Annotated in this window: 43 protein-coding genes (1 of these 43 cut by a window edge); 27 read left to right on the top strand and 16 right to left on the bottom strand. The window is 38.4% G+C overall.

All coding sequences use genetic code 11. From position 1 onward, the window contains the following. Nucleotides 1-267, bottom strand: the 5' portion of a protein-coding gene (locus tag M2419_RS23845; RefSeq protein WP_153845020.1) for a DUF4286 family protein. It extends 24 nt beyond the left edge of the window; only the first 267 of its 291 coding nucleotides appear in the window; its start codon is at nt 265-267; the stop codon falls past the left edge of the window. 177 nt (nt 268-444) lie between these two features. On the opposite strand from M2419_RS23845, the gene M2419_RS23850 reads away from it, so the two are divergent. The 9 genes from M2419_RS23850 to M2419_RS23890 all read left to right on the top strand — a co-directional run bounded on the left by M2419_RS23850 (nt 445) and on the right by M2419_RS23890 (nt 9,380). Beyond that, nucleotides 445-2,325 (top strand): S9 family peptidase, encoded by a 1,881-nt coding sequence (locus M2419_RS23850; RefSeq protein WP_153845019.1) that lies wholly within the window; start codon nt 445-447, stop codon nt 2,323-2,325. Nucleotides 2,326-2,337: 12 nt separating this feature from the next. Next, nucleotides 2,338-3,996: a sensor histidine kinase KdpD gene (locus M2419_RS23855; RefSeq protein ID WP_153845018.1), complete on the top strand. Its 1,659-nt coding sequence runs from the start codon at nt 2,338-2,340 to the stop codon at nt 3,994-3,996. Between the two features lie 15 nt (nt 3,997-4,011). Further along, nucleotides 4,012-4,710, top strand: a complete 699-nt coding sequence (locus tag M2419_RS23860) for a response regulator transcription factor (RefSeq protein ID WP_046674214.1) — start codon at nt 4,012-4,014, stop codon at nt 4,708-4,710. A gap of 143 nt (nt 4,711-4,853) precedes the next feature. Then, complete coding sequence (gene greA / locus M2419_RS23865; RefSeq protein WP_046674213.1) at nt 4,854-5,327, top strand: transcription elongation factor GreA; 474 nt, start codon at nt 4,854-4,856, stop codon at nt 5,325-5,327. 238 nt (nt 5,328-5,565) lie between these two features. Next, nucleotides 5,566-5,982, top strand: coding sequence for an HIT family protein (locus M2419_RS23870; RefSeq protein WP_153845017.1), 417 nt, complete (start codon nt 5,566-5,568; stop codon nt 5,980-5,982). Between the two features lie 143 nt (nt 5,983-6,125). Continuing rightward, nucleotides 6,126-6,776 carry a DedA family protein gene (locus tag M2419_RS23875; protein ID WP_046674211.1) on the top strand — a complete coding sequence of 217 codons (651 nt, stop codon included), beginning with the start codon at nt 6,126-6,128 and terminating at the stop codon, nt 6,774-6,776. Between the two features lie 8 nt (nt 6,777-6,784). Continuing rightward, complete coding sequence (locus tag M2419_RS23880; RefSeq protein ID WP_115047605.1) at nt 6,785-7,327, top strand: inorganic diphosphatase; 543 nt, start codon at nt 6,785-6,787, stop codon at nt 7,325-7,327. Between the two features lie 8 nt (nt 7,328-7,335). Further along, complete coding sequence (locus M2419_RS23885; protein WP_153845016.1) at nt 7,336-8,649, top strand: hemolysin family protein; 1,314 nt, start codon at nt 7,336-7,338, stop codon at nt 8,647-8,649. Between the two features lie 17 nt (nt 8,650-8,666). Then, nucleotides 8,667-9,380, top strand: a complete 714-nt coding sequence (locus tag M2419_RS23890) for a 16S rRNA (uracil(1498)-N(3))-methyltransferase (RefSeq protein WP_153845015.1) — start codon at nt 8,667-8,669, stop codon at nt 9,378-9,380. A 96-nt stretch (nt 9,381-9,476) separates the two neighbouring features. Here M2419_RS23890 and M2419_RS23895 read toward each other — a convergent pair whose 3' ends face one another. The 3 genes from M2419_RS23895 to M2419_RS23905 form a co-directional block, all read right to left on the bottom strand. After that, a complete protein-coding gene (locus tag M2419_RS23895) occupies nt 9,477-9,953 on the bottom strand; it encodes a hypothetical protein (RefSeq protein WP_159729181.1) in 477 nt (158 codons plus the stop codon). Nucleotides 9,954-10,071: 118 nt separating this feature from the next. Further along, nucleotides 10,072-11,466: an FtsX-like permease family protein gene (locus tag M2419_RS23900; RefSeq protein WP_259255758.1), complete on the bottom strand. Its 1,395-nt coding sequence runs from the start codon at nt 11,464-11,466 to the stop codon at nt 10,072-10,074. A gap of 47 nt (nt 11,467-11,513) precedes the next feature. Next, nucleotides 11,514-12,155 carry an ABC transporter ATP-binding protein gene (locus tag M2419_RS23905; protein ID WP_153845012.1) on the bottom strand — a complete coding sequence of 214 codons (642 nt, stop codon included), beginning with the start codon at nt 12,153-12,155 and terminating at the stop codon, nt 11,514-11,516. Nucleotides 12,156-12,602: 447 nt separating this feature from the next. Here M2419_RS23905 and M2419_RS23910 point away from each other — a divergent pair, with 447 nt between their 5' ends. The 4 genes from M2419_RS23910 to M2419_RS23925 all read left to right on the top strand — a co-directional run bounded on the left by M2419_RS23910 (nt 12,603) and on the right by M2419_RS23925 (nt 18,461). Beyond that, nucleotides 12,603-15,395: a TonB-dependent receptor gene (locus tag M2419_RS23910; protein WP_153845011.1), complete on the top strand. Its 2,793-nt coding sequence runs from the start codon at nt 12,603-12,605 to the stop codon at nt 15,393-15,395. Nucleotides 15,396-15,480: 85 nt separating this feature from the next. Beyond that, nucleotides 15,481-16,869 carry a T9SS C-terminal target domain-containing protein gene (locus M2419_RS23915; protein ID WP_153845010.1) on the top strand — a complete coding sequence of 463 codons (1,389 nt, stop codon included), beginning with the start codon at nt 15,481-15,483 and terminating at the stop codon, nt 16,867-16,869. Between the two features lie 480 nt (nt 16,870-17,349). Then, the gene (locus M2419_RS23920) at nt 17,350-17,640 is read left to right on the top strand and encodes a hypothetical protein (protein WP_153845009.1); all 291 of its coding nucleotides are present in this window, start codon (nt 17,350-17,352) and stop codon (nt 17,638-17,640) included. Next, nucleotides 17,640-18,461, top strand: coding sequence for a hypothetical protein (locus M2419_RS23925; protein ID WP_153845008.1), 822 nt, complete (start codon nt 17,640-17,642; stop codon nt 18,459-18,461). The genes M2419_RS23920 and M2419_RS23925 overlap by 1 nt, the downstream gene beginning before the upstream one ends. A 159-nt stretch (nt 18,462-18,620) precedes the next feature. Here M2419_RS23925 and M2419_RS23930 read toward each other — a convergent pair whose 3' ends face one another. Then, nucleotides 18,621-19,820 (bottom strand): hypothetical protein, encoded by a 1,200-nt coding sequence (locus tag M2419_RS23930; protein WP_227550107.1) that lies wholly within the window; start codon nt 19,818-19,820, stop codon nt 18,621-18,623. A gap of 151 nt (nt 19,821-19,971) precedes the next feature. Between M2419_RS23930 and M2419_RS23935 the strand changes: the two genes are divergently transcribed. After that, complete coding sequence (locus M2419_RS23935; protein WP_153845007.1) at nt 19,972-21,816, top strand: DNA polymerase III subunit gamma/tau; 1,845 nt, start codon at nt 19,972-19,974, stop codon at nt 21,814-21,816. 77 nt (nt 21,817-21,893) lie between these two features. Continuing rightward, the gene (gene rlmB, locus M2419_RS23940; protein ID WP_046672182.1) at nt 21,894-22,682 is read left to right on the top strand and encodes a 23S rRNA (guanosine(2251)-2'-O)-methyltransferase RlmB; all 789 of its coding nucleotides are present in this window, start codon (nt 21,894-21,896) and stop codon (nt 22,680-22,682) included. Between the two features lie 61 nt (nt 22,683-22,743). Here the strand turns inward: rlmB and M2419_RS23945 are convergent, their stop codons facing one another. Both M2419_RS23945 and M2419_RS23950 read right to left on the bottom strand, forming a co-directional pair. After that, nucleotides 22,744-24,525, bottom strand: coding sequence for a long-chain fatty acid--CoA ligase (locus M2419_RS23945; protein ID WP_259255759.1), 1,782 nt, complete (start codon nt 24,523-24,525; stop codon nt 22,744-22,746). Between the two features lie 158 nt (nt 24,526-24,683). Next, the gene (locus M2419_RS23950; RefSeq protein WP_153845005.1) at nt 24,684-26,561 is read right to left on the bottom strand and encodes a DEAD/DEAH box helicase; all 1,878 of its coding nucleotides are present in this window, start codon (nt 26,559-26,561) and stop codon (nt 24,684-24,686) included. Between the two features lie 263 nt (nt 26,562-26,824). Between M2419_RS23950 and M2419_RS23955 the strand changes: the two genes are divergently transcribed. The 6 genes from M2419_RS23955 (at nt 26,825) to M2419_RS23980 (ending at nt 35,028) form a co-directional block, all read left to right on the top strand. After that, on the top strand, nt 26,825-27,439 hold the full coding sequence (locus M2419_RS23955; protein WP_153845004.1) for an RNA polymerase sigma factor: 615 nt from the start codon (nt 26,825-26,827) through the stop codon (nt 27,437-27,439). Nucleotides 27,440-27,570: 131 nt separating this feature from the next. Continuing rightward, a complete protein-coding gene (locus tag M2419_RS23960; protein ID WP_153845003.1) occupies nt 27,571-28,533 on the top strand; it encodes a FecR family protein in 963 nt (320 codons plus the stop codon). A gap of 163 nt (nt 28,534-28,696) precedes the next feature. After that, entirely contained in the window at nt 28,697-32,050 is a 3,354-nt protein-coding gene (locus M2419_RS23965; protein ID WP_228280327.1) for a TonB-dependent receptor, read from the top strand. Nucleotides 32,051-32,419: 369 nt separating this feature from the next. Continuing rightward, entirely contained in the window at nt 32,420-33,775 is a 1,356-nt protein-coding gene (locus M2419_RS23970) for a hypothetical protein (RefSeq protein WP_075991678.1), read from the top strand. 56 nt (nt 33,776-33,831) lie between these two features. Continuing rightward, a complete protein-coding gene (locus M2419_RS23975; protein ID WP_153845001.1) occupies nt 33,832-34,635 on the top strand; it encodes a hypothetical protein in 804 nt (267 codons plus the stop codon). Between the two features lie 78 nt (nt 34,636-34,713). Further along, complete coding sequence (locus M2419_RS23980) at nt 34,714-35,028, top strand: hypothetical protein (protein ID WP_153845000.1); 315 nt, start codon at nt 34,714-34,716, stop codon at nt 35,026-35,028. A gap of 5 nt (nt 35,029-35,033) precedes the next feature. Here M2419_RS23980 and M2419_RS23985 read toward each other — a convergent pair whose 3' ends face one another. From M2419_RS23985 to M2419_RS24005, 5 genes are all read right to left on the bottom strand, one after another. Continuing rightward, nucleotides 35,034-36,392 (bottom strand): S41 family peptidase, encoded by a 1,359-nt coding sequence (locus M2419_RS23985; RefSeq protein ID WP_159729171.1) that lies wholly within the window; start codon nt 36,390-36,392, stop codon nt 35,034-35,036. Between the two features lie 207 nt (nt 36,393-36,599). Then, nucleotides 36,600-37,925 carry an OmpA family protein gene (locus M2419_RS23990; RefSeq protein ID WP_159729169.1) on the bottom strand — a complete coding sequence of 442 codons (1,326 nt, stop codon included), beginning with the start codon at nt 37,923-37,925 and terminating at the stop codon, nt 36,600-36,602. 144 nt (nt 37,926-38,069) lie between these two features. Next, nucleotides 38,070-39,413 carry an OmpA family protein gene (locus M2419_RS23995; protein ID WP_120336541.1) on the bottom strand — a complete coding sequence of 448 codons (1,344 nt, stop codon included), beginning with the start codon at nt 39,411-39,413 and terminating at the stop codon, nt 38,070-38,072. 90 nt (nt 39,414-39,503) lie between these two features. Further along, the gene (locus tag M2419_RS24000; RefSeq protein ID WP_153844997.1) at nt 39,504-40,346 is read right to left on the bottom strand and encodes a universal stress protein; all 843 of its coding nucleotides are present in this window, start codon (nt 40,344-40,346) and stop codon (nt 39,504-39,506) included. A gap of 10 nt (nt 40,347-40,356) precedes the next feature. Continuing rightward, nucleotides 40,357-41,205 (bottom strand): universal stress protein, encoded by an 849-nt coding sequence (locus M2419_RS24005; RefSeq protein ID WP_153844996.1) that lies wholly within the window; start codon nt 41,203-41,205, stop codon nt 40,357-40,359. A gap of 422 nt (nt 41,206-41,627) precedes the next feature. Between M2419_RS24005 and alaS the strand changes: the two genes are divergently transcribed. The 6 genes from alaS (at nt 41,628) to M2419_RS24035 (ending at nt 50,416) form a co-directional block, all read left to right on the top strand. Then, complete coding sequence (alaS, locus tag M2419_RS24010; protein WP_159729167.1) at nt 41,628-44,243, top strand: alanine--tRNA ligase; 2,616 nt, start codon at nt 41,628-41,630, stop codon at nt 44,241-44,243. Between the two features lie 231 nt (nt 44,244-44,474). Continuing rightward, nucleotides 44,475-45,572, top strand: coding sequence for a TlpA disulfide reductase family protein (locus tag M2419_RS24015; RefSeq protein ID WP_153844994.1), 1,098 nt, complete (start codon nt 44,475-44,477; stop codon nt 45,570-45,572). 103 nt (nt 45,573-45,675) lie between these two features. Next, nucleotides 45,676-46,371 (top strand): response regulator transcription factor, encoded by a 696-nt coding sequence (locus M2419_RS24020; protein WP_075991688.1) that lies wholly within the window; start codon nt 45,676-45,678, stop codon nt 46,369-46,371. Between the two features lie 237 nt (nt 46,372-46,608). Beyond that, a complete protein-coding gene (locus M2419_RS24025; RefSeq protein ID WP_153844993.1) occupies nt 46,609-47,946 on the top strand; it encodes a dihydroorotase in 1,338 nt (445 codons plus the stop codon). Nucleotides 47,947-47,955: 9 nt separating this feature from the next. Then, complete coding sequence (locus M2419_RS24030; protein WP_153844992.1) at nt 47,956-49,011, top strand: LD-carboxypeptidase; 1,056 nt, start codon at nt 47,956-47,958, stop codon at nt 49,009-49,011. A gap of 1 nt (nt 49,012) precedes the next feature. Next, complete coding sequence (locus M2419_RS24035) at nt 49,013-50,416, top strand: M14 family zinc carboxypeptidase (protein ID WP_153844991.1); 1,404 nt, start codon at nt 49,013-49,015, stop codon at nt 50,414-50,416. A 73-nt stretch (nt 50,417-50,489) separates the two neighbouring features. Here the strand turns inward: M2419_RS24035 and M2419_RS24040 are convergent, their stop codons facing one another. The 4 genes from M2419_RS24040 to M2419_RS24055 form a co-directional block, all read right to left on the bottom strand. After that, nucleotides 50,490-51,959 (bottom strand): RagB/SusD family nutrient uptake outer membrane protein, encoded by a 1,470-nt coding sequence (locus tag M2419_RS24040; RefSeq protein WP_153844990.1) that lies wholly within the window; start codon nt 51,957-51,959, stop codon nt 50,490-50,492. A gap of 17 nt (nt 51,960-51,976) precedes the next feature. Beyond that, nucleotides 51,977-55,183, bottom strand: coding sequence for a TonB-dependent receptor (locus M2419_RS24045; RefSeq protein WP_259255760.1), 3,207 nt, complete (start codon nt 55,181-55,183; stop codon nt 51,977-51,979). A 121-nt stretch (nt 55,184-55,304) separates the two neighbouring features. Next, the gene (locus tag M2419_RS24050) at nt 55,305-56,360 is read right to left on the bottom strand and encodes a dipeptide epimerase (RefSeq protein WP_259255761.1); all 1,056 of its coding nucleotides are present in this window, start codon (nt 56,358-56,360) and stop codon (nt 55,305-55,307) included. Nucleotides 56,361-56,368: 8 nt separating this feature from the next. Next, complete coding sequence (locus M2419_RS24055; protein ID WP_259255762.1) at nt 56,369-57,595, bottom strand: NlpC/P60 family protein; 1,227 nt, start codon at nt 57,593-57,595, stop codon at nt 56,369-56,371. Nucleotides 57,596-57,671: the final 76 nt, after the last annotated feature.

The following is a 57,671-nucleotide window of genomic DNA, read 5'->3' on the forward strand; positions in this document are numbered from 1 at the left end:
ACTGTCGAAAAGGAACACCTTGTCTTTATATACTTCCGAAATGAGTTGTTGTAATGGGATTAGATGTACTTGCTGAAAATCTGCTATATGGTCTTCTGAAGGGAGTACAACCTGAATGCAGTAGGTCATACCTTCATGTGGAGACTGGAGCATTTCCAGAAAATGCACTTGAAATTTTTGGGATTGCACGATATGATCCTGAATCCATGAAACGACCTCTTGATGGATTGTTTCTTCTGCTATAACGGAGACATTGTATAAAAACATATGCAAAAATACGCTATTTTTTTGCTATAAAAAAGATTCTAAAGGACAGAACCGAGATAAGTTTGAATATTACATTTAATTACTATATCTTGTAAAAATAAGGTTGCATTTCATGCAATTCCGTATTTAATTGCAATATTTGGAATAAATGATAAGGATGTATTTGGGATTATGAGGATGAAATTTTGGATAGGTTTGTTTTTTTCTGCCATGATCATGTTGGGGTGTCGACGACATAGTGTTGATCTTATTCCAATAAATCAATTTTTTTCTACACCTGAAAAATCAAATTTTAAGATTTCTCCAAATGGTCGATTTATAGCTTACATTGGCTTGGATAATCATTGTAAAAATATCTATTTAATAGATTTGATCAATAAGGATAGTTCCAAACAGCTTACTTATCAAAATGATATTAATGTAAAATCCTTCGCTTGGAACAATGATTCAAAAATTTCCTTTTTGACGGAACAATCTTCGCAGGATAGTTTACGTTTATATGCTGTGGACATCAACACAGAAAAGATTTGGCCATTGATTAAACCGGTACGAGGTCGGTTTCGATGGATTCATGCTATGGCGACCGGAGGGGATAGTTTTATAGCGGGAATCAATGACCGAGATTCCTCATTTTTTGACCTTTATCGTATCTATTTAGACGGGAGGCCACGGGAATTGGTTTTACAGAATCCCGGAAATATGAGTTCCTGGGTTGTATCCAATGATGGGCAGGTACGATTGGCTGTGGCCAACGATTCTGTACAGCAATCTGTGCTCTATAGAAGCTCAGAAAAAGAACCATTTAAAGAGATTATACGATGTGATGTTGAAAGTAGTTTTACTCCACTGGGTTATAAGGATAGTTCAAATGCCATTATTTATGCTTTATCTAATATAGACCGGGATAAACTAGCCTTGGTAAGTTATGATTTAGTAAATCAAAAAGAGCTGGGCGAGCTATATAGTCATAAAGATGTTGACGTGAGCCCTGGGGGGTATTTCACTGAACAGAATAAGCTGTTATTTGTCAATTATAGCACATCAAGACAGAACAGACATTTTTTTGATGAGGCTACCAAAGAGAAATATGATCAATTGTCGAAGCAGATTGATGGCTTTGAGTTTCAGGTATTGAACACTGATATTTCGGGGAATAAGGTCATTGTTAAAACCTATACGGACGTAAATCCGGGCGGGATTTATTTTTATGATTTTTCGACACAAAAATTAACGAAGCTAACAGATAATAATTCCGATCTAAAGGACAAAGAACTTTCGCCAAATGAGTATATCACTTATACCGCGAGAGATGGTATTCAGATTTCGGGTTATTTAACTTATCCCATTCATTCCAATCGCAAAAATCTGCCTATGGTTGTATTGCCCCACGATGGACCTAACGGACGGGAGGTTTGGGGATTTGATAATGAAGCGCAGTTTTTGGCAAACAGGGGCTATTTGGTTTTTCAGATGAACTATAGGGGATCGACTGGTTTTGGTAAGAAGTTTTGGACTGCTGGATTTAAAGAGTGGGGAGGGAAGATTCAGGATGATATTACCGATGGAGTGAAATGGTTGATTAAAGAAGGAATTGCTGATCGGGAACGTGTCGCTATTGTAGGGAAAGGTTTTGGGGGCTATTCGGCGCTACACGCTGCTTGTTTTAATTCTGATCTTTATAAATGTGCCGTGTCTTATTCCGGTTATACCAATCTGTTCACTTACTTTAGAGATATACCACCATATTTTAAATCGTATGTACAGAAAATGTATCAAGTAGTTGGGAATCCGATTCGGGAGGCTGAGCTATTTAAAAATATTTCACCTGTATTTCATTCGGATAAAGTAAAGATACCGGTGTTATTGGTACAGGGAGGAAAGGATAGGTTTAGTTCGGTAACAGATGCAAATCAATTTGTACAGAAATTAAAGAATAATAATATTCCCGTACAATACATCCTAAAAGAGGACGAGGATAGAACTTTTAAACGGGACGAGAATGTCTTTGGTTACTATAATGAGTTGGAGCGGTTTTTGGCGAAATATCTTGTAGACTAAGGGCGGGAGATTATGAAAGCAGAGAAATATAGCTATCGAAAAAACTACGGATTATTGTTGATGTTTTTCATCGTGATTAGTGGTCTGTATATATTTGCCCTTTTTCTTTCGCGTAATTATACAGAATCGCATATTAAGAACGAATTTACCAATCGAAAATCGGAGATATTTGATCAAACCTTAGTCCCTTTCAATGATTTTTTTCAGAATAGAATTCCTGAAGTATCTTTTTATCAAGGTTTTTTGGATTCAGTCCAGGCGGGAAAATATGCATATAGTATATTAAGTTCCTACCCATTCGTTAGAGAAATTGGTTTTTTTGATTTACAATTTAATAATGATCATAACTTGAACTATGGTTTTATTGTTAATAACCTTAGAATTCAACCGAAAACCATTACTTTTTTTACCGTTTCCAGGTCTGGCCTGAACAAAAATACGATTCGGGATCGTGGGCAGATGGGCTTGCATTCCGAAGAGATTAATAATATTGGTGTGAAGCTGGCAACTTATATCGATAAATTGCAACCGAATGCCAAGCTTTCTGATAAGGATATACTGAAGGTTTTTTATACCATAAGACCTGGACAGATTACCTATCTGAATATTCCAAGGGTCAACGACTTAATAGTCTATAAGTCCATTATGGAAGGTAATTTGGATCATACTGTCGGATATGAACAGGATATGTTCAATTTTCAGATTGATCCAATGTATCTGGAAGTAAAAAATAGTTATTCAAATCTTTATGAGAAAGTAGAAATAGTCCCACTGGTTGGTGCTCCGATCACGCCGGAAAATGACGAGATTTCAACGGAGATGCCGTTACCTGGAGCCTTAGCTGACTACAAACTTCTTTTTAGGTCGAGTAAAAGTTTTCTGTCAAAAGAGATAAATCGCAGTTTTTGGCCGGTATTGGGAGGGGTATCCCTGATTTATATTATTTTGATTGCAATATTATATTTAATTTATAGAAATTTAGAAATTAACGGAAGACTTTTTAAATTGCAGTACGATTTCATCAATAATCTTACCCACGAGTTTAAGACGCCTGTGAGTGTTATTAAAATTGCTGGAAATAATATTAAGAGTGCGCAGGTACTCTCTGATGAAGAACGGAAAATGTATGGAAATATATTAGATCAGGAGGCAGACCGATTAAATAACTTGATGAATAAGCTGTTGTCTTTTAGTCAGATCGAAAATAAAACCATAAAATTAAATAAAGAAGAAGTTGATTTGGAGGAATTTACCGAAAATCTAGTAGCTTCGTCAAGAATAAAATATGCGGATTTCAAGATTAGCACAAAAATTGATGTAAGGACATCAATGCTTGCAGATCCGGTACTGTTAAGTAGTGTGTTTCAAAATATGATCGATAATGCCTATAAATATTCGAAAGCGGGGCATAAAATCTTAGATATTGCGATACAACAAAACAAGAAGAATTTTGTTATCACTTTTAAGGATGAAGGAATAGGTATTGAGAAGGCAGAGTTTAACAACATCTTCAAAAAGTTTTATAGAATAAAAAGTCAATATAATCAGCAAGGAAGTATCGGTTTGGGCTTGGCTTTCTGTAAAGAGATTACTGAATTTATAGGCGGTGATATTACAGTAAAAAGTCAATTGGGACATGGGACCACCTTTACCTTGGTATTTCCGGTTTAAAAAATAAATTTAAATATGAATAAAGACATCACTGTTGCTGTTATTGAAGATGATGAGAACTTACGGTTCTTGGTAAAACATCGATTGGAATCCGAAGGCTATCAGGTCATTCAAAGTGGAAATGGGAATGAAGCGGAAAGTTTGATCTTGGAAAAGAGACCCGATGTGGTTTTGTTGGATTGGATGCTTCCAGGAAAAGAAGGCAACGAAATCTGTGAAGATGTCCGTAAAGCCGGGTTTGAGAATATCATTATCATGATGACAGCGAAGTCTCAAGATGTGGACAAAATTGAAGCCTATAGCTTTGGTGTGACTGATTACATTAGCAAGCCATTCAATATGGATGTGCTTATTGCTATGATCGATAATAAGGTGAAATTTTTCTTACCTAAGAACAGTCCCGAGGTGTATAAATTTGGTCAGACGGAACATCATCCAAATATTCATTCCCTAATACGTGATGGAAGGAAAGTTGAGTTGACTATTTTGGAAAACCGAATTTTGCTTCATTTTTTACAGAACTTAGGCCGGGAGATTACACGCGAGGAGTTAATGGAGGTTGTCTGGGGTTATAGCTCAAATGTCAACACACGTACTTTGGATATGCATGTGGTTCGTTTGAGGAAAAAGATCGAAACAAATCCAGATAAGCCACATTATCTACAAACAGTTCGGGGGCTGGGGTATAAATTTGTTGATGAGGAAGAGATTTAATTATATTTAACGGGTAAGAATTTGTTTTGTTGAAAACAATTATTATCTTCGTATAGATTCAAAGCAAGACCATGTTTCCTGACGAGGGAAATATGGTCTTGTTTCTTTTTTAAAAAGTAGAAAATAAGAAAAAAGATAAAATTATGGCAGAAGTAACTTATTTTACGGAAGAAGGATTGCGTAAGCTTAAAGAAGAATTGGCTTATCTGAAGACGGAAGGAAGGTCTAAAATTGCCAATGCTATTGCAGAGGCTAGAGACAAAGGAGATTTGTCAGAAAATGCAGAGTATGATGCTGCTAAAGAAGCTCAGGGTCTTCATGAGGCTAAAATTGCCAATTTGGAGAATACATTGGCGACAGCACGTTTAATTGATGAGTCCAAATTAGATACATCTAAAGTTTTGGCCTTATCGATTGTTAAGATCAAGAACAAAAAGAATGGTGCTGAAATGACTTATCAATTGGTGGCGGAGTCAGAAGCAGATTTAAAGTCGGGCAAGATTTCAGTTAAGTCTCCTATTGCCCAGGGTTTGTTGGGGAAATCGAAAGGTGATACAGCTGTTATTGAAGTTCCTGCTGGTAAAATTGAATTCGAGATTGTGGAGATTTCAAGATAATATATGTCGGTTATGTGCGGTACGCCATAACCGCACATCCACAAATTAACTTTATATTAAGAAGGTCGTGATATAGTAATCGCGACCTTTTTTGTTTATATTTGTTGGCAGTAGAAAAACAGGGTATGATAAAATTTGCAGTTAAATTTTTAATTGCTAACATACCGAAGGCTTTGCATTTTAAAGTCTGTTGTTTGCTGATTATTGTTTAAAAGATTTATTCCAAGATTAGAATAATATGTCGACAATTTTTTCAAAAATCGTTGCTGGGGAGATCCCAGCTTACAAAGTTGCAGAAAGTAATGATTTTCTAGCTTTTTTGGATATCAGTCCATTGGCTAAGGGGCACGTTCTGGTGATCCCTAAGAAAGAAACAGATTACATTTTTGATATAGAGGATGATGAATATATGGCACTTTGGGTCTTTGCTAAGATTGTTGCTCAAGGTATTAAAAAGGTGATTCCTTGTGTAAAAGTCGGTGTAGCAGTAGTTGGCTTGGAGGTGGCTCATGCACATATACATCTGGTACCTATTAATAAAATTAGTGATTTAAATTTTGCTGGACCTAAATTGAGCTTGGCAGAGGACGAACTTCATGAAATTGCGACTACTATTCGCGAGTCTATCGTCGGCATAACTGCTCAAAATCAATAATTAGAAAAGATTATATTACACTTGATTTACGTTCGATTTTTAGAAGAATGCTATATTTGTACTTTGTTGTTTCAAATTTGTACAAGAATAAGCGTAGGATTTGTTCTAAAAAAGGAACGCAACATTGATTTTTACTAAAGGTTATGCATGAACTTTTGTTGTCATTTCAACAATTATTAAACCCGGAGGAGCTATTGAGCTCAGGAGGGTTTTATCTGGTTATCTTAATTGTATTTGCTGAGACGGGTCTATTTTTTGGATTTTTTCTACCTGGTGATTATTTATTATTTCTTGCAGGATTATTTTGTGCGCTAAATAAAATTGACGTTAATATTTACACGCTTTGTTTGGGGTTGTTTGTTGCGGGAGTATTAGGGAATTTTACAGGCTATTGGTTTGGTTATCGAGCGGGGCCGATGCTGTTTAAGCGAAAAGATAGTTTCATCTTTAAGCGAAAATATGTGGTCATGGCCGAAGAATTTTACCATAAATATGGAGGAACAGCTTTAATTATAGGAAGATTTGTTCCAATAGTTCGTACTTTTGCACCTATCTTCGCAGGTGTTGTAAAATTAGATTTTAAGAAGTTCGTTCTGTATAATGTCGCTGGGGCTGCCATTTGGGTACTTGTGTTGACCCTGTCTGGATATTTCCTTGGTATTGAGTTCCCTTGGATTATACATTATGTAGAATATGTTGTCGTTGGTATGATTGTTATTGCATTTTTACCAATTGCAATAACGTTGTTAAAAAAGCGTATAAAAGATAAAAGAAACAAACAAAATATACAGTAAATTAAAAAATGAGTAAACAAAACCCTTGGCACATGGTTTCTCCAGGTGAGAATGTTCCAAATGCCGTAAATGCTATCATTGAGATTACAAACGGATCCAAAGGAAAGTATGAATTAGACAAAGAAACTGGTTTGTTGCTTTTGGACAGAGTAATGAGTTCATCTGTCGTTTATCCTGCCAATTATGGTTTTATCCCACAGACTTATTGCGATGACAAAGATCCTTTGGATATTTTGGTCATTTGTTCAGTGGATATTTTACCATTAACATTGGTTGAAGCACAGGTTATTGGTGTAATGAATATGGTTGATGGTGGAGAACAAGATGATAAAATTATTGCGGTAGCTAAAAACGATCCGGTTTTTAATTACATTAAAGATATTGATCAGTTACCTCCGCATACAATGAAAGAGATTGTACAATTCTTTGAGAGTTACAAAGCACTTGAAAAGAAGCATGTCATTGTTGAAGGTGTAAAGGGACGTGAAGAAGCACAAAGAATCTTGATCGAGGCTATCGAGTTGTACAAAAAAGAATTTGTTAACAAATAACCCCAAGCATGGCGCTCGATATATTTTGGACATTGTTTTTAGTATTGGCCAACGGCTTTTTTGTCGCGGCAGAATTTGCTATTGTAAAGGTCCGAGTCTCCCAAATTGAAGTTCAGGCAAAAACAGGTAGCAAAGTTGCTACAATAGCCAAAAGTATAACGGAGCATTTGGATGGTTATTTGGCCGCTACACAATTGGGTATTACACTTTCTTCACTTGCCTTAGGTTGGGTAGGAGAGGCTGTGATGACCCAAATTGTGCAGGGGGTACTAGGTTTTTTCGGTGTTGAATTGACAGGTACTATCGCGACCAATGCAGGACATGTATTGGCTTTTACGATTATTACTGTGTTACACATTGTGTTCGGAGAGCTCGCTCCTAAATCAATTGCGATTCAAAAACCTGTTGCAACAACAATGAAAATTGCGGTTCCACTGCAATTTTTCTACTTTATCTTTAGACCATTTATTTGGATTCTAAATGGTTTCGCTAATTTTCTGTTGAAGATTTTGGGATTTGAAGTTACCAAAGGGGAATCTGCTCACTCTTCTGAGGAGTTGCAATATCTTTTGGATAAAGGTAAAGAGTCTGGTGCTCTGGATATTTCTGAGCACGAGTTAATCAAAAATGTATTTGATTTTAACGAACGTATCGTTAAGAATATTATGGTACCTCGTACCAAAATTGTGGCTGTTGAGGTCACGGCTGATGCCTCTGAGCTGATAGAAACCATGACGGAAGAGGGGTACTCTCGTCTGCCGATTTATGAGGATAATATCGATCAAATCGTTGGTGTTGTCCATACGAAAGATATTTTACCCCTATTAGCAAAAGGAAAAGAGGTTGTCATGAGAAATATCATGCGCAAGCCTTATTTCATTCCTGAAACGAAGAAGATCAATGATCTAATGGCTGAGTTCCAGCAAAAACGTCTACAGTTAGCGATTGTATTGGATGAATTTGGTGGGACTGCGGGTATGGTTACTCTTGAAGATATTGTTGAGGAACTTGTTGGTGAGATTCAAGATGAATACGATGAGGAAACTCCAGTTGTCGAACGTATCTCTGAAACGGAATATATGGTCGATGCAGGAGCTAGTATTCATGATGTGAATGAATTTCTCCCGATAGAATTACCAGAGAGTCAGGATTACGATACGATGTCGGGTCTGGTGAGCGAAATCTTTGATAAGATTCCTGAAGTCGGTGAGCGTAAAGAAGAATATGGCTACGTATTCACTATTATCCGGAAGGCTCAGCAGAACATAGAGTTTGTCAAATTGGAATTGGTCGAATCGGCCGATGATGATACAGAAGAATAAAACAATAACGAAAGCACATGCAGTTATTTTTTACGCCGGATTTAAATCCTTCATTAGAAAATTTTATCCTTAGTGAGGAAGAAAGTAAACATGCTATTCGTGTGCTTCGTATGGATACTGGCGATCGTTTACATCTCATAGACGGTCGCGGTGGTTTGTACGAAGCTCAAATTATTGATCCGCACCCCAAACGTACTGTTCTCACTATTTTAAATGTTGCGGAAGACTTTCAGCGGCCAAAATATCATTTGCATATTGCTGTTGGTCCAACGAAGAATATTGATCGCATCGAATGGTTTTTGGAAAAGGCGACTGAGGTTGGAATTCAAGAAATAACTCCAGTTATCTGTGAGCATTCTGAGCGAAAAGAGGTGAAATTAGATCGTCTAAATAAGGTGGTTGTTGCAGCGATGAAACAATCGTTGAAAGCCTATCTCCCCAAGCTAAATCCAGCAGTATCGTTTAAACAGTTTTTGAGAGAAATCCCAAAAGAAGGTGTTCAAAAGGCAATTGCACACTGTGTTGACGCTGAAAAGAAGTATTTAAACCAGGTTTTGGAGCCTGACCAGCATTATATTATCCTAATTGGTCCGGAAGGAGATTTCTCTGAAGAGGAAATTGATTTGGCACTACAGATGGGATTCCATCCAATCTCACTGGGAGAAGCGCGTTTAAGGACCGAAACGGCTGCTTTAGCGGCCTGTATGGAAGTTTCCCTGTTGAATAGATAAAATAGATAATAGGGGAATAAGCGACGAACCTGGCCCAGTAAATGGGCTGTGAGAGATCTGCAAAGCCCATTTAATAGTTTAATAATAGACGCTAGTTTATTTTATTGGTTCTGCGTCTACAATCTGAATTTCAGCATTTCCCTTAAGCGGATCTTTAGTAAAGATCATTTTCCCTTTTAATTTAATTGGATCTTCAGAGAATTTTATTGCATTGCCCTTTAATGTTACTTCAACCATTGGTGGTATTCCGTTGGATCCACAGAATTGGCATTGCATTACGGGTAATACAGACATCATAAAGTTTTTATGGTTGCGGCCACTATGAAGAGGAACCATGTAACCAGGTAATTCAACAATTTTATTTTCAAGCGCTTTAAGTTCTTTTGGATAGAAAGGAGTATATACTTTCTTTGCCCCATTATAAGTTACTTTATAAGCCATCTTATCAATTGCTTCCCAAGTTTTGTTCATCATAGGTGTATGATCGGGAACATCCGGATTACCGCCTATTTGGGCTTGGGACTGTATGGTACAGAATAATATAAATAAGAATACTGTCAGTGTTTTTTTCATGTGTTATGCTATTGTTATGTATCGAGAAGCTGTTCGTCTGTATTTTCCATTTTCCTGTCTAATGGATAAGCGACTCTTCTTATTGCGATCTTTTGTCGTTGTGTGATCTTAGTTAAACTTATTTATTTGATAGTGTTCCAGAAATACTTGTCCTGTAGGCCTTGATCGCCGGAATAAGTGCTGCGAAGATACCTATTAAACAAGCAACAAACAAGAAAATCAGTTCTTTCGGATGAAGTGTAAAGGCCTCTATAAAATCGGCGCTTTGACTTGTCTGATTACTGATATAGTAAAGCGCTAGATGTGCCATTATAAGCCCAATTAACCCACCAAGAATCGTAATGGTTAGTCCTTCAAGAAGCACAATGGCAAAGAGTTTTCCTTTGGAGGCTCCAAGCGTACGCATGATGGCAAGGTCGTATTTACGTTGCTTTAATGCGTTATATAAATTAATAAAGACGCTCAAACCTGCAATAAACATAATTACATAAGCGAGTATCGATAAAGAATCTATCCCTACGCCTAATAGCGAGAATAGACGAGTGCTTTCCATGGCGGGAGATGCGGCCTGCATGTCTGTTTGCTGATCAATCAATTTTGGCAAAATTCCAATAGCAGCAGGTGATTGATATTTTAGTAGAATTGCTGTTATTTCTAGCCCATTTTGCTTCACCATATCCGAACCAATAGATTTCACAAATACTGCTCCCTCTTCGTGATCAGTGTGTTCTTCCTGTTCGTGACGTCCTTTTTCGTTCGTTTTGGCTGGAGCAGATGAATTTTCTGCTATATCTTCACCATGATGGTGCAGGTGCGCTTTGAGGGTTTCTTCTCGGTCTTCTTGACGTTCGCGTAATTCTTTCTCTAACGCTGTTTCTTGATGCTCATGTTTATGTGCAATGCCATGTACATCCCAAACACTTTCTAAGTTGGTTAGAATTAAGTTATCGGTAACGTTATTGTTATGTTTTAGAATACCAACAATGGTAAAAGGATGTTCATCATGATGGTGCCCATCTTTGCTCAAGCCATGTGAACTATGGATCTGATCGCCAATTTTGAGCTGTTGTTTTTTTGCAACTTGATCACCAATGACTACTTCAAAATTACTTTGCCAGATACGACCTTCAGCTACAGATGTTTCGTAAATAGACAAGAAAGATGAATCGGTTCCAACGATGCGATGGCCCTTGAAATTGTCGCCTAAAGATAAGGGAACTGCTAGCTGAACAAGGGGATTTTGACGTAATGGCTCCAGCTCATCCAATGGAATGTTACCGGTCGGATTGTCAATATGGTAAACACTGGATAGAATCAACTGAAGCGGACTTCCTTTAGCACCAACAACCAAATCAATATTTTTACTGTTATTGTCAAGCTGCTTTTCAAAAGTTTCTCCGGTAATTGAAAGCACGGCAAGGATGGAAATTCCAAACGCCGTTAACAGAATGCTTAGAAAGACCGAGCCAAACTGTCTACTTAAATTTTTCCAAACCAATTGTATCGTGTTCATAACAAATTTTAAAAAGTAAAGGGTGACGTGTAAATAAAGTAAAACAATTATTTTAAAAGGTACATTTTGGAGAACTGATCTTTTATTCTCTTGTCGTGTGTTGTTATCAGTAAAGTCGATCCTGCAGTGTCAGCTATCGATAACAGTAGTTCTAATACTCTGTAGGTATTGTTGTCGTCTAGAGCGGCAGTCGGTTCGTCAGCAATAAGTAGGGCTGGTTTATTGATGACGCTGCGTGCAATAGCAGCACGTTGTAATTGGCCGCGACTCAATTCGTTCGGGTAGGCATCACTTTTTTGATCTAATTGCAGTTGCGTCAATATGAAATGTATTGCATTAAGGTCTATTCTTTTCCCTGCTAAAGATTGTGCCAACTTGATGTTTTCCAAAAGTGTTAAATTTCTTAGGAGGTGAGCCTCTTGGAATATAAATCCGATATATTGCGCACGAAACTGATCCAATTTACTGTTTGATAATAAGGATAGGTCTTGGTTATTTATTTTGACAAGACCTGTCTCCGGTCGTGACAAACCTCCTAATATATTAAGTAACGTTGTTTTTCCAGAACCTGAATCCCCCAATAACAGCGTATGCTGACCTTTCTCGATGTGAATATCTGGAAATTCAATTGGCGTTGAATTGGGATACTGAAATGATAACTGTGTTGTCGATACGATTGGAGTGCTCATGAGGATCAGAAATTGAAAATATATTCAAACTTAGATAAATTGCTTTTTATATGCAATATAATTGCAATTATATTGCATATAAAAAGCAATTTACTGCAGTGGGTTAACAGTTGGCAATGGAAGATGATCGGTCTCTCTCAACTAGCAGTACCACTTATCTATATAAAACCGTTACACGGTCTTCATTAAGGTATAAATTAGAAAAATAATCTTATTGTGTTAATAAATTAAGTGCTTAATAATTTTATTACACTTCTTTAATATGCTGTCCCATTAAGGGGGGCAAATATTCGTATAAATTGGATAAAAAGCCATTTTTTGCTGAAAATCAAGAAAAATAGGAGATAAGTAACATTAAATTAACAACCGGTTTACGCAATGGTAATTTGTTGTTAATGTTAATCTAATATTCTGCTAATAGCTTTGCAGAAACAAAAAACAAATAAATTGGAACCACAATTACAACTTAAAAGAATCGCTGCAGTCGTAACGCTAGCAGTAGCTGCGTCAACAACAGTTTATGCACAGGGCAGTGGAAAGGTGGCGGGTAAAGTAACAAATGTCAAAACAGGTGAAACAATCACAGGTGTGACTGTTAAGGTACTCGGTACGGCGAGAGTGGGAAGTTCGGATGTGACTGGTAATTATAATATTCCTGCGGTACCTGCAGGGAAGTATACATTAGAATTTAGTTATGTAGGCTTTGCTACTAAACAAATTACTGATGTAGAGATAAAGGATAAGGATGTTACGACGCTAGATGTAGTACTCGATAATACTGGGGAAACTGTATTGGATCAGGTTGTTGTTACGGGAACTTTCAAAAAAGAGTCGATAAGTGCTTTGTACTCGCAGCAAAAAAATAGTGCTAGAATTTCCAGTGGTATTTCGACCGAACAAATTAAGAGAAGTCCAGATAGAAATACGTCAGAGGCAATTAAGCGTGTAAGTGGCGCTAGTATCCAAGATAATAAATATGTTATTGTAAGAGGGCTGAGTGATCGTTACAATTCAGCTATGTTGAATAATGCGATTTTACCCAATACAGAAGTAGATAAACGTGCTTTTTCTTTTGATATTATTCCTTCAAATTTAATTGAATCAATCATAATTAATAAAACTGCAACCCCAGATATCCCTGCTGATTTTTCCGGAGGTGTAGTTCAAGTGAATACTAAAGATTTTCCAGAGAAAAATTTCTTTGATGCATCCATAGGTACATCTTATAATACACAATCAACATTTAAAGATTTTACCTCAGCAAAAAGAGCTGGTGGTGAAGTGTTTGGTTTTGCAGGAAGTGACCGCGAAATTCCTAAAGGTTTTCCTTCCACAAAGGACTTTCAATCTTTACAAAATAATTCAAATGAAATTTTTGAGTATTCTAAATTGTTTAAAAACAATTGGGGTTATGATACGAAGAAGTCAACATTAACGCCGAATTTTCAACTGAACTACGGTTCTACTAAGAATTTTAAAGATGATTCTAAATTTGGAGCTATTTTTTCATTGACTTATCGTTACGACCAAAGGAAACGCGAAGCAGACCAAAAAGCATATGTTGGCCAGTCGTTGCCAGAAGTATTCCATGACGATCAATATAGTTACAATACAAATTTAGGAGCTCTTGCAAACTTCGCGTACTCTTGGAAGTCAAATAAAATCTCTTTCAAAAACTTATATAATCGAATTTTAGAGAATCAATTTACGTTCCGTGAAGGAAAAGATGATTCGGGGAGTGAATTCTATCGCACGGGAGATTATCTATTACAACGATCTATTTTAACAAATCAATTATCTGGTGAACATATCCTTTCAGATAACAGTAAATTAAAATTGGATTGGTCCTTGAATTATGGTCGTACGGATAGAGATGAGCCCGGTTATAAGCGGATGGAATATTCAAAAGATGGTATTGCATCGATTTCTGCGACCAGTTCGTCTACAGCAGACAGAGCAGGTAATTTCAATTCGACAATGACTGAGAATTCGTATGGTGGGGCTTTAAATTTGACATTACCGATCCGTTTATTCTCGGAAAATGACAAATTAAAAGCAGGTTATTTCAATCAATTGCGTGATAGAAATTTTAATGCAAGGGTGATTGGATTTATTCGAAATGGAAACTTTGATGCAAGTTTGTTGAAACTACCGCAAGACAAAATTTTTGATCAAGCCAATATTCGTCCAAACGGCTTTATACTAAATGAAATAACCAACGGTGGTGATCATTATGATGCGAAAGCATTTTTGAACGCAGGCTATTTGATGTATGATGGATTTGTGATGGAGAAATTGAGGGTAATTGCTGGAGCACGTCTTGAGTCATATAATTTGAAATTGAATAGTGAAGACAATGGCAATCCAGTAGGTGTTGACACAACGACAATTTCACTACTACCATCGTTGAATTTAATCTATAATTTAGATAGTAAGCAAAGTTTTCGCTTTGCAGCCTCACAAACGGTGGGAAGACAGGAGTTTAGAGAAATGGCACCTTTCCCATTTTATGACTTCAATAAAAACATGAACGTTCGTGGAAATCCCAATTTGAAACAATCAAAAACGTCAAATTTTGATCTGGGATATGCGTATTATCCAACAGCTGGTGAAGTTTTATCGGTGGGAGCTTTTTATAAATATTTTGAAAATCCGATCGAACAAGCTTTACAATTAGGAAACTCAGGCCGTTCATTTAATTATACCAATTCAAAGTCTGCGGATGTGTTTGGAGTGGAAGCAGAAGTAAGAAAGAATCTGAAATTCATTGATGAGCGATTGGATAATTTTGTCATCAACGCGAATGGATCATACATTTATTCGAAAGTTATTGTTCCAACTACTGTGAACTCAACAGGTAAAAGAAAACTGCAAGGACAATCACCTTATCTAATCAATGCTGGATTATCGTATACGACCAAAAATCCAAATACCACAGCGATTACACTCTTGTATAATAGAGTGGGACCAAGAATATGGGCAATTGGTAATGCTGAAGATCCAGATATTTACGAATATTCTAGAAATATTCTTGATTTACAATTGGCGCAAAAATTTGCGAACTCCAGAGCCGAAGTAAAATTGAATTATAGTGATATTTTAAATAATAAAGCTTATTTCTATCAAAAACCAAAAGGTTCTGATCCAAACGCAGCATTCAATAAAAACACAGATAATATCAATAGAGCTGAGAAATATGGATCTACTGTGTCCCTTACGCTCTCTTATAAATTTTGGTAGTCTATTGTTAATTCATAAATACTTAACATAGAGTTAATTGTATCGTTAAATTAAATTATTCTTTTTGTACAAATAAAACATGAAAATGAAAACGAATTTAAACTTAAATCTTTTAGCTGTTTTAGCGGCAGGCTTAACTGCATTTGCAAGCTGTAGTAAGAGTGATCCTTCGGTAATTGAACCTCCTGTTACCCCGGGTGATTCAAATGAATCGCTTGCTGATGCTTTCTTTGAGAAAGTAGCTTATAAAGGTGCATTTGGTTCTACTGACTGGACATCAGGATGGGTTAATTATGAACCAAATAAAACAGCATATTCTGCTGCTACAGAGGAGATTTCAGGTGAAATAACTGCAGATAAAACTTTAGATGCATCAAAAACATACTTGTTAAAAGGTTTTGTTTACATTAAAAGTGGTGTTACATTAACGATTCCAGCTGGAACAGTAATTAGAGGAGATAAAAATACTAAAGCAACATTGGTTGTCACAATGGGTGGTAAAATCAATGCAGAAGGAACTGCTGCTAAGCCAATTGTATTCACTTCAAACCAACCCGCTGGTACAAGAGCTCCAGGTGATTGGGGCGGGATTATTATCTTAGGTAAGGCACCTAATAATATCCCAGGTGGAACAGGTCTTATTGAAGGCGGTTTAACAGCTCCATACGGAAATCATGGTGGAACCATTGCTGATGATAACTCAGGAGTTCTTAAATATGTACGTGTTGAGTTCCCAGGTATTGCTTATACAACAAACAACGAGATTAACGGTGTTACATTTGGATCAGTTGGTTCTAAAACAACTGTTGAATACGTTCAAGTTGCTTATTCTGGTGATGATTCTTTTGAGTGGTTTGGTGGTACAGTAAATGCTAAGCACCTTGTCTCTACTGCAAACATCGATGATATTTTCGATTTCGATAATGGTTACTCAGGAAAACTTCAATTCTTAGTAGGTCTTAGAGATCCGAAATTAGCGGATCAAGCTGGTCAATCAAATGGTATTGAATCTGATAATTCGGAAAAAGTATTTGATTCTTCTCCAAGAACACGTCCTGTTATATCAAATATGACATTGGTTGGACCTGGTAATACTGAGGTTGATCCAAAACATGAGTATGCAAATTTGTGGAGAAGAGGAAGTAAGATGATCCTTGCTAACTCTATCTTTATCAACATGCGTTATGGTATCGATATACGCGATAAAGAAACTGGTGATGCTTTGACAGATAAAACATCTTTGATCAAAAACAACATTTACCAATCATTTACGGCTGGTAGAGACGTTATAGCCGATGGTACAGTACCTTCATTTGCTACTGTTGATTTATTGAAAACGTATTTGACTACAAATAATAATACATTCTTGGACGATGCGGCAGCTAAAAATCTTTTGGTTAATCCATATAGTTTAACAGCGCCAAACTTTATCTTGAAATCAGGATCAGTAGCTGCTACTGGTGCTTCTTTCTAAGAAATAGATAATTATAGTTTAGTAAAATAGATGGAAAATCCTGCCTTGGCAGGATTTTTTTTTGACCAATTTTTCACGGTGGTCAATGAACAATCGCAGCTCATTTTCATGAATAGTTGATTTGTCCAATACATAACCTTATCCATTCAAGTTATTTGGTCGTCACGTTTGAGTTGCTGTAACCTGGATGTAGAAGTGAAAGATGCCCCTTTATTCTCTAGCTAGGTTATATTTTTATAAGGTGATTTGATGTCGTGTCATTGTAGTTTGAATACTATCTTATGTTGAATTAAAGTATCACGAATGGTTATTTGTGATAGTTTGGCCGTATTTTAAAATACACTGTTATATTTCTAGTTTTTATTTTTTTTACAAATAGCTATTTTGTTTAGTGTGTTTATTTAATTTTATTTCCAGTTGTTTAAAATAATGTAATATTTAATTTATTGTTGTTTAATGTTGTGATGTTATCTTCAGGTAATGAAAAGAATATATGAAAATTTTCTCAAGATAGCAATAGTTGCATTCTTGTGTGTAACAGCTTTTACCGGCTGCAAAAAAGAAGAAGTCGCGCCTTCAGAAGTCTCTCAGGCAGAACTTGCTACTGTAAGTGTATCTGAATTAGTTGATTATCTTGCTAACTCCATAAATGTTAAAAAAAGCGATGTAACCTATGATGCAAAAACCCAACAGTTTAAATTATGGGGAGTTGATCAGGTAAGTCGAGAAAAATTAATTGAAATGTTTAATAACTCTAAAAAATTAAGATAATGAGTAAGCTAAAATATTATATAATAATACTGTTTTTCTTTATTGCGGCTCAAATTTCATTTGCACAAGGAATACCTACTTATGTAAGTGATTTTAAAATTAACAATAATAACCTGCTGAGTTCTACAAAAATTGCCTTATCTGCAACAGGTTCTAGTACAACAGTGAAATATAATGTGACATTAACGAGAGCTATTAATCCTTCAGGTGGTCCATGGAATTGGTATCCAACAAATATGCTAATTGGACTTGGAACACAAATCAATGGACAATTTGTTTGGTTGGATGGTTCTAAAGAAATTACCAATTCGAGTTTTGGGCAATATAATTCTATTTTGGATAAGGAATATACAGCTAACATAGATCATTCAAAACTTCCTGCAGGAGGTAAGATCTATTTGGTGATCGAAAACCATCCTTCAAATGTTCCATCATCATTGTGGTTTAAGGAAGCTTATCATGTTAAATCTTTTGACTATGAAATTCCTCCTCCGGTTGTTCAACCTCCAAGCTATGATAATTGGATTAATGATATTGGCCATTTTGCTATTTACAATAATGACATTCCGCCAGCTATCACCTGGAATAAAAATCTAGTTAACACAAGTACAGTTTCGCTTGAACTTTATCAATATGGGGTGAGTAAAGGCTTTATCGGCAAAAATGTTCCTAATACAGGCAGTTATAGCGTTGATTATTCAGCATCGCAATATGGTCTCGTCGGTGGTTTTAATAAGTATGAAATTCAAATTAAAATTATATCAGATGCAAATCCAAGTATCAGTGATATGACAAAAAAGTTTGACTATTACCAAGATTAACTCTGTGGAAATTAACATTGATTTATTCATTTTTTCTATGTTACCCAAAAAATAGCTGTCTAAGTGGAAGTGATAAATTTAGGTGCAAGTAGATCTTTACTTGCATCTAATTTAATGAAGCTATTTTTTGCTTATAGTTTGCTTACGCCAAAAGAAGGCTTATCTCGGCTCGTAATGATAAACAATCTGATAAGACTGATTTTTAAGCTCCTCAGACAATTGACCTATATCCAGTGTTTGCGCTTGTGGAGTAGGCTCACAGACAGAATAATATTTTCCATTGTACAAAATAGCATCACCGATAGGATGTTCAAATTGAACGGCCATCGTTACATGCGTGGGATAGAGCAGGGTGATCATAGGTAGATTGTAGATTTCCTTTACCAGATAAAAAAACAGGGCAACACGGTCATCACAGTCACTGTATTTATTCAATAGTGTTTGTTCTGCAGAAAGGCGCTTTTCGGATCCGAAATTATCTTCGTCATTTTCGTATAAGAATGCATATCGCGTAAATCGCATTAAATAATCGACACCTTCCTGCTGATTTTTTCCTTTTAAATTTTCCTTGAGGGCAGGAATCAGGGATTGATAAGTCTCTTTGCTGAGTGGAATATTGAAATAAGTTTCGAAATCTACACCCGGATAGTTTTTAAAAAGATCACTGATATCTTCATTCAACTTGACATTAAAATGGTAGGCTTTATGTCCATAATTGAACTCAATTTGCTTCTCCTTATAATTTGCTGGTACAAAATCAGGTAATTTTGTGATTTTATAACTAAAATCTTCAATGGCTTCTGGTACTTTAATCTTAACAGGAATATAGGTGTCTGCGCGTTGAAAGAGCTTTCCATAGTCATGGAAGTTTAAACAGGTGTATTTCTTACCATCGATTTCAAAAAAGGGAATATCAGAGATATCTTCTTTGTTCTGAATGAAAAATATGATCTGATTATTACCCACAGCCAAACGGGCATCATAACCGGATTTACACATTAAAAACCATTTATATAAAGTATAGCGTGTATAATTTTCGGCTTTCGGGGCAATCTGTTGTGCGGTGCGGCGAATCAGCTGATAATATACCCAATCATTTAAATGATGTTCATCTTTGTATTCGAGAAGGCTATTTATAAGCTGTATGTAATCCGTCTGATCAGCTATTTGATAGAATTTTTGTATGTGGGCTATTGTTAAGCTGTCTTTGAATGGAATATTAAAGGAGGGGGGGACATCAATAGATACTTTGCCATCGTAAAAATCGAAATCGTGATGCTGCGCCTGTAGCTGTTGTGAAGCACAGGTTAGCCAAATTAAAATGGTCAAAAACAGCCTATGGATTTCCCTTAATTTCAATTGTTAACAATTTAATAACATTGTATTAATATAAAATTAACGATAAAATTTGCTTTTTTTGTACATTGAAGGAATTATTATTAAAAAATTACAATCTATTTTTAGGTTTTAGATTCTCCTTTTTCATTTTTAAAATCCGTATCTTCGTGCAATGGATAATTTTATTGTTTCTGCACGTAAATACCGCCCGATTACCTTTGATTCGGTTGTAGGTCAGCAACACATCACTGGTACCTTAAAGAATGCAATTCACAACAACCAGTTGGCGCAAGCATTTTTGTTTTGTGGTCCCCGTGGTGTAGGTAAAACTACCTGTGCACGGATTTTAGCTAAAACAATAAATTGTGAAAACATCTTGGCAGGTACCGAACCCTGTGGCGCATGTGATAGCTGTAAGTCTTTCCAAAATGGAAATTCTTTCAGTATTCATGAACTGGATGCGGCATCCAATAATTCCGTAGACGATATCCGTAACCTGATTGATCAAGTACGTATACCACCTCAGGCTGGAAAATATAAAATCTATATCATAGATGAGGTGCATATGCTTTCTCAAGCGGCTTTCAATGCTTTTTTGAAGACTTTAGAGGAGCCACCTTCCTATGCTATCTTTATTCTGGCGACCACAGAAAAACATAAGATTTTACCTACTATTCTTTCGCGCTGTCAGATTTTCGATTTTAATCGGATCAAAGTGGAAGATATGGCAAGTCATTTGGCCCGTATCGCTGACAGAGAAGGTATTGCTTATGATCAGGACGGATTACATATCATTGCCCAAAAGGCCGATGGTGGCCTTCGGGATGCCTTGTCGATGTTCGATCAGATCGTCAGTTTTTCCAATAAAAATGTCACCTATCAAGCTGTAATCGATAATTTGAATATCTTGGATTACGATTATTATTTTAAGCTAACAGATGCTATTTTAACTGAGGATGCGGCACAAACCTTATTGATTTTCAATGAGATTTTAAATCACGGATTTGATGGCAGTCATTTCATAGCAGGTCTGTCAGCGCATTTCAGAAATTTGTTGGTTGCTAAGGAGCCAACTACGCTAAAATTATTGGAAGTCAGTGATAGTATTCGTCAAAAGTATCTGCAGCAGTCCCAAAAAGCTTCTCCAGGATTTTTGTTATCTGCATTGAATATTTCCAATCAATGTGAGATCAACTATAAGACAAGTAAAAATCAACGCCTGCAAGTTGAACTTTCACTCCTCAAGACATGTCATATCGCAAGTGCGATTAAATTGAGCCAGCTTGGATCCGCACAGATTCCTTCGGCAACCGAGGGCGTAAAAAAAAAACTTCCTGAGCCAGTAGTTGGACAAGCGCAACAAACTTCGGTAGTCTCCACTCCGCAAGCAACTTCTCCTGCGAATGCTCCTGTCGTTGAAAACCATGTGGCACCGCGTTCGCAAGCTAACCCCGTAAATTATCAGGCTTCCGAGACTAAGGAAGAGGTGAAAAAAGATCCTATTTCCAACGTGCCCCCTAAAGTAAAAAAAGGCGGATGGGGAGCATCTACTGCAGCAATTATTCCGTCTTTGCCGGATTTGAATACCATATACGATAACAATGCGGTTGCCAAAGAAGGGGATGAACCAGAATTGATACGTGGGAACGAACAGCGTGATGTTTCATTCGGCCAATTTATTACTGTTTGGAACAGTTATGCTGAACAGCTTAAAACAGAAAACAAGATCAATCTGTACACCATGATGACGGCTATGCAACCCCGATTAAATGGTGTATTGATTGAAATTGATGTTGAAAATGGTGTTCAGATGGATGTATTGCAAAGTGCAAAGGTTGATGTACTGAACTACCTACGTGTGAAACTCCAGAATTTTTCATTGGATCTAAAGGGCGTGATGATGGAACATACTATTTCGCGTAAACCTTATACCTCACAGGAGAAGTATCAAGCCATGGTCAATAAAAACCCGCTTTTAGATACTTTGCGGAAAGAGTTTAACTTGGGGCTAAGCTAATTCAAACACGCTAGTTGTTTTTTATTTTTGTACATTTGCAAACTCTTCCATGAAGAGGGAAATATTTAGTATTTATTATGCAAGGAAATTTTCAGAGACGTGATCGCGACCACGGGGAAAGACGTGAAGTGAATCAGATGGTATTTGGTATTCGTGCTGTCATCGAAGCAATCGATAGTGGTAAAGAGATCGAGTCATTATTTATACAACGCGGCTTGAGCGGCAGTTTGATTCTAGAATTGAAAGCCTTGTTAAAGGAACATAATATCGCTTCTCAACAGGTGCCAATTGAAAAATTAAACCGGATAACACGTAAAAATCATCAAGGTGTAATTGCGGTTATTTCTCCAATTACCTATCATGATATAGAAGAACTTCTCCCTCAGATTTATGAAAAAGGTGAAACTCCTTTACTTCTGATGTTGGATGGAGTGACAGATGTGCGCAATTTGGGTGCTATTGCACGTACAGCAGAATGTTCTGGAGTCCATGCCATCATTGTCCCTAAAAAGGGCTCGGCTGAGGTTAACCCTGATGCGATTAAAACATCTGCTGGAGCACTCTATAAAATCCCTGTCTGTCGCCATGATAGCTTGTCCAAAGTTGGTAAATTTTTGATTGATTCAGGTGTACAGTTAGTTGCCAGTACAGAAAAAACAACGTCGAGCATTTACGATGTGGATTATACAGCTCCAACCTGTGTGATTATGGGTGCGGAGGATGTTGGTGTTTCCAATGACCTAATCCGCATTGCCGACCACCTGGCCAAGATACCAATGTACGGTGAAATAGGTTCGTTAAATGTATCTGTATCGGCCGCAGTAGTGATCTATGAAGCGATTCGCCAACGGATTGTTAAAAAATAAAGAATATAATTTAGTTGATTACAAAAAAAGCCTTTGTTTTGACAAAGGCTTTTTTTGTAGACTAGTTTTGATAAATCTCTTCAATCTCTTGTTCGTATCTTTGTAAGATAACTTTTCTTTTCATTTTTAACGTCGGTGTCAATTCACCGGTTTCAACGGTCATTTCGTCGGGGACTATGGTGAACTTCTTGATCTGTTCCCAGCTGCCAAAATTTTGATTAATACGGTTGAGTTCCGATTCCATTTTCTGTTTCAGTTCTGGGCTATTTAGAAAATCTAGTCTAGAAAGATTAGCAAGGGCGGGAAAAGCACTTCTTGACCATTCTAGAAGATTATTATAGTTGGGAACAATCAACGCCACAGGAAACTTACGGCCTTCTCCAAGTACCATAGCCTGTTCGATAAATGAAGATTCGACCAGTTTAGACTCGATCTGCTGCGGAACGATATATTTTCCTCCAGAAGTCTTGAACATCTCTTTCTTTCGGTCTATAATTTTGAGAAATTTACCGTCTACCCATTCACCAATATCTCCTGTGTACAACCAGCCATCTTTGATCGCTTCTGCTGTTGCCTCTGGATTTTTATAATAGCCAATCATATTATTCTCGCCTTTAGTCAATATTTCTCCATCGTCAGCAAGCTTTATTTCGATATTAATTAACGGTAAGCCTACAGTACCAATTTTCATACCTCGTTTATAGCAGTTTACAGCGATACATGGTCCCGCCTCAGTGAGGCCATAACCTTCATATATTGGAATTCCTGATGCCATATACAGACGGATTAATCTTTCCTGTAAAGCAGCACTCCCGGAGGCAATTCCTTTGATGTCACCACCTAATGCTTCGCGCCATTTTGAAAAAACTAATTTACGGGCAATGTTCAGTTGAAAGTCATACCACCATGTACGTCCCTCCAGTTTGTATTGTTCTCCGACGCTCAAGGACCAGAAGAATAGCTTACGCTTGACTCCTGTTAGCTGCTCTCCTGTAGCCATAATCTTTTCATAAACTTTCTCCAATACACGAGGTACTGCGGAAAAAATATGCGGTTTAACGGATTTAAAATCTTCACCTATCGTATCCATCGATTGAGCAAAGAAGATTGTCAAACCTTTGTACATATATACATATTGGAATACGCGTTCATAGGCATGACAAACTGGAAGAAAGGAGAGGGCACGATCACCTCGTTCGACAGGAAAGGAATATTCACTACTCAACGTATCTGCCAATAAATTTTTATGAGACAACATAACACCTTTGGGATTTCCTGTTGTGCCAGAGGTGTAAATGATGGACGCCAATGTATTGGTTTTTATACCATCACGTAGTTGGTTTAGCGTTTCATCTGTAATGATCTCGCCCTTGGAGACGAAGTCATACCAATGGTTTAGACCATCCTCTTTGTCTAGACTGTAAATAGCATTTAGTTGAGGACAATCATCTTGTATCGTTAATATCTTTGTGTATAGTGTCTTTGAACTAACAATACACTTCCTGATTTCGGCATGATTGAAGATATACGTGTAATCTAAGGTCGAAATATTAGGGTAAATGGCAACTACTACAGCTCCAATTTGTTGAATGGCAAAATCAAGGATATTCCACTCGATACGGTTCTCACTAATTAATGCTACTTTCTCTCCCGGCTGAACACCTAGGGCGATCAAACCTTTTGATGTCTTATTGACCCGTTCAATAAATTCGGTATTACTTACTTTTATCCACTCGTTGTCTTTTTTGAAAGAAAACATAGGGAAATCTGGTGCAATAGCATATTGCAAGCTTGCTAAATCAAATAATCTTGTTGCTGTTGGCATGTTGGAAATCCAGTTCATGTAATACAGCTAATTTACGTTTTTTTATAGATACTATTGTATTGGCGGGCGAGATTAGTACCTGTACTGCTAGAAGGGATATAAAAGAAAAGACTCTGGCATCTCAAGCTGATCGCTTTTATGCCAGAGTCTTTCACTCTTATGCTAAGTACTAATGATTAGTATTTGCTTTTTGATTCTTTACGTTTTCCAGAGAAATCACGGAAGCCACCGCCATTGCTGCTACGCTCACCACGCTCACGACGCTCACCACTGAATCCGCCTTCACGTCTTCCGCTGCGTTCGCCGCCACCATATCCACCTTCACGTCTTCCACCGCGATCACCACCACGGTATCCACCTTCACGTCTTCCGCCACGATCACCACCACGGCTTCTTCCGCCACGGTCGCTACGACCTTCACCTCTTGCTTCACCAGATACTTCGATACGTACTTGACGACCGTTGTAATCTACACCTTGGAATCCTTGGAATACTTTTTCTACTTCTGCATCTTGAACTTCGAAGAATGTGAACACGCCTTTCAAATCAATTTTACCGATTGATTTTCCTGAAATATTCGCATTGTTACAGATGAAGCCCAACATATCTCCACGAGAGAATTCATCTACAGAACCTAAGTTCATAAATAAACGCGTGTAGCCTTTTGAACCTTCACGTGAACGACCATCACGTCTATCACCGCGGTCTTCACGACCACCGTCACGCGCTTCGATATTTAAATCAGGTGCATTTTTGTAATAATCCAAGAAACGGTTGAACTCAAGAGAAGCGAATCTTTTGATGATATCTTCTTTTGAAAGTGACTCCAAATTTTCCATAATTGCAGGCAAGAATGGGCTGATTTGTTCGTCGTTTACTTCAACATTTTCAATCTTTTTAACGATAGAAAATAATTGTTTTTCGCAAACTTCAGCACCTTGAGGTACTTGTTTTTTCTCAAAAGGCTTACCGATGATCTTTTCAAGATGACGGATTTTGCTTAGTTCTTTTACGTTTACCAAAGAAAGTGAAATACCAGTTTTACCTGCACGGGCTGTACGGCCTGAACGGTGTGTATAGTTTTCTGTTTCATCAGGTAAAGAGAAGTTAATAACGTGAGTTACATCACTTACATCAATACCACGAGCGGCTACGTCTGTTGCGATCAACAATTGTAAACTACGGTCACGGTAACGTTTCATTACTTTATCACGTTGTTGTTGGGACAAATCACCATGCAGTGAATCCGCATTGTAACCATCTTTGATCAACGCTTCAGCGATATCCTGTGTTTCGATTTTTGTACGACAAAATACGATACCAAAGATATCAGGGTTTGAATCCACAATACGTTTGAACGCAGCGTATTTATCTTTTGCTTTGATCAAATAATAGTGGTGTTCAATGTTGGCGTTACCGGTGTTTTTTGTTCCTACAGTAAGCTCAACTGGATCGGTCATATAATTCTTTGCGATACGACGTACCTCAGAAGGCATTGTCGCCGAAAATAACCAAGTTTTTTTCTCGTCAGGAGTTTCTGACAAAATGTTGTTGATGTCTTCTTTGAAGCCCATATTGAGCATCTCATCCGCTTCATCCAATACAACATATTTTACATTTGAAAAATCAATCGCATTTCTGCCGATGATATCCAACATACGACCTGGGGTCGCTACTACAATTTGCACTCCACGTCTAATTTGACGTAGCTGGTCTGAGATATTTGCACCTCCATATACAGCAACAACATGTACGTTGTCAACGTATTTAGCAAATTTTTCTAAATCTTTTGAGATTTGTAAACATAATTCCCGAGTAGGGCAAAGAATTAATGCCTGTGGGTGTTTTTGAGAAAAGTCTAATTGCTCTAATAATGGAAGACCAAATGCCGCGGTCTTTCCTGTGCCAGTTTGGGCTAATCCGACAAAATCGTCGTTACCAGTCAATAAAACAGGAATGGCTTTTTCCTGAATTTCAGAAGGTTTTTCGAAACCTAATTCTGAGATGGCATTAACAACTTCCTCACGGATTCCCAGTTCTAAAAATGGGTTCATGAAATATTTTATACAATAGGCACTATTGCCTAAGGCGTTGCAAAGGTAAGAATAATATTGGAATAAACAAATAATTTAAATAATTGATTTTTAAGGTGATCTGATTCTTTTATACCAGGTGATAATAAATTGAGCGCTGTTATATAGATTTAGCTCACTTTGAAAAGTATTATTTCGAATGTGAAACTATTTTATATACCTACAGTTTCTTTATTCATTTATTAATAGAAACTTAATATTTCAACCTTAATTTTGGTATTAGCATGAATCAAGGACCAGTTGTACATCAGCGTTGGCTACAAGCTATTAAAGAGTTTAACGATACTTCCGCTTATGAGGAATTGTATCGCTATTGCTGGAAAGATCTTTATCAGCACGCTGCCCGTCGGATCCTAGACCGACAGGATGTGGAGGATATTCTACAGGAGCTGTTTGTCCAGTTTTGGGAAAGGCGGCATACAATCGACATCCAAATGAATCTCCCAGCCTATTTGAAAGGAATGCTCAAATATAAAATTATAGACTTTTTTAATTCCACCAAAGCCAAAGATAAATTGTTGGATCATTGGAGCAAGCATATTTTTGATTATGTACAGGAACATCCAGAGGATCTCAAAACATATCTAGCGTTAGAGAAATTGTTGGAGGAAGAACTCGAGGTTATGCCCCATAATATGAGACAGGCACTTTTATTGAAGTGGGAACATTTATCCATTCGAGAGATTGCTACACGTATGGGGCTGTCTGAGCAAACGGTCAAAAATAACCTTACGGAAGCATCCAAACGACTACGGAAAGCTATTTTGGGCTATCAACATGTTCAAAACGGTAGTTTTAGCCTTCTTTTGGTCTTTATTATAGACGAGCTCGCTAAGTAGCTTACCCACCTTGCCACATTCCTATTTTCTGAACTTTGATCCTTTAACAATTCTTTCATACAACATTAACTATTTCTTGAAGTACTTTGGGGCTTTTTTGCGGACTTGTATATAAACAGCAGGCATAAAAAGTGAAAAGAAGAATTTTTGAATCCTTAATCTATAGATACCAGCATAATAATGCGAACAAGGCTGAGAGGTCCCTGATTGATCGCTGGTATGATACGCTTGATCGGGAAGAACTTTCTGCAGGGGAGGTAGATGAGGTTCGATTATGGAATAATATACAGCAACGTATTGGAAGTACTGCGTCTAAAAAATCAGTGGGTCGGAGCATAATCTACTGGAGCGGAGCGGTTGCGGCAAGTCTACTGTTATGTGTTGGCGTTTTATTTTGGACAAAGCAGCATGATCTGAATTTCTCCCAAAGAGAAGCGAATTTAAAACCCGGTTACCGGATTTTTGAAACAGGGGCCTCACAACGTAAGCGGATATTTTTGGCCGACGGATCAACCGTTGTAATGAACGCATATTCCAAAATTAAATTGGATACCGTCTCTTACAATAGGCGTGATAGAGTTGTGGAGCTTATGGCTGGAGAGGCCTATTTTGAGGTCAAGAAAGATTCCACAAAAGCTTTTGTGGTGAACGCCCGACAAATACAGACAAGGGTGCTGGGGACCTCTTTTACCGTGAAAAACTATGCGGAATTGGATGATATATCGGTGTCTGTATTTACAGGTAAAGTGCAGGTTACTGCCGATAGCAATCCGCTGGGTGTGCTGACCCGCGGCGAACAGATCCGTTATACCCAAAATAACCACAATAGCCATCAGGAGACTTTTGATCTGACGACACGTAATAGCTGGATTGAGGGAAGAGTCTATCTTAAGCAAAGCAGTTTTGAAGAATTGGCACTGGCGGTCAAAAATATCTATGATGTGGATATTAAAACTGACGATCAGCGGATTGCCCAACAACGGTATAGTATGCCGATATCAAAGCAGCTGTCCTGGACGGCAACCCTGGAAAGTATCAAAGCAATTCATCACAACAAATCAAGGAAGGAGGGCAGGATAGTGCATATTTACTAATTCGGGGATAAAAAAAGAGAGCTGACGACGGCCATCGTCAACTCTGCATCATGTACCATTTGGAGATGGTATAAATAATATATACAACAACTTAAGAGATATTATATACGCATACAAATTTATGAAATTTAAGCAATACGTTACGCAAAACGATATTAAGTTTATGATAAGGACATCGTTGGTAGGTCTATTTCTTTCGATCGTGTCGGCCGAAATGCTCTTAGCTTCGGGCGCATACGGGCAGTTACTCAATAAAAAGATTACAGTTTCTTTTAGTGAATCTAATATTCCGGCGGCTTTCGAACGTTTGGAATCCCAAAATATACATATCGCTTTCGATGCAGCGAAATATAATCTGGCAAAGAAAAAGGTAAATGCCAAAATTTTTAAAAGTAATAGTGTCCGCGATGTCATGCGTTATCTGCTCAGGGAGACTGACCTAATGGCTCATGACAACAGTGTCTATATTACATTAGTCGAAAAACCTGTACAGCAGAATGGGTATATTTCAGGTAAAGTTATTGATGATCGCGGTCAGCCTTTGGCTAATGCCAGCATCAAACTGATCGGTACCAATAAATCAACACAGAGCGGTATTGATGGGAGCTATCTTTTGAATGCTGAACCGGGAACCTACATACTGGAAGTCAGTTACCTCTCTTACCAGACCCAACGTATTGAAGGGGTCAAAATACAGGCCGGAGACCGGACAGGGTTAAACATTGCTATGAAGACGCAGGTAAATGCGCTAGAGACGGCAGTTGTCAATGTGTCGTTTAAAAAAGCTTCCGTAGCCGGTCTGTATGCGGCGCAAAAAAACGCAGCGTCGGTGACGGACGGAATATCCGCCGAACAGATCGCCCGTACACCGGACAATGATATGGGGCAGGTTTTAAAACGTGTTACCGGATTGACCACTGTTAATAATCGGAACGTCATTGTGCGGGGGATGTCCGACCGCTACAATCAGGCCATGTTGGACGGTGTGGTGATTCCGAGTACTTCGCAGAATAGACGGGATTTTTCCTTTGATATTATACCGACAGAAATGGTGAGCTCGGTGGTAGTCAATAAAACGGCAACACCGGATGTATCCGCTGAATTTTCCGGCGGACAGGTTTCGGTGAATACGATAGATATTCCAGAAGAGAATTTTACAACAATACAAATTGGATCAGGAAGTAATAGTCAAACTTTGGGAAAAAATTTTTACCGACTTGGAAAACGACATACAAGTGAATATTTCGGTTTCTTTGACAAATCGTCAAAAATGCCTGATGGAATAAAAACCTGGCAATGGAATAGCAGGTCTTTATTATTAGATGCGCCTCCGGGTTATATTTTGACAGACGAGGAATTAAATAATACCCCTTTAAATCCAACTGAATTTGGTGATGCCGTGAAGTACAACGATTTGGACGCTATCGCACAATCCAAACGCTTTAACAGTGACGCGATGAGGCAATATAAATATAAAGCTTACCCTAATCAGAATATGCGTTTTTCGCTTGGTCGCTTGTATCAGTTAAATAACGGAAATCGATTCGGTTTTGCAGCTTCGGTAAACTTTAGAAACGAGCAGAATATTGTTGCGTTTAATAATACGAGGGGGTCTGCATTAATTGGAGCGCACTATATAGATAGTACCGGTATCGGAGACAACGGTGCCGGCACCTCTTATCGCTTTAACAGTAACGCTGGATTGGTTGCAAATATGGGGTATCAAGCGGATGGATTTAAAGTTTCTTTACGAAATATGTATGCACGTACGTATGCAAATAATTACAATGAAAGTATTCGAAAAGTATACACTGACCCTGATCCAAAAGCAAATAGGCTTACGTATCAATTACCTGAGGCGATGTCGTTGCAGCAACATCAGTTGATCGGAGAATATCAGATGCCCTGGCAGGTAAAAGCGGAGGGAATGTTTACCATCAATAAGATTAAACAGCAAATTTTAGATGAACGAAAGCTCTCCTATAGAATAACGACCACGATAGATGATCAACCTTATTTTCAAACACCTAATTTATTGACAACTGCTGGATTTTCTAATAAAGGGGCGGTAACTGATTGGCGAATGTGGACTAGTATAGATGAGACCGATTATAATTGGAGCGCAGCATTTTCTCGGAAATTTCAACGAGGTACAGGAGTATCAACTCTTGTAAAATTAGGTTATCAGGCTTGGGTCAAAAAAAGAACATTGGATTTGTTTAAATTTTTACCTATGACACGATCGACCTTGGTTGGCAATGTTAGTGTCCCTGCTCCTCCAATTGAGTCGAGTTATGATAGATTGTTTTCAAATGAAAATATTGGAAATGGAGATGGGCAAGCATACTATTATGCCGAAGGTCTTGGCGGTAGGTATTATAATGGAGAAATGAGCTCCCATGCACTTTTTTTAATGGCTGATCAAAGGCTATGGCAAAAATTGCGGTTGGTGTATGGTGTAAGGGCTGAATATTTTAATCTTAATAGTAGACAGGAGGAGCTGTATAAAAGAAAGTATCAAAAGGGAGATACAAATGGTGCTGAAGCCTATGAACTTGGTGTAAAAGAAAATAACTGGCGGTTTTTACCATCTATTAATGCCACGTTTAATTTAACCAATACATTCAATATTCGAGGAAGTTATGCGCGTACGGTAATTCGTCCGGATTTTAGAGAGGTAGGTATGTTTGCGATGTATGATTTTGAATTAGATGGTTATGTATCGGGCGAACAAGTGCAGAGTACTGTGATTGATAATCTGGATATGCGTTTTGAATGGTATCCGTCTTCAGGTGAAATAATATCCCTAACGGGCTATTATAAGTATTTAGACAAACCAATAGAGCTCGTACATCGAGGGGACGATAAGCGGAATTATACTTTTGCAAATATGGAATCTGCAAAGAATTTAGGGCTAGAATTAGAAATTCGAAAAAACTTTGCATTTATAGGTGATCAAGAATGGCTAAAAGATCTATTTATATCAGCTAATGGCACGCTTTTGAAATCTAAAGTCAATGTGTTATCCCATTGGGAAACTATAGATGGCGCCACGCCCGATGGACCTAAACGTCGCCAGTCGCGTTATCCGGGGCAAGATAGACCTTTGATGGGACAATCGCCATGGTTGTTAAACCTAGGATTTGGTTATTGGGGCGATTATTTCGGAATTACGACAAGTTATAACCATAGGGGGTACCGGACAAATATTGGGAATTTTAACCTTTCAGCAGTTGAATATGAATTGGCACCAAAGCAGTTGGATGCACAATTTTATGCACGTTTTTTTAATAAAAAAATGGAAGTCAAACTTAATTTGGCTAATCTGCTTGATGATTGGACACGCTATTATGAAAATACTGAAGGATTTACGACTGCCAATGATCCTCAGACAGGTGACTATGTTACCACAAAAGTAAAAGGAGATAATAAATATAATAAAGCGGATGGGGATATAATAACCTATCGTAAAAAAGATGGAAGAAGATTTAATCTTTCAGTTACCTATAATTTTTAATAAATAAGTTTTAAATCAATTAAAGAAATGAACTTCGCCGGCCTATGGGGACGGTAGTACGACATATAAAGATGCGTTTCATCCTTCAACGCCTCCGTGGACCGTTCGTTGGACTCAATTTGCACCAACAACGTAATAAAAAAATTGAAATATAAAGAATAACCTGCGCGAGGCAGTTTCATATCACTCCTAAATAATGTAAAAGAGTTCCGGGTTTGTCCAAGTCGCACAACAGGGAAATAAAATAGAAAAATACAGAAAACGGGTGATTGAAAACAACTATGCAACCTTATGAAATGCTATCCCATAGGGATGCATAGTCTAAAAAATGATCTTGTGATGGCAAAACTAGTAATTATTTAACACAAAATGAAAAAAATCTTAACAGTAGCAAGCGTATGCGCAATCGCATTGGCTTCTTGTAACAAAGACAACGTAGGACCTAATTCAGATTTGAATGCTGGTTTGCCAAACAAACCTCAGGCAACGATCCCAACAGATGCTGCCGGTATTATTACTAAAACTACGCTTTCTGCAGATACCGTATGGAAAATTGATGGAGTTGCTTTCGTAAAACCGGGTGCAACATTGACGATTCAAGCGGGTACTTACATTACTTCTGGTGTAACTAAAGCATACGATGACCAAATCACCGGAATAACACAAAATATCAAAGGCGTTTTGGTTGTACCTAAAACAGCGAAATTAATCGCCAACGGTACTGCTTCCGCACCAATCGTATTCACTTCTCCAAATGCGGCAGGATCTCGTAACCCTGGTGATTTCGGAGGTGTCGTATTGTTGGGTAGCGCAACTACCAATCAAGCTGCCACACGGAGAATCGAAGGGATTCCTCAACCTGTGGGTGTAGATGTTACTTATGGAGGTACAAACGCTGCAGATAATTCAGGCTCATTGAAATATGTACGTATTGAATTTGCGGGTTACAACTTAACTGCTGACAATGAGATCAACGGACTAACTTTAGGTGGTGTTGGTACTGGTACCACCTTGGAAAATATTCAGGTATCTTGGGGTAAAGATGATGGTTTTGAGTTCTTTGGCGGTACTGTAAATGCGAAATACCTGGTAGCCTTATCGAATGACGATGATGACTTTGATTTCGATCATGGATACACCGGAACAATTCAGTATGCCTTATCATTAAAGGATCCTAATTCAACAAATAGCACATCAAGTGGTAGCTCGGATTCAAACGGTTTGGAATCGGATAACGAAGGTACAGCGCCATATGCAGCGACACCTAAGACTCGCCCAGTACTGAAAAATTTTACATTCTTGGGAATTAAGGATGCTACTGTAGCTGGTACAAAACTGAAATTTGGTAACCGTTGGAGAAGAGCTTCACAGTATGATATTCAAAATTCGATTATCGCTGGTTATGCAACAGGTGCAGCATTTCAGGATGGTGCAACAGGTACTTTTACAGGTAATGTTGTACATGCTTATACTGCGGCATTCAGTGGTGCTACACCAACAGGAAACCAAACAAATGTGTCAACAGATGCAACGACATATTTGAATTTAGCAGGAGCTGGAAATATTTTTTATCCAACAACATCTACATTTAATCCTGCTTTTTTAAGACCATTGTCAACTTCACCTGCATATGGTGATGGAAGTACAACTTATAAAGGTGCATTCCATCCGACAACTGCTCCTTGGACTGCAAACTGGACTCAATTTGCTCCAAAAACTTATTAATATTGATTATTTAATTGAGTGAGCCATACAATGGCTCACTTCTTTATCCTTTATAGATGATTAAAAATTTATTTCTCTGTTTTATAGCCCTTTGGATTGGATCCCTATTGTCTTCCTGTCAAAAAGGTGAACCTATTGTAGAAACTGAAGAACTGGCCCGGATTGCTTTTATATCCTATAGCACTGCGTCGGTGGATGTAAAAAGAGTAACGATAGATGGAAAAGTTGCTAATCCAAGCGATGCTAATTTTATTTTTCTACGAAATAAAGATGCCGATTCTTCATCGGTCGTTGCATATAATAGTAATGATCAGGTCGTCCTAGAGCAACGGCTTCCGCTCAAATCAGGATTAAATACCTTTGGTGTACATAGTAAAAGTCCCGTTGATCCGTCACTCGTTGTCGGGCCAAATCCCTTAGGAGATGATGTCGAATCGATTCCGGGTGTGAGGCAAGTAAAGATCTTAAATTATAATAAAACAATTTCACCTAATGGTGAGCCAATTCGATTGGCGGTTTATCAAGGTAAGCCTGTCTATGATGAAAGTTGGGGAATGGATATGGTCAAGTATGACGAAAATCCAATCCTGATTACCGACTTGATATCAGATAAAATTCCCGAAGAATTTATCAAAATACCGATTGACGCTACTTTTGTGCCAAAGGCGCAAGTATTAGATAAGGATTTAAAACCGATCCTTATAAATGGACAAAAAGTCTTTTTGTTTTTTAATTTTTCGGTAGATATCGGTATTGTATATCTCCCTCAAAAAGAATCCGATGCATCTTTTGATGTTGATGCATTCTCAGAAATTGGAGGGATAGGCTATGGTTTAGATAATATCTGGCTACAGAAATAAAACTCATTACAAAACAAACACAGATACCTGTCAACACTTACATCAATGGTAAGCCATTAATTCAAAAAAATAGTCACTATGAAAGGCATCAATGCTATAAAACATCGCAATTTATTTGCTATCTCCCTGAAAATTCAGGGAGATGTAGATCAGTCCGTTGATGCGGCTGCGCTGCTAGCCTTACGGAATGAAATGGCGGAGCTGAATGAACTTTATCGGCAATATTTGGAACTGTTGCAGCAGCTGGAAGACATCGTGCAGGACTATGAATCGAAGGAACGAACCATTCGTTCGAAAATTTTGTCTCCTTCTCTTCGCAAATTAGCCAAAAATGGACAGACTGGAGCCGATCTACGTATGATCATCACCTCATTAAATTCTTGTGCACACTGATAAAATTATTTTTCGGTCTTATCCTCTTTACTTACTTCGATAGGTATTACCTGATAAGTACTTCCTCTATATTTTGGGGATAAAATGTTCGTCTTTTCTGTTGTATTGACAGTGCCCTTGACTCTGGTGTTTTTATCGCTAATTGTTCGTAATACTTCCCGGATCAATGGATCTCTGGTGTCACCTATTGGGGGCAAAGGTAAAAAGGCAAATTCGTCGATCTTGATAGAAGGAGTAATTCCGTTACTATAATCTCCTTGTCCCATTTTATTGTATATTTTATAGATCATGGGAATCAAATGCCAAGCACGTTCAGTGCCATGAATCTCCTCAGGTGTAGATAGCGTGGTCGATGCCATATCTTTTCCATAGGTTTTATCGCCAACCTGTACAACCTGTACATAGGGATGTAATCCATTAATTAACATTTCGGACGCGGATGCCGTGTTTGGCCCTGTGAGCATATAAATTCTTTTTAAATGTAAACCTTGTTTTAGAACATCTTTTGCTGAAAATGAATAGCCATCGGGCTGACCTTGCAGTGCTGCTGCGAAGCTGTCTTCTCTATTTTTGATATTTTTGTTGCCTTGGTATTTAGCAAAAATGTCGTTTTCCTTGATGTCTGCCAATAAGAGTGCGCAAAATGAGGCGAAAGCAACCTGTCCACCGGGGTTATAACGTAAATCGACAATAAGTTCTTGTACCTGTTGGGACTTGAAATTTTGGACCGCTTCCAATAATGAATATGCCCCACTAAAGTCAAATTGACTTAAAAACATATAGCCTACCGTGGGGGAGGAGGAGATGAGTTTAGCGGTATAGAGGACGGGCTGCGAAATATAGGAAGAAGGCAGATGAAATATTTTGCCATCGTTTCGCGTCAAATGCATTGCCGGTAAAAGTAAGGATTTGCTTAGTAGCGATTTCAGGTTGCTGTGGTCGATGGGCTCGTTGTTGATGTGGCTTATGCTGTCTCCCCGTTTGAGTCCCATTAAATCTCCTTCGCTGAAGGGAACAATCTGGGTGATCAGTTGGATGGTTTTACCGGTTGTTTGGAGTTGTACCATATCTAACCCAAAGGTGTTCGTCAGCGTATTGCCATAGGTGTCGCTGTTAAGTGTCTGTAATATGCTGGAATAATGGTCATCTGGAAATAAGATGCTTTTGAAAAATAAATCTGGACTTTGTTGGTAACCTTGGGTTGATCTAATTTTATCATTCCAGTAGTAGTAGCGTTTCATTTGGTCTAATGTCCACTGGTTGATGGTTTCATTTGATCCGGGTTCGTGAAGCGGTGGATCCTTTTCACAAGAGGAAAAGATCAACGAAAAGAAAGCCAACACAAGAGCATGGGGTCTACGCATTTTTTAAATTTTGCTTTATTAAAAATACGTGTTATGTTGTTTGTTTGGAAGTTATCTTTTTGTTGCTCAAATGTTTATTTACTTTAAATAGGGGGAGCTTTTTACGTTTACCTTACTAAAGAATAAGGTTTCGATAAGAAAAGGAGTAATAAAAAAGGCATCACCGTGAAGTGATGCCTTTGGCTTGTATAAATCAAAGAATATCGATTAATAAAGCGTGAACTCTACGCGACGGTTTTGTTGACGACCATCAGCGGTTTTGTTTGATGCGATCGGTTGGTCAGGGCCATAACCTGTCGCTTCAATACGTGATGCATTAGCACCTTGAGATACTAAATAGGCTTTTACCGATTCAGCGCGTTCTTTTGATAAACGCATGTTCAATTCACGGGAACCTGTATTATCAGTGTGACCAGCTAGTTTTAAGCTAAAATTTTTCTCGATTAACAGTTCGGCTACTTTATTTAATGTCGCGTATGACGTAGGACGTATGGTTGCTTTTCCTAAATCGAATTCCAAGTTTTTGATTGCGTCAGCAACAACTTTTCGGTCAGCTTCTGTTACAACAACCTTTTCAACCACTCTCGTTTCGTTTTTCACAACGATTGGACATCCTGCACCGTCTACCTGAACACCTGAAGGTGTGCCTGGGCATTTGTCATATTTGTTAGCTACACCATCACCATCATCATCTTTCAGATCACTGTTTAGACCATCCAATTGATTTTTTAGTGCTTGGTTTTTAGCATTTAAAGCATCATTTTGTGCTTTAAGATCATCATATTTCAATGTGTAGTCGTTAACTAAGGTTGCTACTGGATTTGAATTGTTCAAAGCTGGTTTGCTACCATTACCCAATGCAAATTCTAAACCACCATGGATGTAAGTAAACAAGTCATTCTTATATTGACCACCTTGAATACCGTCAAAGTTTTGGTTAACCCAATTTAACTGATAACCCAACTCGAAGTTGATTCCTTTGGCAACAGCAAATTTAAGTCCCATGTCCAATGGTACGTAAATTTTAGAAATACCATCCGCTTCTTGGGAAGTTGATCCTGTTGTCAACGTAGTTTTGCTGTTCATCACCCCAACACCGATAGATGCATAAGGTTTGATAAAACTGTTGAAGAATCTCCAGTTGGTATTAGCCGCTTGGAATTCTCCTGACAATGCAGCAGACCATGGTGTTTTAGCCTCAAAAGATTGTGATCCATCTTTAAATGCGCCACCTGTTTTACCGCCAAAGTAACTCGCTTTAATGCCGAAAGAAGGAGAGATTTGCTTTTTAATATAAGCACTATACCCCAAGTTCCATGCTAAGTCATCGTATCCTTCACGATTAAAACCAGCAATGTTAGTTTGGTTTGTCACTCCGGCACCGACACCAATAGACCATGTTCTGTATTGTGTAGCTGGTCCAAATGGAGTTGTTCCCTCAATGGATGATACCTTTGCATTTTGAGCAATTGCATTATTGGCAAATAAGCCCGCTGATGCTAGAGCAAGTACTAATTGTAATTTTAGTTTCATATAATTTGTGTTTGTATAAACCGCTGTAAAAGTAATAAGTTAAAAATTAAATTAACTATAGGTTTGTAGTTGAAATATGACGTTTGGTAAATAAAAAGGTGTTTCTGTTTAAAACACCTTTTTATTAGTGTAATTTGTTAGTTATTAATAAAGTGTAAATTCAACACGGCGATTCTGTTGGCGGCCCGCTGCATTTTTATTAGATGCAATTGGTTGGTCTGGACCATATCCAGTTGCTTCGATACGCGACGCATTAGCACCCTGAGATACTAAATATGCTTTTACAGACTCTGCACGCTCTTTAGATAAACGCATATTTAATTCACGTGAACCTGTATTGTCGGTGTGACCTGCGAGTTTTAAACTAAAATTCTTCTCGATCAATAACGCAGCAACTTTATTCAATGTTGCATACGAAGTGGAGCGAATAGTTGCTTTACCTAAATCGAATTCTAAGTTTTTGATCGCTTCAGCAACAACTTTTCGATCTGCTTCAGTAACCACTACTTTTTCAACAACTTTGGTTTCGTTTTTCACGACAATTGGACAACCTGATCCGTCAACCTGAACACCTGAAGGTGTGCCCGGACATTTATCATATTTGTTGGCAACACCGTCACCGTCGTCATCTTTTAGATCATTGTTTAGACCATCCAATTGACCTTGCAAAGCTTGGTTTTTAGCATTCAATGCATCATTTTGAGCTTTTAGATCATCGTATTTTACTGTATAGTCATTCACAAGGGTTGCGACAGGATTCGAATTATTCAATGCAGGTTTGCTGCTGCTGCCTAAGGCGAATTCTAAGCCGGCATGTGCGTAAGTAAATAAGTCATTTTTGTATTGTTGTGGCGGAGTTGTATTGTAACGATTGTCAAATCGTTGGTTCGCCCAATTCAATTGATAACCCAATTCAAAATTGATGCCTTTGGCAACAGCGAATTTCAAACCAAAATCTGCAGGTACAAAGATTTTGGAATAGGAATCTCCATATTCACCTTTGTTACCACCAGCGATTGCAGCAGTTTCAGCATTCATTACCCCAACACCAATCGATGCATAAGGTTTAATAAAACTGTTGAAAAATCTCCAATTCGTGTTGGCTGCTAAAAACTCACCAGATAAGGCAACTGACCAAGGAGTTTTGGTTTCGAATCCAGTTTGCTTGTCACTGTTATCATAACCAGCTGTCTTTCCGCCAAAATAAGTTGCTTTCAATCCGAATGATGGTGAGATTTGTTTCTTGATATAAGCACTATATCCTAAATTCCAGTCTAGTTTGTCATAACCACCATTGTTAAACTTGGCGATATTCTGCAAGCTTGTTACACCGGCCCCTACACCGATAGACCAGGTTCTATATTGTGTCGCCGAACCTAATGGAGTTGTGCCTTCGATTGATGCTTCTTTTGTGCTTTGCGCAAAGGATGCGGTGGATAAAATTCCTGCCGCAACAAGTAATCCTGATTTTTTAAGGCTAATTTTCATAATGCGTGTTTGTAAAATTATCTACTATAATACTGTTGTTAAATTAACTCACTGAACACTCTTGCAATAAATTTGCCAAAAATTATTTGGTTACTCTACACGCCCAAAAAAGTTTGGCACCTCAATTTCAAAAGCCAGATGCTTAACAATATTTTCTGTAAAAATGTTTTGGAAAAAAGTTTTTCTGCTTTTTGTGATCAAAATAACATCGATATCTTCATCCCGGATAATGGTATGGATACCGTTAGCAATATTCTCTCGTGAACCTGCAAAATAACTTGGCGACTTGATGATATAGGAAATATCCTCGATCCCAGTTTCAGCAATAATCTGTTCAATCCAATTTTCAAGTTTTTCTCCTAATATATTGATTTCTAGTTCATTTTTATTGATATGTATGAGTTGTAAATGGAAATTTTTCCCATACAATGGTATCGCTTGTTTAAGCACTTCAAGTTCACCGGGTTTGAAATTTGTCAATAGAGCGATGTTGTCATTTTTGAATTTTATCGCGTTTTTTGGGATGGCTAGAACAGGGATCTTCGACTCTTTAATGACATCATATGTATTGCTTCCAATCAATACAGATTCAAGTCCGGTCACTCCTTTTGTACCCATAATCACCGTTTGATAGACCTCTTTTATCTCTTGTTTATCCAGTGTTTCAGCCAAAATACCGTTGGCAAATAAGGTAGAAATTTTAAGCGAAGGATATTCCTGTAGAAGTTCGGCTACAAGTTTTTCCATCTGACGGCGAGCTTCTCCCTCGGTGGGGTCTACTAAATGCTTCGCATTTGCAAATTTGTTGATATGCGAAGTGAACGAATGAAAGAGTGTAATCTCATCATTTGTTGTCGTCGCGATTTGAGCTGCATAAAATGCGGCAACTCGTGCGTTTTCGGAATAATCTACTGGTATTAATAGTTTAGACATGGCTATAAGGTTATGCTTTAGTAAAAAATATTGGAACTAAGGGATGACTAAATAATGCTTTTGCAACGGAACGCGTAAAAACACGTTCAAAGAACGATTTCCTCGATCGTGTCACCAATAATATTTTGATCTTTTCCTCATGGATCATCTCATTAATCACTTCCGGAACCGTATCTAAGTCCTCAATGTCGCCTTGTATTGAATCCACTTCTATAGCAATATTGGTCACACCAATATATTTTTTGATCTTATATTTCCATACTTCAAGCTTGTCTTCGATTCTGTTTTCTGATGAATGATCGTAGTGAACATGCATAAGTTTTAGTTCAAAGTCTTTGCCGATGATGTTGACAAAATCTTGTACGGTCTGTACCTCTTCTTCTTTAAAATTAGACAGTAAGCCAACTTTGTCAATAGGTGTAAAGGACGCTTCAGTGGGGATGGCCAAGACAGGTATTTTGGCTTTTTTGCTAATGACATAGGTCGTGCTGCCAATAAGTTGGCTATCGTCATTGGTGATGCCTTTAGTCCCCATGATGACAAAATCAAATCGACTAGGGGTGGCGAGCTCCGGTAGTGTTTCAGTAATCATACCGCGCTCACATTGGGTGGTTATTTCAAGCGTAGGATGCTTTAATTTTATTGATTCTGCCAGATTTTTAATAAGAATATCAGCTTTGAATGTTGGAGAATTAGTCTCATTACGGCCATTTTCGTCCTCAAATACAGCAGAAGCCGAAGTATAATTGTGGTAAAGATGGATAGAATACCCCTTTTCGAGAGCAAGGTCCACTGCGTAATTTACAGCATTATTAGAATGAGCCGAAAAATCTACCGGTAGTAGAATGTTTTTTTTCATTAGAAGGAATTTAATCTACAAAATCTAATCTTATTTATTTTGCATTTAGGGAATGTGCGTGAAAGTGTACTAGATTCCCTATTTTACTATCAAATGTAATAAAACAAATGTAATTGTGAATGACCTTAAGTCAAATAGTTTTTGTTGTTTTACGTGTTGAATTTGACGCGCTTTAGACAAAAATGAATAACTAATAACACTTTTAAAATGTTGTATTTAATATCAGTTTGTGATTTCTGTCACATCCAAAATAAGTGTACCCTAATTGTCTGTATGTTATCTCCTGATTTTTTTGTTTGAAAAGTCAATATTGAAGTTTTGGTCGTTTAGAGAAAACAGTCGTTTCAAGGTCAATATATGGAATTCTACATTGCATAACCTACCAATTTTGAGTAAGTTTGCACATATTTTTAGATAATTAAATGACAAGTAGAGAAATTCGTCAAGCCTTTCTGGACTTTTTTAAAAGTAAAGGGCATCAGATAGTACCTTCAGCACCAGTAGTTGTAAAAAATGACCCGACATTAATGTTTACCAATGCGGGGATGAATCAATTCAAAGATTTGTTTCTTGGTGAAGCACCCATTAAATTTCCGCGTGTTGCCGATACGCAACGTTGTTTGCGTGTTTCCGGAAAGCACAATGATTTGGAAGAAGTAGGGATCGATACCTACCACCATACGTTGTTTGAGATGTTGGGAAATTGGAGCTTTGGTGATTACTTTAAGAAAGAAGCTATTGCTTGGGCTTGGGAGCTGTTGACAGAAGTATATAAATTAGACAAAGATCGTTTATATGTGACTATTTTTGAGGGGGATGCAAAAGAAGGCTTAGAACGTGATATGGAAGCTTTCGATTTCTGGAAAGAATGGATTGGTGAAGATAGAATTCTCCTTGGTAACAAAAAAGATAATTTCTGGGAAATGGGCGAGACAGGACCTTGTGGACCTTGTTCCGAAATCCATTTCGATATGCGTAGTCCGGAAGAGCGCATACAGACTTCAGGGCAGAGTTTGGTCAACGCAGACCACCCTCAAGTAATTGAGATCTGGAACCTTGTCTTCATGCAATTTAATCGGTTGAAAGATGGTTCACTTCAGTCGTTACCAGCTAAACATGTGGATACGGGAATGGGCTTTGAGCGTTTGGTGCGATGTATACAGGGGAAGACCTCCAATTATGATACAGATGTATTTACGCCTACCATTGATTTTATTGCTGAGAAATCAGGTATAAAATACGGTATAGATGAAAAGTCTGATATTGCCATGCGGGTAGTGTCTGATCATATTCGTGCGGTTAGTTTTGCAATTTCCGATGGTCAACTGCCATCCAACAATAAAGCTGGCTACGTGATCCGTCGTATTTTACGTCGTGCAGTACGCTATGCTTATACATTTTTAGGCTTTAAGGCTCCTTTTATCAATGAACTTGTACCTGTATTGGCAGCTCAGTTCGCCGGAGTATTTGACGAATTGATCCAGCAGCAGGATTTTGTGCAGAAAGTAATCTTGGAAGAGGAGGTTTCATTCTTAAGAACGTTGTCTACGGGCGTCCAACGTTTTGAAAATTATGTGGAGGACCACACCGTAATTAACGGGGATTTTGCTTTTGAATTATACGATACGTATGGATTTCCTATCGATTTGACGGAATTGCTAGCGCGCGAAAAAGGTTTAACAGTTGATATGGAAGGTTTCAACCAAGCACTTCAAATTCAGAAAGATCGTTCTCGTGCTGCCACTGCTATAGATACGGGTGATTGGGTTGTGGTAAATGATGAAGAGGGATTTGAATTTGTAGGCTATGATGCATTGACTGCTGTTACTGAAGTTATTAAATACCGTAAAGTTGTTGCGAAAAATAAAGAGCAATTCCAATTGGTGCTTTCTGTTAGTCCTTTTTATGCCGAAGGTGGTGGCCAGGTAGGCGACTCTGGAGAATTGGTTTCCGAAGAAACTGGAGAAAAGATTTATATCACAGATACGAAAAAGGAAAACGGTCTATTTGTACATTTTACAAACAAATTGCCGCTGGAATTGAAAGGAACATTTGTTGCACAGGTCGATAAAACCAAAAGAATCGATACTGAGAACAATCACTCCGCAACCCATTTGCTGCACGCTGCCTTAAAGCAGGTGTTGGGAAGTCATGTGAATCAAAAGGGATCGTTGGTCAACGCTGATATTTTGCGCTTTGATATCTCTCATTTTGCAAAAATGACAGAAGAAGAGATCAAACAGGTGGAAGATATTGTCAATGCCAAAATTCGTGAAAATATTCCGTTGAAGGAGGAACGAAATGTACCTTATCAACAAGCATTGGATTCGGGTGTAACAGCACTATTTGGTGAGAAGTATGGCGATTTTGTTCGTGTAATCACCTTCGAAGATCAATATTCTAAAGAATTGTGCGGTGGTACACATGTTAAAGCAACAGGGCAAATAGGGTTTTTCAAAATCGTTTCGGAATCTGCTGTAGCAGCTGGTGTACGTCGTATAGAAGCGATTACTGGAACTCGTTCTGCAGCTGTTATCCGTGAACATTTCGAATTGGTTCACCACCTGAAAGAGCTCATGAATAATCCGAAGGATTTTGTTTCTGCACTGGGTAAAATCATCGATGAGAATGGCGCTTTGAAAAAAGAGGTAGAGAAAAGTATTACAGAAAAATCCTTAGCGTTAAAGTCAGATCTGGAAGCAAAGATCCAGCAGGTTGGCGAGATTAATTTCTTGTCCACAATCGTCGATCTACCGAGTCCAGAGGCGGTGAAAACCTTGGCTTATGCCGTGAAGGGTGCCGTTAACAACTTATTTTTGGTTATCGGTGCTGAATTTGATGGTAAACCAAGTTTAACAGTCGTCATATCAGATGAATTGGCTAAAGAAAAAGGATTGAATGCAAGTAATATCGTTCGTGATCTAGCCAAGGATATCCAAGGTGGTGGCGGTGGTCAGCCATTCTTTGCAACAGCTGGAGGTAAGAACCCTGCCGGATTAAAAGGTGCAATTGAGCGAGCAATAGATTTCTTGAAATAAATTTTAGGGTAGTTGAACAGGCTACTTAGCTAAACTAGGATGTAAATAGATGATTTTATTTCCTAAATATACAATACGAAGCCATCAGATTTATTCGAGTTCTTCCTTGGAGGATTCGAATAAATCTGATAGTTTTTACGATTCTTTAAGCTGTGACATGTAGCGTGAATCAAACAGAGCAAAGCCATTTGCGTAATTGGGAATAGGTACTTAACAAATAAAAATAAAAGGATGAAAAAGGCAGTTTTTTTAGCAGTAGGGATCGTTGGTTTGATGATGGGTTGCCAAAATAAAGAACAGTTTACCATCGCTGGAAATGTCGAAAATCCTGGCAATATCAAAGTTATTTCATTGTATGAAGGCGATACCAAGCTGGATTCTATGTTTTTTGGCGATAATAACAAATTTCAGTTCGTACGACCTGCTAGCCAATCCAGATTGTTGTCCTTGCGTGTTGGTAAAAATCGGTACGATTTAATTGCTTCTCCGGGAGAAACGATTACATTTAAGACAGATTTGCATAAAGATGTAAATGATTACCAGGTTGATGGTTCTGAATTGTCAAAGACTATACAGCCTTTTGCCAAAGAGCGAAATTATCGCGATTATCTACAGGACTCATTGCAGACAGTGTTTTCAAAGCTAACGGCCAATTCGACAGCAGCTGAGATCGAAAAGATTCGTGCTGAATATAAAGCAAAGTTTGCAGAAGAATTGCGTACATATACAAAAAAAGCAGTCGATTTCTCGAATAAACATAATGATCTTGCAGGTTTTTATGCAATCTCGACCTTAGATCCTGAAGTAGCCGAAAATGAAATCATTACCTATGCAGATAAAATAAAAAATGAATTTACGGAGAACAGATATGTAACACAGTTTAAAGAGGAGACCCAAAAACTGAAAAAAATGGCAATTGGGCAACCTGCTCCTGAGTTGACTTCTTTTACACCATCAAATAAAGAAGTTAAATTATCGAGTTTTAAAGGGAAATATACTTTGGTGGATTTTTGGGCTTCATGGTGTATGCCCTGTCGCCAGGAAAACCCTAATCTCGTTAGGTTGTACAATACCTATCATGGTAAAGGCTTTGATATACTCTCCGTTTCATTTGATGATAATCCTGGTTCCTGGATGCGTGCTATTGAAGATGACAAGTTAACTTGGACACATGTGTCAGATTTGAAGGCTTGGAGCTCACCGGTTGTCATTGATTACCGTGTGAAAGCCTTGCCTACCTCATATGTTCTCGATCCGAACGGCATTATTATAGCAAAGAACTTGCGTGGAGAAGAGTTAGAGGCATTTTTGAAGAAAACAATTAAGTAATCAATGTGTTATTGTTAAATATTATATTACTTAATAATTTGGTAACATTAGATTAACTGATTGTTATCATTTTGTTTATAATTTAGCAAAAAAAATAAGACAAATGAGTTCTTCGAAACAAAAGATTTTAATTGTTGATGACGAAAAGGATATCTTGGATTTAATTGCATTCAACTTAAATCGTGAAGGTTATCAGGTCTCTACAGCGCAAAATGGGGAAGAGGCAATCAACGTTGCCAAACAAGTAAATCCTGATCTTATCATCTTGGATGTGATGATGCCAAAGATGGATGGAATTGAAGCTTGTCGTATCATGCGCGCAATGCCTGAATTCAAAAGTACATTCATGGTATTTTTGACTGCTAGAAGCGAAGAGTATTCGGAGATCGCAGGATTTCATGTCGGTGCAGACGACTATATAGCAAAGCCAATTAAGCCGCGTGCTTTAATGAGCCGCATCAATGCTATCTTAAGAAGAAATGCTTCCGAAGAGTCAGATGCCTCTGTTCAGGATAAAATTGAAATTGCCGACTTGGTCATTGATCGAGATTCTTTCTTGGTATATAAAGGGGAACAAAAGATCGTTCTAGCAAAGAAAGAGTTTGAACTATTGTATTTATTGGCATCAAAACCGAACAAGGTGTTTACACGCGAACAGATCTTAAAGAGTATTTGGGAAGATTCTGTTGTGGTAACCAATCGTACAATTGACGTCCATATCCGCAAGCTGCGCGAAAAGATAGGTGACGATTATGTAACCACTGTAAAAGGAGTAGGATACAAATTCGATAAAGAATAAAAAAAGAGGCTTTAGCCTCTTTTTTTATGCGATTAACTTCCGGAGTTTAGATTTAATGCGATTTGTTTTGCGCCAAATCTAGACAAATACGAGTAGGATATTTCAAATTTGACATAAGAGGAAGGCGAGAATTTAAGGAAGAAATTGTCGTCGTTATAGGGAACTCTTTATCGAGATAACTTGATATCACCACAACAAATCTTTACTTTTGACCTAAAGCAAAGTAAAAATTTCAACATGTCATCTATTCTTATAAAATCTGCGCAACTTGTCAATGAAGGTAAAGTTGAGGTTGCTGACGTATATATCAGCAATGGTCGAATCGAAATGATTGCTCAGGAAATTAATCATCCTGCTGATCAGGAAATAAATGCTGAGGGGCTACACTTGCTACCTGGACTTATTGATGACCAGGTTCACTTTAGAGAACCCGGTTTAACTTATAAAGCGGATATATGGCATGAGAGTCGCGCAGCAGTTGCCGGTGGGACAACCTCTTTCATGGAAATGCCTAATACTGTTCCTAATACGTTGACCCAGCAATTGCTTCAAGATAAATATGATATTGCGGCAAAAAATGCGCTGGCCAATTATTCATTCTTTATGGGGGCAGCTAATGATAATCTTGAGGAGGTACTTAAAACGAATCCAAGAAATGTCTGTGGTATAAAAGTTTTTATGGGCTCCTCTACTGGCAATATGCTGGTTGATAATGAAAAAGCGTTGGAAGGTATTTTTGCAAGTGCTCCGACCTTGGTGGCTACGCACTGTGAAGATGAGGCAACGATAAAGGCGAATTTGGCCCTATTTAAGGAAAAATATGGCGAGGATGGATTAAAAATTGAGATGCATCCATTGATTCGTTCTGAGGAAGCTTGTTATTTGTCTTCGTCAAAAGCTGTCGAGCTGGCAAAAAAGCACAATACACGCTTGCATATCCTTCATATCTCAACCGCCAAAGAAATTGCATTATTTAATAATGATATTCCACTAAAGGATAAAAAAATAACGGCTGAAGCCTGTATTCATCACCTTTGGTTTTCTGATCAGGATTATGCCTCAAAAGGTAATTTTATCAAATGGAATCCAGCTGTAAAAACAGCCAATGACCGCGATCAGATTTTAAAAGCTGTACTGGATGGACATATCGATGTGATAGCGACAGATCACGCTCCGCATACAATTGAGGAGAAATCTCAGCCCTATGTTTCAGCACCAAGCGGAGGACCTCTTGTACAGCATGCGTTGCAAGCCTTGTTAGATATGGTCAAAGCAGGAAAAATGACCCTGGAACAATTGGTGCAAAAATCTGCACACAATACAGCTACATTGTTCCAAATTGAAGATAGAGGGTACATTCGTGAGGGATATTGGGCGGATCTTGTGTTGGTCGATCTGAATAAACCTTATACGGTATCGAAAGCGAATATCCTGTCGAAATGTGGCTGGTCACCATTTGAGGGGCACACATTTAGTTCAACGATTGAACATACTCTCGTATCAGGTAAACTTGCTTTCTCCAATGGACAACTTATTGAGAAAGGTGCTGGTGAACGTCTGTTGTTCAACCGATAGTATTTAGCAATGGAAAAAAGAGCCTTTCTAAAATCGATTGCTTTAAGCGTGTTGTCTATTCCTGTACTGGGAATGGGGAAGCCAACCGGAGATAAAGCCGAATTGTACGGTCAAGCTGCTTTGCTTGCAACGAGGTTAAAATTGGGGGATATCGTAGGTTTAATAACGCCTGCTGGTGTATTGGATGATGAAGAATCAATTAGTATTGCACGTGAGATATTTGAGACCTTAGGTTTTAAAGTAAAAGAAGGTAAACATATACGCAGCCGCTACGGTAATTTGGCCGGTACAGATCAGGAGCGTATAGCAGACATTCATGATATGTTTGCAGACAAGACCGTCAAAGCGATTGTTTGCATCAGAGGAGGTTCGGGTACATCACGTCTTTTAGATCGATTAGATTACAGACTGATCGCCAATAACCCAAAAATTTTATTGGGATATTCAGATATAACAGCCTTAATTTTGGCATTATATGCCAAGACAGGACTTATAACGTTTCATGGTGCAGTGGGGATCAGTACCTGGACTAAGAAGCTTGCAGAGGCTTTCAATGCTCAGTTTGTAGCCAATCAGCCAGCAATATTTGAAAACCCCAAGTCTAAAGGTGATAGCATTGTGCAGACCAAAGACCGAATTGCCACAATTCATCCTGGTATAGTAGATGGGGTATTGCTGGGTGGAAATATGACCGTGTTGACCGGCTTATGTGGTTCACCTTATCTGCCAGATTTTAAAGATAAAATTCTTTTTCTTGAAGAGGTCGACGAAGATATGGAACGTGTTGACCGCATGTTCTGTCAATTGAAAAATGCTGGTGTACTGGGTGCGATTAAGGGTTTTATTTTTGGCAAGTGCACCAATTGTAAACCATCTGGTGGCTATGGATCCGTAACACTTGACCAACTGTTCAATGATTATATCAGACCGTTAAAAATACCCGCTTATACAGGGGCTGTCGTTGGTCATATTGCCGAACAGTTTATTTTGCCCGTAGGAGCAAAAGTCCGTGTAGATGCTTCGCAAGGAACGATTGCTTTAATGGAGCCTGCATTAAAAGATTAATATGAAATTAGTAAAAGTTGATTTCATCAAAGCCTTTTCTTTATATGAAGAAAAGGCTTTGATGCATAGAAGATTTAAACATGCTGATATTTTGCCGTTATTAGAAAATATCAGAAGCTCTGGACGTTTTGCTGTAGCGGAAATTGGCAAGTCTACCGAAGATCGTTCGATCTTTCGACTACAATACGGACAAGGGCCAATCAAGATACTTTTATGGTCGCAAATGCATGGTGATGAACCTACAGCAACAATGGCCTTGTTTGATCTATTTAATTTTTTCAACGGAAAAGATGATGGTTTTGATGCGGTTAGAGATGACATAGCATCAAAAGTGACCTTATATTTTATTCCGATGCTAAATCCTGATGGAACAGAACGGTTTCAGCGTAGGACAACCATGGATGTGGATATGAACAGAGATGCAAGGGCAACAGCAACAGTGGAAGGAGCCTTATTGAAGGCGCAAGCCATGTTGCTAAAACCTGATTTTGCCTTTAACCTGCATAACCAAAACAATTACTACAATATTCCCGGAACAAATACGCCAGTAACAATTTCCTTATTGGCACCTGCTTATGATTATGCGCGGAGTATCAATGAAACTCGGAGAGATGCGATGCGGGTGATTGTTGGAATAAATAAAATCCTTCAGGACTTTGTTCCAAAGGCAGTTGCAAGGTATGACGATGAGCATACACCGCGCGGTTTCGGTGATAATTTTCAAAAATGGGGCGCTAGGACGATTTTAATTGAATCAGGAGCTTATGTTGGTGATACCGAAAAAATGCTGGTCAGAAAATGTAATTTCGTAGCATTGTTAAAAGCATTTGAGGAAATTGCTGATCAATCCTTTAAACGGCATTCGGTTACCGATTACGATGCAATTCCCTTCAATGATGAAAAGCTCCATGATGTGTTGCTGAGAAATTTGACCATTGAGCGGAGTGGAAAACCATTACTTGTCGATGTCGCCATCCGGCAAAATGAAAAGACGATAGGCTCTGACTATTATCTGGAGGGGATAGTAGAGGATATTGGCGATCTGCAAGATTTTTATGGTTATGTAGATATTGATGTTGCAGGAATGGAGTTTGCCCCAGCCAAGATGTATATGGAGCCATTTGCTTCCCTGACCGATTTAGATGATACCATCGTGATGGGATTACTTGAAAAAGGCTATGCCGCTGTTATTATTGAAAATGTGATCCCGGGAGAATTTTTGCATAACCTTCCAATTCGTGTATTAACTAAAAAAGCTATAGAATTTTCACAACAATTAGCTCTCGGAGCTCAGGCGGATTTCTTTCTTCGGAAAGAAGGAAAGATTATTTACGCCGTAGTTAATGGTTGGGTGATCGATTTGAAAAAACCAAAGCAACAGCAGTATAAAAATCAGATAAGTTAGCAATGCCTAATATAGCTCAAAAAAGGAAAAAGGTCACAGCATAGGCTGTGACCTTTTTCCTTTTTTGAGACTACTAGTAGCCGGTATTCTGTTGATTTGCTATAGCTGGGTTTGCATTCATCTCATCCAGTGAAATAGGAAGAATGGTTTTAAAGAAAGTTCTATCGATCGTTTTTTGCCTATTTGTTGTGCTTATATTTCCTAAATCATCATCAAAAGTTATCGATTTGTTCCAGCGCATCATATCAAAGAAGCGATGACCTTCTCCAAGGAGCTCTTTGCTTCTCTCATCGGCAATCATATCTAAAGTAATCGTGCCTGAGGTCGCGACATCTAATTTTGGAGAACGTTGGCGTATTGCATTCAGGTAATTTGCTGCAAGGGCCTTGTCAGGAGATGATTTTAATAGAGCAGCTTCAGCAGCGATAAGATATACTTCGGACAAACGGATGACCTTAATATTGACTGCGGTACTATTTGCTGTTGAATTTTTATCACCAGCAAGAGTGGTGCTACCGCTATATTTATAGACCGCTCCTAAATGGGTGGTGCCGACTTCATCGTACGCCATAACACCCCATCTGACATCTGTCTCGTCTTTCTTAAGTTTGGCCAAGAATGGATCTGCGGCTATAAAGTTTCCCAATATGGCTGTACTGCCATGTCCTTTTCTGCGGAACATCGCACCCAGAGAACTAGTCCCCGCATCAGCTTCATTCGGATAGACACCCAATTCTAGAATAGATTCAGTTCCAAACATACCTGTCCAGGATTTCACCCAGTTTTCATTGCTATACAATGTGTAGACTTTGGAGTCTATGACCTCCTGCGCTGATTTTAACGAGTTATCATAATCATTCATATAGAGATACACACGAGCTTGCAGTGCTTTATTGGCGAAAAAATTGAAATATCCATCCGATTTGGATTTTGGCAATAAGCTTTCTGCATCCTTTAGATCCTGTACTATTTGTTTGTAGTTTTCCTCAACGGAGATACGTTTTTCCTGCGCGCTATATTCGAGTACTTTCGTCACATTAGGGATACCAAGGGCAGATTTTTCCATGTTGTAGGGTTTTCCGTACAACCTGACAAGATCAAAATTGATGAGGGCTCTTGCGGTCAATGCTTGTCCTTTATACGTATTAAAATTTTCTGTCGAACCGGCAGCGATTAGTTTATCGATATTTGTCAAAAGATTATTGATCTGCACGAGTGTATGAAACCCTTGTGTCCAGATGCCTGAATAGGGATTAGAAGAGGCCGAATGATTAAATACATAAAGATAGTCATAACCGCGGCCTTGGGATGCAATCGTAAAGTCCCCCCCTTTGGCATCAGCATAGAGCGGGAAATTTCGTCCATAGTAGGCAACATTTGCCATTTTACTCATTAATCCATTCATAATAACCTTTGCGTCAGCAGCAGTTTGGATGGAGGTATTGGAGTCCCCCATATTGGTCGGTGTGACATCCAAAAAATTGCTACAAGAGCTGATTGCTAATGATATTGTTATGCACGAGGCAATAAAAAGCTTTTTCATAATACTGTTTCTTTTCGTTAAAAACTAAATTCAACACCGAAAGTGTACGTTTTTGCCAATGGTGTTTCCCAGCCCCGCGTACCAAATTGGTTAACTTCTGGATCCATATACTTGTATTTCGAAACAGTCAATAAATTGCTTCCATTGAAAAATACCCTTGCATTGGAGATGCCAGCTCGTTTTAAAAATTCATTTGGTAATCTATAGCTCAACGAAATGTTCTTTAATCTAAGATATGACGCGTCAAACAGTTGTCTACTGCTGATCTGGTTCACATCTTCCAGATCTCTTCCGGTAACCATCGGGTAAGTTCCATCCGTATTTGAAGGTGACCAGCTATTTTCTGTAAAATAAGCGGCATGAATTCGTTCCCAATAATAGCCGTCATCGGCAACATCTTTGGATGTCGCATCATAAAGTTTGCCGCCAATTTTATAAGCAAAGTTCAATCCCAATGAAAAGTTTTTATAATCGATGTCAGAATTTATACCGCCATATAGTTTAGGATTAGCATTTCCGATGATGGTTTGTTTAGCTTTTTTGTAATCATAACTTGCAGCTTTTCCGTTAAAGATAAAATCGCCATCCGTGCCGTCGTTTGTATACCAGACGTTTTTGCCATTGGTTTGATCGGTACCTGCCCATTCCAACCCAAAGAAAGATAAAGACGATTCTCCTTCGCGATAAATAAATCGAGCTCTATCGTCTCCACCTGTGGGATCATACCAGACGATATCTCGTCCACCATATAGTTTTGTAATCTTGGATTTGATAATTGCGGTATTTGCACTTAATGTCCATTTCCAATTTTCATTTTTAACAATATCTGAGCCCAGTTCAATCTCTATACCTTTATTGTTCATTTCGCCAACATTTCGCAATATGGAGCCGAAACCAGTAATTGTGGAGATCGGAACATTCTGTAAAAGATCCTTCGAGTCTCTGTTAAAATATTCAATTGTACCGAATAGTTTATTGTGGAACAGACCAAATTCCAATGCGATGTTTGTGGAGTAATTTTTCTCCCAAGCGACGTCCGGATTGCCTAAATTATTAAGCCCACCACCTGGCTGCGTCATATATTTGTTGGAATAACTTGTTAAATTGCGCCAGGCAAAAAGATCCGTAGGTAATGTTCCATTTACCCCATAGGAACCTCTAATTCTTAGGTTATTGATTTCTTCAATCTCTTTAATAAAAGATTCCTTGGCCAAATTCCAGGAAGCAGCTAAAGACCAAAAGTTGCCCCAACGAGGACCTGGTGCCAAGCGGGATGAACCGTCCCTTCTAAAAGATGCCGAGGCAAAATAGCGTTCATCGTAGTTATATTCCGCCCGCGATAGTACAGACATCATATTATTGCCCCAAGAATAGGCGGACGCATCCAATATACCTGCAGTGGCGACTGTATGAAGTGATGAGGATGGTAAATCTTTACCTGTAGCACGGATAAAATCAGTCGTGTTTTTTTCAGCTTCGAAACCAGCTAATAACCCGATATTATGCAAGCCAAAACTCTTGTTGTAATTGGCGGTTGTGGATGATACCAATTTTTCAATGGACGTAGACACCTCTGTGACCCGGCCATTGTCTGCCATACCGTTATAATGTTTAGCACTGTAATAGATATGATCTTTGACTTCGGTCCGGTCATAGGAGAAAATAGTCTTCAATGTAAGTTCAGGCAATAGCTTTAATGATAAAGATTCTATAGCTGATAATTTGCTTGTTTTCGAAGAGTTTTCCCATTCCTTGTTGTAATACAGCGGATTATAAGCGAGACTACCATAACGTGCTGTATATTCGTTACCTGTTTTATAATCAGTTGGCCAATACATCTGCCATAATAAATTACTCGCTTGATACAGGTAATTTGTTCCTGTATTCCTGGTGTCATTCATCCCAATAAGCTTGTTTTTAGCGTAGTTGACGTTTGAACCAAATTCGAGATATTTCCCAATCTTTTGCGTTAAATTAATCCGACCATTGATTCTGTCGAAGTTATTCTCAATAATCCTGCTTTTGTCTTGCGTGTATCCTAAAGACGCATAGTAATTGGTTTTTTCTGTTGCTCCGCTTACCGAGATATCGTTGCTGTTGAATATCCCGGTTCTAAACAATGCTTTGTTCCAGTCATAATACTTACCATCTCGATTCTCTACACCATCTGTTTTTCCTGAGATATGTACATTTTCCCATTGTGAGGTTCCATCCGTGCTGAATTGATAGCCATGAATACCAAAACCATAAGAAGAAGTTGGTTTACCGTAATTTGCCGAATTTTGATTCCAGTCCAAAGAATTTAAGCGGAATAAGGTGTTTTTATTCGCCTGTTCAGCCGTTTGACCAGCTGCTATTCTAGAATCGTATAAAACACTATAAAGCATATTGATTTGATCCTGTACCGAAGCAGGTTCATTATTTTTGGTTGCCCAGGAAGGACTAATGCCAATAGAGGACTTGACATTGATCTTCGGATCTCCGTTTTTTCCCTTTTTTGTGGTGATGATGATGACACCATTTGCCGCGCGGGACCCATAAAGGGATGAGGCGGCAGCATCCTTAAGCACAGAAATAGATTCGATATCGCTGGGATTTAATGTGCTCATGACGTTGTTAGTATTGACAATATAGTCGCCCATCTGTCCGACACTACCCGAAATGACTGGAACACCGTCAATGACATAGAGTGGTTCGTTCGACGCGTTCATGGAGCCTATGCCTCGAATGCGTATAGCTGAAGTTGCACCTGCCTGACCAGATCCATTTGACATTTGCAGACCTGCAACACGGCCAGTAAGTGCTTTTTCAAAAGAAGTGACAGGTTGTTTATCAATGGCATCTGATTTTACTTGTGCTGCCGAACCTGTATAGGTGCTCTTTTTAGCCGTTCCGTAGGCAATGACAATGACTTCGTCCAGTGCCTGTTCATCACTGTTGAGTGAAATACTAATGGTTTTTCGGCCATTGACCTGAATTTCTTGTCGGCTATAACCTACGGCAGATATAGTTAATGTCGCATTGGCGTTTGTGTTTAAGGTAAACAGGCCATTTTCGTTTGTTGAGGTCCCTTGGCTAGCGCCTTTTACATTTATTGTAACTCCGCTAATTGGTTTTCCATTGCTGTCTGTGATTTTACCAGCAATTTGGATCTGTTGTGCATATAAAGACTGCATCGAACTACAGGCTATGAGACACAACGTTGTGAGCACATGTTGTTTCATAAAAGTGTGAATTGATTAATTTAGTTGTTAATATTTTGGTGCTATCGATGTTGGTCAAACTTGTGATAGCAATTCAGTGCAATCTTTTCTTTAAGAAAAAAACATTGCACTGAATATAGGGTTATTTTCTTACAATTCCAATCCCCGGACGGTCGGGGAGAAGGCAACTGCCATTTACCACGGTCATGCCGTCGTATATATCATTTCCAATTAATAAAGCACCGTCTAGATCTGCCCAGTCTGTTAATGGTGCAAGTTGTGCAGCTGCACTGATCGCGCAGGAAGTTTCGGTCATACAGCCGATCATAACTTTCATTTCCAAAGAACGAGCAAGTTCTGCCATTTGTTTAGCTTCACGCATGCCCGTGCATTTCATCAATTTGATGTTGATCCCCGAGTATACACCCTTTAATGCAGGAACATCCAGAAGGCGTTGGCATCCTTCATCGGCAATAGTAGGGATAGGACTATGCTCAGTAAGCCAGGCGTTGTCGTCTATCTGCTCCTTGGGCATCGGCTGTTCCAAGAAAGAAACATTTCTTTCTGCAAGCCAGTGTGCCATTTCCAAAGCCTCTTCACGTGTTTTCCAACCTTGATTGACGTCGGCACACAAAGGACGATCGGTAACCTGACGGATGGTGTCTATGATCATTTTATCCGTATCAAGACCCAGTTTCACCTTTAAAATTTTAAACTGATCAGCTTCGGCGACTTTTTGGCGGATCATTTCTTCTGTATCGATTCCGATGGTGTAGGACGTCGGTGGGATAAGGTTAGGATTCAATCCCCATATCTTATAATAGGGCTGATTCATAATTTTACCAAGGATATCATGTAGGGCAATATCAATGGACGCTTTTGCAGCCGTGTTTTTCAAAGCAAGCTGATCAATATAATGCAGGAGCTCTTCGGTTTGAAAAGGAGAGTTGAAGCCTGTCAGATCAATCTGATTGAGGAATGATAGGACACTTTCCTGAGATTCGCCTAGATAGGGTGGCATACTCGCTTCACCATAACCGATAATGCCATCATACTCTAGTTCGGTCAATACAACCGGTGTTGTGCTTCGGCTAAAGGAAGCTACTGTAAAGACATGGCGCAAAGTTAAAGTGTAAGGTCTAAACCTTAATTTAAAGGCCCCAAAATCTTTACTGATCCATTCAGATTGATTGCTCATCGTTATGTTTATTTATTGTTGTAATAATTGCTTTCAACGACTTTCTGTATTGCGCTATCGTGGGTCCCGAGGTAACGGCGTGCAGCAACCACAGTTCGGGTTTGGAAATCATCGTAGTTTGCAGCGTCCTTAAGCATACTGTTGATCCGGACTAATCCGGCAGCGTGAATAAAAGTTCCATTGCCGATATAGAGTGCAACATGTGTTACACGCGCATTAGGGTTGCTGTTTTTGCCTGCCGCAAAGAACAATAAGTCTGCCGGTTTTAGATTTTTGAGTGCTTTCTCAGGGTCGAAATGTCCTTCTTGATCTAAAATGTCGATTTTTTCACCTGCAAGTACTTGTTGCGATGCATCTCTCGGAATCACGAAGCCGTTCATAAAAAAGCTTGTTTTGGTAAAACCGCTGCAGTCTACACCTTTCACCGATGTTCCCCCCCATAAATAGGGTAGGCCCAACATTGTTTTTGCACTGGCGATAATATTTTCCGCTGTAGGCTGGCGCGTTTCAAACCAATTTTTTAAGGTTAGACTTTCTGATTTTTTAATATAACCTAAACGCCCATCCGGATATGCTATTTCATAAAAGTTGCTTTTCTGTCCTTTTAACTGAAGGATGTCACCATATACGAGATCAGACACTCGTTGGCTTTTTTCATTGGGTTCAGAATATGATTTTCCAAACTCCGCTGTATAGATAACTTTTTCTGCTTGCCGCCAATTTGCCAGCATGGTTTTGTCCATCGCTTCAATGGACGAAGTAGGTACCCATGCGATATAACCGTCGGGGGTGCGTACGCGATAGTCGCCACTCTTTTTCTGTAGAAGGTCTACTTGTGTTCCCAATAACACCTGGCTCGTCAGTTCCGCCGCATTATCTGGAAATGTACGCATATTTGCAACGGAGAGCCTGATGACTCCAGTAGTTTTTTCGCCTACACTTGCATCAGGTAAGAGCTGTACCTGAATATTGGCTGATATTTCTTTTGCTTTTTGCTCCAAAACGAACTTAGCATCTTTTTCAGTTGTTTCAAGCACATATTGGTTCTGTGCTATATCCGCTTTTTGGATTGCTACGATCTTGGTTCTTTTATCGGGAGCGAATTCACGTTTTACGTTTTCTTGCAACTCTTTGATCTTGAAATAAGTCGTGGAATCTAGCTGCTGCGCCTGACTGCTTTCAACACCTATTAGGCTTGCATAAGCTAAAATAGCGAATTTAAGAGTGTTTTTCATGCGAATTAGTTTGTTTCTAAAGATAGGATTAATTCATAATATAAGTCAATTTTTATTGTCGATTTTTAAGTGATTT

It is taken from the genome of Sphingobacterium sp. BIGb0116 (assembly GCF_024808035.1).
GTDB lineage: Bacteria > Bacteroidota > Bacteroidia > Sphingobacteriales > Sphingobacteriaceae > Sphingobacterium > Sphingobacterium paramultivorum.

Excerpts from the sequence above, each read along its gene's own strand:
- M2419_RS23850 (WP_153845019.1), top strand. The coding sequence starts at position 445 with ATGAAATTTTGGATAGGTTTGTTTTTTTCTGCCATGATCATGTTGGGG.
- M2419_RS23855 (WP_153845018.1), top strand. The coding sequence starts at position 2,338 with ATGAAAGCAGAGAAATATAGCTATCGAAAAAACTACGGATTATTGTTG.
- M2419_RS23860 (WP_046674214.1), top strand. The coding sequence starts at position 4,012 with ATGAATAAAGACATCACTGTTGCTGTTATTGAAGATGATGAGAACTTA.
- greA (WP_046674213.1), top strand. The coding sequence starts at position 4,854 with ATGGCAGAAGTAACTTATTTTACGGAAGAAGGATTGCGTAAGCTTAAA.
- M2419_RS23870 (WP_153845017.1), top strand. The coding sequence starts at position 5,566 with ATGTCGACAATTTTTTCAAAAATCGTTGCTGGGGAGATCCCAGCTTAC.
- M2419_RS23875 (WP_046674211.1), top strand. The coding sequence starts at position 6,126 with ATGCATGAACTTTTGTTGTCATTTCAACAATTATTAAACCCGGAGGAG.
- M2419_RS23880 (WP_115047605.1), top strand. The coding sequence starts at position 6,785 with ATGAGTAAACAAAACCCTTGGCACATGGTTTCTCCAGGTGAGAATGTT.
- M2419_RS23885 (WP_153845016.1), top strand. The coding sequence starts at position 7,336 with ATGGCGCTCGATATATTTTGGACATTGTTTTTAGTATTGGCCAACGGC.
- M2419_RS23890 (WP_153845015.1), top strand. The coding sequence starts at position 8,667 with ATGCAGTTATTTTTTACGCCGGATTTAAATCCTTCATTAGAAAATTTT.
- M2419_RS23895 (WP_159729181.1), bottom strand. The coding sequence starts at position 9,953 with ATGAAAAAAACACTGACAGTATTCTTATTTATATTATTCTGTACCATA.
- M2419_RS23900 (WP_259255758.1), bottom strand. The coding sequence starts at position 11,466 with ATGAACACGATACAATTGGTTTGGAAAAATTTAAGTAGACAGTTTGGC.
- M2419_RS23905 (WP_153845012.1), bottom strand. The coding sequence starts at position 12,155 with ATGAGCACTCCAATCGTATCGACAACACAGTTATCATTTCAGTATCCC.
- M2419_RS23915 (WP_153845010.1), top strand. The coding sequence starts at position 15,481 with ATGAAAACGAATTTAAACTTAAATCTTTTAGCTGTTTTAGCGGCAGGC.
- M2419_RS23920 (WP_153845009.1), top strand. The coding sequence starts at position 17,350 with ATGAAAAGAATATATGAAAATTTTCTCAAGATAGCAATAGTTGCATTC.
- M2419_RS23925 (WP_153845008.1), top strand. The coding sequence starts at position 17,640 with ATGAGTAAGCTAAAATATTATATAATAATACTGTTTTTCTTTATTGCG.
- M2419_RS23935 (WP_153845007.1), top strand. The coding sequence starts at position 19,972 with ATGGATAATTTTATTGTTTCTGCACGTAAATACCGCCCGATTACCTTT.
- rlmB (WP_046672182.1), top strand. The coding sequence starts at position 21,894 with ATGCAAGGAAATTTTCAGAGACGTGATCGCGACCACGGGGAAAGACGT.
- M2419_RS23945 (WP_259255759.1), bottom strand. The coding sequence starts at position 24,525 with ATGAACTGGATTTCCAACATGCCAACAGCAACAAGATTATTTGATTTA.
- M2419_RS23950 (WP_153845005.1), bottom strand. The coding sequence starts at position 26,561 with ATGAACCCATTTTTAGAACTGGGAATCCGTGAGGAAGTTGTTAATGCC.
- M2419_RS23955 (WP_153845004.1), top strand. The coding sequence starts at position 26,825 with ATGAATCAAGGACCAGTTGTACATCAGCGTTGGCTACAAGCTATTAAA.
- M2419_RS23965 (WP_228280327.1), top strand. The coding sequence starts at position 28,697 with ATGATAAGGACATCGTTGGTAGGTCTATTTCTTTCGATCGTGTCGGCC.
- M2419_RS23970 (WP_075991678.1), top strand. The coding sequence starts at position 32,420 with ATGAAAAAAATCTTAACAGTAGCAAGCGTATGCGCAATCGCATTGGCT.
- M2419_RS23975 (WP_153845001.1), top strand. The coding sequence starts at position 33,832 with ATGATTAAAAATTTATTTCTCTGTTTTATAGCCCTTTGGATTGGATCC.
- M2419_RS23980 (WP_153845000.1), top strand. The coding sequence starts at position 34,714 with ATGAAAGGCATCAATGCTATAAAACATCGCAATTTATTTGCTATCTCC.
- M2419_RS23985 (WP_159729171.1), bottom strand. The coding sequence starts at position 36,392 with ATGCGTAGACCCCATGCTCTTGTGTTGGCTTTCTTTTCGTTGATCTTT.
- M2419_RS23990 (WP_159729169.1), bottom strand. The coding sequence starts at position 37,925 with ATGAAACTAAAATTACAATTAGTACTTGCTCTAGCATCAGCGGGCTTA.
- M2419_RS23995 (WP_120336541.1), bottom strand. The coding sequence starts at position 39,413 with ATGAAAATTAGCCTTAAAAAATCAGGATTACTTGTTGCGGCAGGAATT.
- M2419_RS24000 (WP_153844997.1), bottom strand. The coding sequence starts at position 40,346 with ATGTCTAAACTATTAATACCAGTAGATTATTCCGAAAACGCACGAGTT.
- M2419_RS24005 (WP_153844996.1), bottom strand. The coding sequence starts at position 41,205 with ATGAAAAAAAACATTCTACTACCGGTAGATTTTTCGGCTCATTCTAAT.
- alaS (WP_159729167.1), top strand. The coding sequence starts at position 41,628 with ATGACAAGTAGAGAAATTCGTCAAGCCTTTCTGGACTTTTTTAAAAGT.
- M2419_RS24015 (WP_153844994.1), top strand. The coding sequence starts at position 44,475 with ATGAAAAAGGCAGTTTTTTTAGCAGTAGGGATCGTTGGTTTGATGATG.
- M2419_RS24020 (WP_075991688.1), top strand. The coding sequence starts at position 45,676 with ATGAGTTCTTCGAAACAAAAGATTTTAATTGTTGATGACGAAAAGGAT.
- M2419_RS24025 (WP_153844993.1), top strand. The coding sequence starts at position 46,609 with ATGTCATCTATTCTTATAAAATCTGCGCAACTTGTCAATGAAGGTAAA.
- M2419_RS24030 (WP_153844992.1), top strand. The coding sequence starts at position 47,956 with ATGGAAAAAAGAGCCTTTCTAAAATCGATTGCTTTAAGCGTGTTGTCT.
- M2419_RS24035 (WP_153844991.1), top strand. The coding sequence starts at position 49,013 with ATGAAATTAGTAAAAGTTGATTTCATCAAAGCCTTTTCTTTATATGAA.
- M2419_RS24040 (WP_153844990.1), bottom strand. The coding sequence starts at position 51,959 with ATGAAAAAGCTTTTTATTGCCTCGTGCATAACAATATCATTAGCAATC.
- M2419_RS24045 (WP_259255760.1), bottom strand. The coding sequence starts at position 55,183 with ATGAAACAACATGTGCTCACAACGTTGTGTCTCATAGCCTGTAGTTCG.
- M2419_RS24050 (WP_259255761.1), bottom strand. The coding sequence starts at position 56,360 with ATGAGCAATCAATCTGAATGGATCAGTAAAGATTTTGGGGCCTTTAAA.
- M2419_RS24055 (WP_259255762.1), bottom strand. The coding sequence starts at position 57,595 with ATGAAAAACACTCTTAAATTCGCTATTTTAGCTTATGCAAGCCTAATA.